This is a genomic window from Pseudomonas sp. GG8 (assembly GCF_052976945.1).
The window spans coordinates 1-42,907 of sequence record NZ_JBRIIP010000013.1; the positions used below are offsets into that span (position 1 = coordinate 1).

General features: G+C 57.3%; 21 protein-coding genes, 2 rRNA genes and 16 pseudogenes. 15 read left to right on the forward strand and 24 right to left on the reverse strand.

Translation table 11 applies throughout. The features are described 5' to 3' along the window. Window positions 1-264: 264 nt before the first annotated feature. Window positions 265-570 (reverse strand): hypothetical protein, encoded by a 306-nt coding sequence (locus ACVBEG_RS27045; RefSeq protein ID WP_447108532.1) that lies wholly within the window; start codon window positions 568-570, stop codon window positions 265-267. Between the two features lie 67 nt (window positions 571-637). On the opposite strand from ACVBEG_RS27045, the gene ACVBEG_RS27050 reads away from it, so the two are divergent. Next, window positions 638-772 (forward strand): hypothetical protein, encoded by a 135-nt coding sequence (locus ACVBEG_RS27050; protein WP_447108533.1) that lies wholly within the window; start codon window positions 638-640, stop codon window positions 770-772. 156 nt (window positions 773-928) lie between these two features. Here the strand turns inward: ACVBEG_RS27050 and ACVBEG_RS27055 are convergent, their stop codons facing one another. From ACVBEG_RS27055 to ACVBEG_RS27070, 4 genes and pseudogenes are all read right to left on the reverse strand, one after another. Continuing rightward, complete coding sequence (locus ACVBEG_RS27055) at window positions 929-1,264, reverse strand: hypothetical protein (protein WP_447108534.1); 336 nt, start codon at window positions 1,262-1,264, stop codon at window positions 929-931. A 390-nt stretch (window positions 1,265-1,654) separates the two neighbouring features. Next, window positions 1,655-2,524, reverse strand: a pseudogene (locus tag ACVBEG_RS27060) (NAD(P)-binding domain-containing protein); the annotation flags it as partial. After that, window positions 2,521-4,035: pseudogene (locus ACVBEG_RS27065) on the reverse strand (aldehyde dehydrogenase family protein). The pseudogenes ACVBEG_RS27060 and ACVBEG_RS27065, both read right to left, overlap by 4 nt. Window positions 4,036-4,268: 233 nt before the next feature. Next, window positions 4,269-4,652, reverse strand: a complete 384-nt coding sequence (locus tag ACVBEG_RS27070; RefSeq protein ID WP_447108535.1) for a hypothetical protein — start codon at window positions 4,650-4,652, stop codon at window positions 4,269-4,271. A gap of 145 nt (window positions 4,653-4,797) precedes the next feature. Here ACVBEG_RS27070 and ACVBEG_RS27075 point away from each other — a divergent pair, with 145 nt between their 5' ends. Both ACVBEG_RS27075 and ACVBEG_RS27080 read left to right on the forward strand, forming a co-directional pair. Further along, complete coding sequence (locus ACVBEG_RS27075) at window positions 4,798-5,112, forward strand: hypothetical protein (RefSeq protein WP_447108536.1); 315 nt, start codon at window positions 4,798-4,800, stop codon at window positions 5,110-5,112. 454 nt (window positions 5,113-5,566) lie between these two features. Beyond that, window positions 5,567-6,552 (forward strand): annotated as a pseudogene (locus ACVBEG_RS27080) (LysR family transcriptional regulator). A gap of 694 nt (window positions 6,553-7,246) precedes the next feature. Here ACVBEG_RS27080 and ACVBEG_RS27085 read toward each other — a convergent pair. The 3 genes from ACVBEG_RS27085 to ACVBEG_RS27095 form a co-directional block, all read right to left on the reverse strand. After that, complete coding sequence (locus ACVBEG_RS27085; RefSeq protein ID WP_447108537.1) at window positions 7,247-7,522, reverse strand: hypothetical protein; 276 nt, start codon at window positions 7,520-7,522, stop codon at window positions 7,247-7,249. 351 nt (window positions 7,523-7,873) lie between these two features. Continuing rightward, window positions 7,874-8,191 carry a hypothetical protein gene (locus ACVBEG_RS27090; RefSeq protein ID WP_447108538.1) on the reverse strand — a complete coding sequence of 106 codons (318 nt, stop codon included), beginning with the start codon at window positions 8,189-8,191 and terminating at the stop codon, window positions 7,874-7,876. A gap of 1,045 nt (window positions 8,192-9,236) precedes the next feature. Continuing rightward, window positions 9,237-9,434 (reverse strand): hypothetical protein, encoded by a 198-nt coding sequence (locus ACVBEG_RS27095; protein WP_447108539.1) that lies wholly within the window; start codon window positions 9,432-9,434, stop codon window positions 9,237-9,239. Window positions 9,435-9,742: 308 nt separating this feature from the next. Here ACVBEG_RS27095 and ACVBEG_RS27100 point away from each other — a divergent pair, with 308 nt between their 5' ends. The 3 genes from ACVBEG_RS27100 (at window position 9,743) to ACVBEG_RS27110 (ending at window position 11,033) form a co-directional block, all read left to right on the forward strand. Then, window positions 9,743-10,204 (forward strand): hypothetical protein, encoded by a 462-nt coding sequence (locus ACVBEG_RS27100; RefSeq protein WP_447108540.1) that lies wholly within the window; start codon window positions 9,743-9,745, stop codon window positions 10,202-10,204. Then, window positions 10,198-10,350 carry a hypothetical protein gene (locus tag ACVBEG_RS27105; protein WP_447108541.1) on the forward strand — a complete coding sequence of 51 codons (153 nt, stop codon included), beginning with the start codon at window positions 10,198-10,200 and terminating at the stop codon, window positions 10,348-10,350. The genes ACVBEG_RS27100 and ACVBEG_RS27105 overlap by 7 nt, the downstream gene beginning before the upstream one ends. A 536-nt stretch (window positions 10,351-10,886) precedes the next feature. Further along, window positions 10,887-11,033 (forward strand): hypothetical protein, encoded by a 147-nt coding sequence (locus tag ACVBEG_RS27110; RefSeq protein WP_447108542.1) that lies wholly within the window; start codon window positions 10,887-10,889, stop codon window positions 11,031-11,033. A 193-nt stretch (window positions 11,034-11,226) separates the two neighbouring features. Here the strand turns inward: ACVBEG_RS27110 and ACVBEG_RS27115 are convergent, their stop codons facing one another. The 9 genes and pseudogenes from ACVBEG_RS27115 to ACVBEG_RS27155 all read right to left on the reverse strand — a co-directional run bounded on the left by ACVBEG_RS27115 (window position 11,227) and on the right by ACVBEG_RS27155 (window position 20,189). Next, window positions 11,227-11,451, reverse strand: coding sequence for a hypothetical protein (locus ACVBEG_RS27115; RefSeq protein WP_447108543.1), 225 nt, complete (start codon window positions 11,449-11,451; stop codon window positions 11,227-11,229). Between the two features lie 671 nt (window positions 11,452-12,122). Beyond that, complete coding sequence (locus ACVBEG_RS27120) at window positions 12,123-12,287, reverse strand: hypothetical protein (RefSeq protein ID WP_447108544.1); 165 nt, start codon at window positions 12,285-12,287, stop codon at window positions 12,123-12,125. 88 nt (window positions 12,288-12,375) lie between these two features. Beyond that, window positions 12,376-12,855: a hypothetical protein gene (locus tag ACVBEG_RS27125; RefSeq protein WP_447108545.1), complete on the reverse strand. Its 480-nt coding sequence runs from the start codon at window positions 12,853-12,855 to the stop codon at window positions 12,376-12,378. Between the two features lie 287 nt (window positions 12,856-13,142). Next, window positions 13,143-13,373 (reverse strand): hypothetical protein, encoded by a 231-nt coding sequence (locus ACVBEG_RS27130; RefSeq protein ID WP_447108546.1) that lies wholly within the window; start codon window positions 13,371-13,373, stop codon window positions 13,143-13,145. Window positions 13,374-13,876: 503 nt separating this feature from the next. Then, window positions 13,877-14,140 carry a hypothetical protein gene (locus ACVBEG_RS27135; RefSeq protein WP_447108547.1) on the reverse strand — a complete coding sequence of 88 codons (264 nt, stop codon included), beginning with the start codon at window positions 14,138-14,140 and terminating at the stop codon, window positions 13,877-13,879. 550 nt (window positions 14,141-14,690) lie between these two features. Next, window positions 14,691-15,149 (reverse strand): hypothetical protein, encoded by a 459-nt coding sequence (locus ACVBEG_RS27140; RefSeq protein ID WP_447108548.1) that lies wholly within the window; start codon window positions 15,147-15,149, stop codon window positions 14,691-14,693. Beyond that, window positions 15,118-15,636 carry a hypothetical protein gene (locus tag ACVBEG_RS27145; RefSeq protein WP_447108549.1) on the reverse strand — a complete coding sequence of 173 codons (519 nt, stop codon included), beginning with the start codon at window positions 15,634-15,636 and terminating at the stop codon, window positions 15,118-15,120. The genes ACVBEG_RS27140 and ACVBEG_RS27145 overlap by 32 nt, the downstream gene beginning before the upstream one ends. 592 nt (window positions 15,637-16,228) lie before the next feature. Continuing rightward, a complete protein-coding gene (locus ACVBEG_RS27150; protein ID WP_447108550.1) occupies window positions 16,229-16,459 on the reverse strand; it encodes a hypothetical protein in 231 nt (76 codons plus the stop codon). A gap of 336 nt (window positions 16,460-16,795) precedes the next feature. Continuing rightward, a pseudogene (locus tag ACVBEG_RS27155) lies at window positions 16,796-20,189 on the reverse strand (exodeoxyribonuclease V subunit gamma). Here ACVBEG_RS27155 and ACVBEG_RS27160 point away from each other — a divergent pair. Beyond that, window positions 20,155-20,391, forward strand: a complete 237-nt coding sequence (locus tag ACVBEG_RS27160) for a hypothetical protein (protein WP_447108552.1) — start codon at window positions 20,155-20,157, stop codon at window positions 20,389-20,391. The pseudogene ACVBEG_RS27155 and the gene ACVBEG_RS27160 sit on opposite strands and share 35 nt — an antisense overlap. A gap of 219 nt (window positions 20,392-20,610) precedes the next feature. Here the strand turns inward: ACVBEG_RS27160 and ACVBEG_RS27165 are convergent. The 4 genes and pseudogenes from ACVBEG_RS27165 to ACVBEG_RS27180 form a co-directional block, all read right to left on the reverse strand. Then, window positions 20,611-23,449 (reverse strand): 23S ribosomal RNA (locus ACVBEG_RS27165). Between the two features lie 479 nt (window positions 23,450-23,928). After that, window positions 23,929-25,451: ribosomal RNA gene (locus tag ACVBEG_RS27170) — 16S ribosomal RNA — on the reverse strand. Together the 16S and 23S rRNA genes form the textbook arrangement of a ribosomal RNA operon. A gap of 556 nt (window positions 25,452-26,007) precedes the next feature. After that, window positions 26,008-27,481, reverse strand: a pseudogene (locus ACVBEG_RS27175) (aldehyde dehydrogenase family protein). A gap of 68 nt (window positions 27,482-27,549) precedes the next feature. Next, window positions 27,550-28,838: pseudogene (locus ACVBEG_RS27180) on the reverse strand (aminotransferase class III-fold pyridoxal phosphate-dependent enzyme). A gap of 224 nt (window positions 28,839-29,062) precedes the next feature. Here ACVBEG_RS27180 and ACVBEG_RS27185 point away from each other — a divergent pair. The 4 pseudogenes from ACVBEG_RS27185 to ACVBEG_RS27200 all read left to right on the forward strand — a co-directional run. Beyond that, window positions 29,063-29,825 (forward strand): annotated as a pseudogene (locus ACVBEG_RS27185) (LysR family transcriptional regulator); the annotation flags it as partial. A gap of 258 nt (window positions 29,826-30,083) precedes the next feature. Further along, window positions 30,084-30,696: pseudogene (locus tag ACVBEG_RS27190) on the forward strand (TetR family transcriptional regulator C-terminal domain-containing protein). Between the two features lie 85 nt (window positions 30,697-30,781). Next, window positions 30,782-31,377: pseudogene (locus ACVBEG_RS27195) on the forward strand (IMPACT family protein). A gap of 511 nt (window positions 31,378-31,888) precedes the next feature. Further along, window positions 31,889-32,540 (forward strand): annotated as a pseudogene (locus ACVBEG_RS27200) (short-chain dehydrogenase); the annotation flags it as partial. 104 nt (window positions 32,541-32,644) lie between these two features. On the opposite strand, the pseudogene ACVBEG_RS27205 reads toward ACVBEG_RS27200, so the two are convergent. Next, a pseudogene (locus tag ACVBEG_RS27205) lies at window positions 32,645-33,791 on the reverse strand (calcium:proton antiporter). A gap of 167 nt (window positions 33,792-33,958) precedes the next feature. On the opposite strand from ACVBEG_RS27205, the pseudogene ACVBEG_RS27210 reads away from it, so the two are divergent. Continuing rightward, window positions 33,959-34,862, forward strand: a pseudogene (locus ACVBEG_RS27210) (adenosine deaminase family protein). Further along, the gene (locus tag ACVBEG_RS27215; protein ID WP_447108551.1) at window positions 34,852-35,289 is read left to right on the forward strand and encodes a hypothetical protein; all 438 of its coding nucleotides are present in this window, start codon (window positions 34,852-34,854) and stop codon (window positions 35,287-35,289) included. Before ACVBEG_RS27210 ends, ACVBEG_RS27215 begins: the two are co-directional and overlap by 11 nt. A gap of 950 nt (window positions 35,290-36,239) precedes the next feature. Here the strand turns inward: ACVBEG_RS27215 and ACVBEG_RS27220 are convergent. Beyond that, window positions 36,240-37,116 (reverse strand): annotated as a pseudogene (locus tag ACVBEG_RS27220) (LysR family transcriptional regulator). 148 nt (window positions 37,117-37,264) lie between these two features. Between ACVBEG_RS27220 and ACVBEG_RS27225 the strand changes: the two are divergent. Then, window positions 37,265-38,203, forward strand: a pseudogene (locus ACVBEG_RS27225) (zinc-binding alcohol dehydrogenase family protein). Between the two features lie 338 nt (window positions 38,204-38,541). Here ACVBEG_RS27225 and ACVBEG_RS27230 read toward each other — a convergent pair. Further along, window positions 38,542-39,736: pseudogene (locus ACVBEG_RS27230) on the reverse strand (MFS transporter). Between the two features lie 926 nt (window positions 39,737-40,662). On the opposite strand from ACVBEG_RS27230, the pseudogene ACVBEG_RS27235 reads away from it, so the two are divergent. Further along, window positions 40,663-42,867: pseudogene (locus tag ACVBEG_RS27235) on the forward strand (heavy metal translocating P-type ATPase). Window positions 42,868-42,907: the final 40 nt, after the last annotated feature.

The following is a 42,907-nucleotide window of genomic DNA, read 5'->3' on the forward strand; positions in this document are numbered from 1 at the left end:
AGAGTCCCCCCCCAACGCCCGACAGGCCGATCTGCACACTGGAACGCTGCAGTGGGACCTGCACATACTCGTCTTCGGCCTGGGCATCAAGGAGCTTGACAATCAGCAGCGTCTGGAAAGTCCTTGGTGGAGCCCAGCCGATACGGGTCCTGGAGCCAGCTGGCGGCTTCATGCGTGGAAGTGACTGCGGCCTGATCAGCCTGTAGGTCTGATCAGCTCATGACGTGGCGCTGAGCTGCGTCTCCACATCTTGCAGAGCCTCAATCACTGACTCTCCTGGTACTGGTGGTTCAACTCCTGAGCATGGCGCGATCGACATTCGATCCACCTGGCCAGCGGCCGCCGCGCACGGCTGGCCAGCGTGCCCATGGACTCCACATGTTGTCGTGAACGTCCAACCCCCATCGGATCGAGCGAAATATTGGGAAGAACGCTGCCGCGGTCAACTGCACCGAAGTTGGCCATCTTCAACTGTTCGCTGCTTGCACGTCCGGGCGTTGCTGCAGGCCCATGGGCAATCCACAGCCTGGGTGCGGAAATCGCAAGGTCTTGCAAGCCGGTTTCGATCAACCTGGCAAACCTTGTGGGACACCCACCAATACCGCAACTGATACAACGCCGATCGCGCGGCGACGCAATGGCGCGCATCCGCAGCCTGAACGTCTGCAAGGCATCGCGTCGCCGTTCGACCTCTAGAGGGTTGGAAAACTACGCCTTGGCTGGCCTGGACCTCAACCAGTTCAAGCACCTGCTGCGCATCGTTGGTGATTGATCGAGCAAGGCGCAGTCGATCATCCAGCGACAGCACCTGAAAATACCAGCCTAGCCACGGTCGCGCCCAAGGTCATTCGAAGATCTGGGCGTCGAAAGCACTGCATTCGCCAGCGCGGTGGAAGAATCAGCCGCCGCCCGCGATTTGCCCCAGAAATCAACCTCGTAGGTGGCATCTAACACGCCGTTCGCGGGCGGTCCCGTAATCTACCCGGCGCTGAACATTACCGCCGAGGGACAGCAGCGGGTACTGCGCAGCCCCCGCTACCTGTGCAAGGCCCCGCGCTTCATCGATCCGGCTCACGGCGGCCTTGAGCGATAGTCTTCCGCCAGCCTCGGCGATCAGCCCGTCGAGTTCCTGACCGCGAACTCTTTCCACCACAGCCACCGCTACTGGCGCCTCAGCGCCCCCCTGCGCCCCCGTCCAGCCAAGGGCCGAGCGGCACCGTCGGGCTGGCTGTAGGAAGGCACCAGACACCCGAGCATCAGCCATCCAGCGGACACCAGGGACCGGACTGCCCGTCCTGATTGATCGTTCGCCCTGGAGAGAGCCGCTGTGTGAGCGCCGACGGTAGTGTTGCGGCTGGCATGTGCTCATTGTCTCCGTTCACCCTCTGGCATAACCCACGAATGGCACGAGATAGCGAATGATTACTCGTCAGAGCGGTTCCTCGGCATTAAGAAGTTCAAGTAGCCCATCCGCACAACATGACTTTGAGCGCGCAGGATGCTGTAACCGGTCGTCAGATTGATCTGATGGGGTGATTTGATGGGGTGATGCTGATTCTGTACACGAAGCTGGTCACCTTGCGCCATCAATGCCCCGCCGTTGAGCATTCAACCGAGCGGGCCGGTGAGGATCAGGTCTGCCCGCTCCACCAGCCTTGCGATACGACTGATAATCGCTGAGAAATCCTTGCCCATCTTCGCCACGCAGGCTCATCGCCTGATACAGCGGTTGTAGTTACGCGCCAGTATTACTGGTCGATGGGCGGTTGCGCGGCTTCGGTCGCCAAGCCCAGGTCCTTGAGCATCAGCTCCGCCCCGAAGCGACCGGCATAAACCGCGCGACGCTGGCGCGGGTTCGAACGACAACCCTGCCATGGGTCATAGACCTCGGAATCCTCAAACAATGCCTGAGCTGACGTCGATGAGCAACCGCCAGAACGCCAGAATCCATCCCGCAGCGATCGCCAGAGCCATGGCTTCGGCCAACGCCGATCATGGGCAATCCCGAGACATGTTCGTTGCAGACTGGTGATTCTGCCCCGCGCCGACGTCACTGCAGTGGACGAGGTCTTTACCCCGCCAACACGGTTTTCAAGACTTCCAAGACTCGCGCCGCGCCGACCATGAAGGTCAGGGTCCCGGTCTCAACTGCTGGTGCCACCTGAACAGGGACCCAGCACCACGCCTTGTTCTGCTGCAAACCCGCTACATCATGGCATCGTTGGTGGATCGACCGCGCTGTAGATCATCTTGCGGGCACCCCTCGGGCGATGCCGGCCAATACGCCATCTTCATTCAGGTACACGCTGCGCACATGCGCTGCAGCCGGCAGCATGGTGATGACCAGCTCACTGCCCTTCGCCGCGTCCTTGGCGAGGGCGCCACGTCACCACCCAGTGCGGCGAGCTTGGCCAGCACCTACTCGTTGAGGTCAAACAGGTTCAACTGATGACCGGCCTTGATCAAATTCCTGCGGGCCATGGGCGCCTGCATGTTGCCCGAGGCTTATTAATGCAATTTTCATAATCGTTCTCCTGTCAGGCGACTTAGCGCAGGTTGACGGCGTTCATGCTCATCGTTCACGCTGTCGTCGTCGAACCAGCGGCTGGTGATGGTTTTAGTCTGCGTGTAACCGCACGACTGCTTGCGTACGGACCGAAGATCACCGAGTTTCGAACCACGCGAGCCGGTGAGCTGAGCTATGGACAGGACAGCAATCGGAAATGTCCATACCCACTTCTGCCACATCGGTACCTCACTCTGCATCCCCGCGCGCCGCTGCACCACTTTGGTAAACAGGCCGTGCTGTTGCCGTACGGGTTGGCGTTGACCAGGGCAATCGCCTGATCGAGGGTGTCGACTTCCAGCACGACCAGTACCGGGCCGAAGATTTTTCTGGGCGTAGATCTGCATCAGCTTGGTCACACCGAGAGAACACAAGGTTGGCTGAATGAAAGTGACCGTCTTCAAACCCGGTATGATGATGCCATTGAGTTCCAGCTTGGCGCCTTCGCAAACAACACCGAAACTTTCGATCAGGCCCAACACACGTTCCTTGGCCCGTTGGAAGTTGATCTGCAATCCCACATCAGTACCGGCTTCGGTCTACTGGCATTGACCTTAGTTCTGGCGTCAGACAGAACCTTGAGGTCTGGGAAGCGCATCAGTTTTGCCGCGCCCACCAACACCACCACAGACGTCGCCATGCAGCGCTGACCGGCGCAAACGTGGACCACCAGTCGAATCAGGGTCTGCTTGGCGATTAGCATCGGCAGCACCACGGCGCGGTTTTCGCGCCATTCATCGATTGCACGCGTTTGCCGGTTCGAAATCGAGCAGGTTGCAACGAATACCGACTGGTTGAACTGATCAAGGACATGGGCCTTTATGGCCTTGGCGGATACCGTCGACGATCCCTTCCTCGCCCGTGGACCACGTTAAGGACACCGGCTGGTACGCCCGCCTCGACGGCCAGTTCGACCAGCATAGTTGAGAGTGGTTTTGTCCGACGGGTTCGAGGACGAAGGTGTCACCGAGGTGATGGCCATCGGGAGACATCGACAGTGGAGTCACCGCCGGAACCAGGCGCTACCCGGTGTAAACGCCGATTGGTTTACGAGGGCGAAGGTATCAACACCGCCCGCGACGTTTTCAGCGAACTCTACTGGAAGGTACCGATGGAGACGCCGTGTTCGACCACTTCCAGACCACGGAAGATGTCGCCTTCCGCATCGGCGATGGTCTTGCCTGTTCTGCACTCGCAACACGACAGCGATGCGTTTCGAATGTTCGCGGATCAACGCGACCTGCAGCTTGAGCACGACGCGGATCCCGCTATGTATGGGTCAAGCGCCAGGTCTTGAGCAGTTCGCCGGGCCGCCGAACCGCACATCACTCAGACGGCGGCGGCCTACCCGCCAGCACTCTCCGAGTCGCTGGTCAACGATGTCGCGCCATTCCGTCGCACCCTGACCGATCCGATCCACCGCCAATCAGCAGTTCGACGCGAGCCACGGGTGGTGTCCGAGTCTTCATCGGCATGGGAAGGATTGCAGCGAAAGACTTCATTAAACTCCTGGATTCCAGCTGCCGATGCTCGGCGGCAAAGTCAAAGCAAACGGCGGCTATAAAGAACTTCCGTGCTGTGCCGGGTCAAGGTCTTCATCAGGGCGGTGCAGAACAACGTCAACGACGCCCATGCCAATCAACAGAACCACAGAGCCCGAACTGAGGGCTACCATCAGCGTAGCGCAAAGATCTGGTGGCGATCATCGGCGCCAACCGCCCGAGACGCCAGCCAGTTGCACCGGTACCGAGATGCCGCTGCAGCCATTCCGCCGGGAATTGCCGGGCCAACAACAGCGATTCAGGCGCAGCAGAATCGGTAACACCACCCGATCGTCAAGACCATCCGCCGACCAGACCAACAGCGGCCTGGTGTTCGAGCATGGCGAAGAACGGGTAGACGAATGCGCAAAGCAGGTAATAGCCGCCAGTACAAGCGACGTTGCCCTGACCTTGTCGGACAGGGCGCCGGAGAGTGGCATGGTGATCAGTGATAGGGCCGCGCCAGCAGTGATGGCGTTGAGCACATCGCCACGCGGAATCTGCAACTGGTTGGCCGCGTAGGCCAGGGCGAACGTCACCGACATATAGGACCAGGCATTCTGCCGTCGCGCCGATGATGGAGCGCAGGGTTTCGCGCGGATGATTGCGCAGCACCTGAAACAGCGGGATCTTGACCGCGATATTCTGCTTTCTTCATCTTCGAGTTGGTGTTCCGGAACTTTCAGACGAATGACCCAGCCGAACGCTGAGCAGTACGACGCTGGTGATGAACGGCAGGCGCTAGTCCGAGCCGAGCATGTCCGCTTCAGGCAATTGGCAACCAGGCCCATGGCCAGCGATGCCAGCACCAGACCGGCACCCACACCGAGCTTCGGCCAGCTCAGCCTCGCCTTCGGGCGAACGGTCAACGGCGATCACACTGCTCTCGCCACCGCCGACCTCATCGCCGATGCCCTGGAAGAAGCGCATGAGCACCAGAATCAATGCGGCCCAGTAGCCGATCTGATCATAGGTGGGGATCAGGCCGATCTACGTCGTCCTTAGAAGATCCCATCATCAATAGCGTCAGTAACAGCATCGACTTTCGCCGAAGACGGGTTGCTGAAGTGGCCAATTTTATGCTGCTGAATGGCCGGCTGAAGCAGCTATGGCAATAGCGCAAGCTCATACTGCTGATAGGGTTGAGGGCGGGAAAGAAGTAACTTTGTTGAAGATGAGCGTGGCAGCTGTGCCATAGAGGAAAGTTGTACCACGTACGGTCGTACCGGCCATGCTTGCCAGACGGCAAGCCGAGAGCAGTTGCCTTTTTCGAGGGGTTGGCACCGATTGCGCCAGTGTCGCCCGTTGTAGCGTTTTTCTTCCAGAACCTCTCCGCTTATTATTTTTGTGCAGGGTGTTATGGCAGGTGGGTGTCGCTGGTATGCTGGTCCTCGCGGCCTTGCGGGTCTTGCTCTGAGCTGCTCATTAGTAAGTTGGTCATGGTGTTTGGAGTATAAATATGTGCAAACTTCTAATAAAAACGAGAGCCGGATCAAATACGCAAAAAAACATCACGTCCTTGATCTTCTCGAATTGTACGACCTGAAACTTTTCCTTGCTTCGCCCGCACCCGCAAAGCCAGCAAGACGCGGCTCAAAGCGCCGGCGGCTGGGACTAGACGCTGTTCGACGGATCACCGTGGAGGGACTGCCTGTACATTACTGTTCGAGAAATTGTGCATGATCCAAATGCTCAATCCCTGATGCCGAAATCCAGCGCCTGCTCGGTTATGCCGAGTCGATCGAAGGCACGTCTGACCTGGCCGGCCAGCAGGCGTCAGGCTGGGAGTGGCTGTCCGGCCATGTACGCATGGGTTGCACCGAAGGTACTTTGTAGTTTTTCATCACGCCACAGCTGACGCACTTTCGACGCCGTACCCGGCTATTTCGGTGGATATCCTGCCGCTGCCACACTTCATCAGCCTGTCCAAGTGCGCAAGCTGATCGTCATCGCCCTGGAGCGCCTGAAGATCAACCGCATGCTCAAGGGCAAGCTGCGCGACTACAGCCTGCGCCTATATCTACCGAGGAGACCTCGACCGCGATCTGACTGATCCGCGCAGCGGTACTGGCGACCATCAGTTCGATCAGTTACGTCGACGACCTGGCCTTCGAGCCGGAAGCTGCTTTATCTAAGCAATTTACTCCCGCGCCAACGCGCATCTGTGCAGCACCAGCGCTATTGCCCAGTACGTAGCGGCGCTGCAAGGTCGGTCACTGGCGATCCTGCCGTGCTTCCTGCAAACAACAGACCCGCCAGCTGCTGCCCGTTCTGGAAAGCCAGTGAGATCACACCACAATTTACGTGTTGTCGAGACCTGCGCAAGCTCAAACGCATCACCCTGTTGGCGCATGGCATTTGGGGCGTGATCTAAGAAAAACAGCCAGCTTTCAGTTGGGCGAAACGAAACAAACGCTGTTTGCAGACCAGCCGGGTGAACACTAACCCGTGTAGGAGTGGGTAAGCCCCGCCGCTATAAGCCGGGCTTGATGGCGGATTGCTGGCAAAGCCCATCTCTACAGTTGATCTGTGTTGAGATAGTTTTCAACTCTGACCATGGACCGAGCTTTCTGATTTTTCCGAATCTCCGCGCTACCGAAATCCATTCCACGAGCTACCGGGATACCAGATATTTTGTAGGAAATTTACCCTCCTCCGCCACCGCCCATCGTTGCCACCGGTGGACGGTCGTTGTTGTGCTGCGCCCCAGCCAAGGACCTCGAGGTCATCACCAAGATCAACATTTTTGACATGGCTATATCGTCAAGACCCAGGGCGCTGGAGAGTGTGGACGAGCCGGCTTCCACCATGCAAGCGGTTGCCGTCTGGAAGCCAGCCAGCGCGGTACAGTCTGTGTTTCGAAGAGCACCAACTCGGCTATCAGCACCGCTTTCACCGCCTACAACCAGTTGCTCCGAGCAGTGTACTAGTCACCCTGAAGATCTCCTGGTCGACCTGGACAAAAAGCTGCCCTGCTCGCTGACCTGTCCGCTGCGTTCGTCGATGTGCTTGTGAACGGGTCGCTGGCAGTTGCCACAGCAGGTTGACTTTCTCGGTTCGGCGCTGGAACTGGGCACGTACATGGTCAAGGCCTGCAGTTCGAAACTTATCGCTGCGCCGCTGTTCAATCTGCTGGACCTCAATCCTCGAAACCGACCGCGAACTGCTGATCTGTCGTTCCACTGAGCGACATCAGCCATTGGATCGTCACTGTGAGCGCCGCCACGACGCCGAGGACCACCTCAGCGTGTTCGTCGTCAATCGCGCCGGACACCACATCGAAGCCGGTACCGGCTATGACGTGGCCCACAGGCCGTACTGGGCCGCGCTGAAATACGCCAAGGAGCTGGCCTTCCATCAGCAGCATCTGGGCGATCTGGCACTCGCAAAAAGAGAATGCGGCGATCAGGCTCACACCGACCCCTGGAACGGCGCCGACGGTCTACTGGATGACCTGCCCTCCACGAACGGCGCCCGTGGTCGATGGTCGCCAACGTGTGGATTGGCCATACGAGCGCCAGATTTCCAGCGTTTCACTCAATCGACCTGTCTTTGAAGGAGCGTTCCGTTATGCCGACCTCCGACCTTGACACTCTGTCGTGGCCAACTTCTTCCAGCAGCATCCTGCGGCGGACATTGCCGGCTCGCTCAAAACCGATGCCGTCAGCGTCAGGCCGTCGCTGTAGCGCCAGGCGCTGCTGCCCGCGAGGTCGGTTCCGGACATCAAAATGATGGATTGTATGGTGAGCTTGATCACTGGCCTGTATCAAAGCGGCCAAGGATTCTTTACCAGCCCTTCGACACCAGACCAGCACCACATCGGGATCTTAAAGATACCGATAGCTTTGTGCCCGAAGGTGAAGAGGTTTACGCCAAGGGCAAGCCCGACCATAAAGAAGCCTTCGACATCGGCTTCGAAGCAACCCGCTGATGACCCGTTGGTGCTGCTGAAAACGCCGCCGCCGCCGGGCTGACGAGTTGCCGCGCCGTCAGCCGGTTCAACGTCGCGTAAGCGGATCACGCCGCAATTTTCGCCTTGCTCAGGAACCGTTGTGGCTTTGCTGGCATTGGGCTGGAAGAACACGACTTCGATGCGACGGTGACGCGTCCACCGTCGAAGCTGGCGGCTGATCCATCACCGGGTCCACCACGCTGCGCAGGACGTGCTGGGTATTGGTGTACAACACCATTACGCAGCGGCTTCAACATCGCTTGCCAATAGTGGTTGGCAGTCATGACCATCCTGGGTGGCCTATCGTTAGGCCCATTGAGGTGCCTTCCGTGGAACGGATTGGCGCAAGGTCGAGGTCATGACCGCTGGCACGTTCTGCGTCGCATACGGCTCATCGGGTCAGAACGGTGAGTGAGGAGCTCCACCTTCTCGCTGTCCACGCTGTGACTTCCACACCCAGACGCGCAGCCGCTGCCGAAGTCTTCGCCTGAAGGCTGGGAATGATGAGGAAATCGCCATCGGCGGACATGTTGCGAGGCGGTAGACCTACCACCTGGAACGGCAACGGCGACAGAGCACGCCCGGAAGCTGAAAACCGTCGAGTTCGCCACTGAAACGATGGAAGTTGAATGGTTCTCGTTCGATATACCGGTGAGCTCAACTCGGTTCTTTTCCCCACCGCGCCAGTCCACCGACGATGTGAAGAAAACAACACCGCTGTTTGCTCCACCGGAACTCGTTGTTCTGCTGCGTTGGGTGCTACCTGTGACGTTGTTAGTATGTGATGCTGGTAGTTCCAGGTGGGCATGGAGATTACTTACCTGCTGTTTGAGTCGATGACAAAGAAAGAACGTGGTTGGTCTTCTACCCGAGCCTTGAAACTGCTGCCAGGCAGATGGGGACTTCTCTGGAGACTGAATCGTTGACACGAAGTTTCGAAGCTGATCCTTGGCCTCAAACTCGGCGACGATCCAATGGCTTATTGACCCCCCGGGATGCAATCACCCTAAGCGCCAAAACCTAGGCCCAACCAAATCCCTATGCCAGAGTTGGCGCTGCGATCATGGGTGCCAAGGACAGCGCGTGAGTCCGGGGCCCCGGGAAGACCCTGTGCGGGCCTGGAAGTTGGTGGTGGAAGGAGCACCACCTGGGCCGCGAAGTTCAAACAAGCTGTTCATCAACCAACCGTGGTGCCGAAGAAGGCGACGATCCCTCGCGGCCAGGCGCATTTCTGCTGCAGCACCTGGAAGTGACCGACGAGGGCAGCTGCTCGGGAAACGTCGACACGCCCAGGTTGAACGATGGCGTGGCCGGCACGGATCGCCGAGCGCATGAAGGCCGGCGTGGGTGGGTGGTCATACTGTAGTATTTTCATCGATCCGGAACACACCTGTAAATTTTTCCGCCAAAAAGGGAACGAGCGCGGCATTAGGTCGCTTGCAAGCCCTTCTATGTACAGAAAAAGTGGCGAGACGAGTGGCCTGTTTTAAGAAAGCAACGAGTAAAAACCGATGATCTTCCGCGCGATCTGCCGGCCCCCTGTGAGGCGGCAGCTTGAGGGTACATGGATTGAATGGTCTTCAAGGTTCCTCTGTTCCTGTCAATTCTGGAAGCCCGTACTGCACGGTGAATCGAAGCTCAGCGCCTTGGCCTCGGTCCATCGGGCTGCCGCTCTGGCTTCTGGTGGCTGGCTACTTTCTACCTTATACGCTGTCGAAGCGCGCGTTGATTAGATCTGGTTTCGGCATTCCGCGCCCTGGTGTTGGTGTCGAAACCAGCAACCTGCTGACCTGCTCCCGTTCACCCGCGAAGTGCTGTCCAACCCTCGATCCGGTCGTTCGCCTCGGCGGTGACCGAGGCGGCGACATGGCGGTAGATTCATCGTGGCGCCCTGATTCCAGTCGCGAAAAGGGAATAAAAGCGTCGGCACTGGATTGGTCGATCCGGACGGACGCGATTCATCCGACAAACTTTTCGGATTTCCCTGCCGAACCTGATGACGAATACATCACCGTGGTGAAACTGACGTCACTGGTCTGGGTCATCTCGCGGACTGAGCTGCTGGACACCGTCGGCCAGCGTCTCTACGCGCAGACCTTCTCGGTGATGAAACCCTGTCAGCCGTGGCGGTGTACTACGTGTTGATCGTCAGCCTGTTCGGCTGGTTGCTGCAGCGGCTTGAGCAACACCTGGAATTGGGTGCCGCACGCCACAAGACCTCGACGCGGTGGTGCTCAATTGCGCGCCAGCCTGATACCCATTTTCAGCGTCGTCCGTCCGCAAAAAAATGATCGTGTTCGCACCCGCGCTACAGCTGCAGGACCACAAAGTGATGGTCAGGTTACCAGGTCAAGCTGGCATCGATCTGGTACGTGAATGCTGTGAGGCCATCTTCATCATTGGCTGTTCGTCGGGAATACCCCACCTACTGGACCATCAGCCTGGAGCAGCATCCATCAGGGCGAGATCATCCTGTTCGCCAGCTTCACCGTGGGCGATAACCTGAACAGCGCCGAGATCCGTTACGGCGCGCGGAGCGCATCGGTATGGTTTTTCAGAGTTTCACGCTGTTCGGCATTCCCGCACCATCGTCGAAGACATCACCCTCGCACCGTTCCACCACGGCCGCGAACAGCCACCGAGCGAACAGCGCGCCGTAATGCACTGCTCGGCAGTCGGCCTGGCCGATCTCCAGCCCAGACCCGCATCAGCTGTCTGGCGGTCAACAACAGCGTGTCGCCTACCGCCGTGCCTCGCGCACGGACCGGGCAAGTATTCAGGCTGTTCGACGAACCCACCTCCGCCCTTGATCCAGAGTTGGTGCTATGTGCTCAACGTCATCCGCGACCTGGCCAAAGAGGGCATGACCATGCTCATCGTCACCCACGAAATGGACTTTGCCCTGTCGATCTCCTTATTGCAGGGTCTCGATGGAGGACGGGCTCATCCAGGGTCGACGCCACGCCGCAAGTGATCAAGGCGCAGTGCGCGGCCAGCGGGTTGAGGCGTTCTACGGGGTTACATCCGCGCACAACCCAGCATCAAACCGCTCAGGCGCTTGACCTTGCGCCTGAGCGCCTCGTCGAAAATGCCCTGGTGCGGCTCCATCAGGCCGACCAGGTGGCCGCGTGATGCGGCTGTAGATCAGCCCTTCGGTCAGTACCGGATCAGGATGAGGCAGGATCGTGCAGCGGGTGGTGTGGGTGACAGTCCTTGAAGCCTCTGATCGGTGTACGGTCATCGCGTAGCACGGTTTTCAACATCGTTGAGCCTGCTTGGCAGCACGAACTCACGCCGCCACGGCCGTCATTGCGCGACGCCAGCACCTGGCGTCCCGCCTCCTCGGTGCTGTGTTCAGGCAAGCGCAGGGCGATGCCGATGTCGCCGTTCATCAAGCCGCACCCGTAATCATCGGCGCGATCAGTACCTGGATGCCCTCAGCACGGTAGCCGATCGCCTCGATCAGGCCTGCGTCGAACAGCGCCTGCAGCCATGCGTTGATTCAGCCCTTCAACACCCCACGGGCCCTTCCGTACTCGCGCAGCAACTGGACCAATTGAACGCTTCCAGCACCGAACGCGCCCAGAGTGTCCAGCATGGATCGGAGCGTGGCCCCCCGGCTTGCCGCTGATCGGCCAGAGCACACCCAGATAATGCCGATAACCTTGCGGGCCTTCGGTGCCTGTCCAACCCCTCCAGCAGAAAGCGCTCCAGCGAAAGCTGCTTACCCTCGCAGCGCGAGCGCGAAGTCATCGCGGCTGCGCGCGGCTAGCAATGCCCGCGCGTTCTCGCTGTCGTTGATCGACCAGCCGTGCTGCGATCCACCTCGTCGGCCTGCACAACGCTGGAATGGCGCAGCATCATCTTGATCGTCGGGCTGATGGATCAGGCGTTGGCGTCTCGCCGGGTAGTCCGCTTTCGCCCAGGCCTTCGCTCGTCGACGCCTTGCAGCCAGGCCTCGGGTTTGCCGGGCTGGTAGAGGCCCGCCTCCGCATCGCGGCAAATCACCCACATGGGCATCTGCTTCCACTGAGGCCAACGGCTCTTCGTCCACCAAGCAAAATCAGGCGCGCATGGGCCGGCAACGCAGCCAGGGAGATTGGCCATTATTTCCAGGTCGATCATGGAAGCCGATCACCACCAACACGTCCAGCGGTAGCGGGATCACCCGCGCGATGGCGGAAATGACCAGCGCCCGGTACGCGCTGATAATATGCGATGGCGTCACGTTGCTTGGCGATTTTTTCCGCTACGTTCAGCCATCTTCAAGGACTGGGACTTGACGACCGATGGACTCGGTCAACCGCGCAGCCGCTTTACCGGTGGGTGCCGCCAGACGAATGCGCAACGGCTGGCCGCTCACTGGCAGGCCAGGAACAACGCCAACAGCCGCACGACAATGGTTCTACCGGGTCAGGGCTACCTGCTGTATCAACGCCGAGCGCTGTGTGTCGCCAGCGCGCACGCCAGCTTTGCCAGTCGATCAGCGCATCAGGTACCGGCAGATTGGCCTTGCCGAACAACGCATCGAGTCGTTGCGCCAGATCTGTGGGCGGTCTTGCGTTGCGCCAGCAACGCTCGTACGCAATGCAGCGGCGATACGCCTTTTTGCAGCCCCTCGAAGTACGACGCAACAACAGGTACGCCACCGACAGCACCCTCGACGGCCTGTGCGCAGCGGCCTCGCTGTGATCATCGGCCTGCGCGACGAAGGCACTGCCAACGCCTGCAGATGAGCCCGCCACTGTCAGCGCCACCAGCAATTGCGAGGGCAACAGCATCGGACCCGACTGCACATCGCCCTCAGGTGGCAACTGACAGGCGAGTTGCTTTCAGTGTTCCATGCAGGTTCAGGAAGACGTGCCGATGACCCAGTTCATTGGCTGGGTCAAGGCCGCTGCCAGCAGCACCAGCGGACCGTGCGCGGTTCAGTTCACCAGGAGAAACGCGACAAAGACCCGATCCAGCGCCCGCAGCGAGTCACGTTGACCCAGCATTCAAGCAACAGCAGCAGATCGTTCCACGATCCAGCGGCGTCAGCTCGGCCAAGGGCTTCGGCGATTCCAGCGGTGTGGGCAACAGTTCAGCGAATGAACGACTCATGCGAGCCTTTCGACAGCACATCTTCCTGCACGTCGCCTTGAAACAGTCGATCCAGACGCTCGATCAGTCCACGCGGTGAACGGCGAAGTACAGCTTCGCCCTGGTCGCCGAGCATGGGTGCCGCGCAGGAACAGGTACAGCGCGCCGCCCATATGCCGGTCGTAATCGTAGTCAGGTAGATCGGCGCCTTGAGCTGGCGGTGCAGGGCCAACAGGACAGCACCTATTGCAGGTCGTAATGGTTGTCCAATCGAGGCTGGTCTATCGCTGCTCGGCGCAGGCCTCTTCATCAACGCCGAGCCGAAACAAGTTGGACCTAGTCAGCCACGTAGTACGATCCTGGTGCTCGAACGTCAGGTCGATAACCCTTTGAACATGCCGTTGAGCGACGACCCGCTTCCCGCTGGTGCTCGGTGGTGCGCCGTCATGGTGTAGTGCGAACCAGCGCATCCATCTGGTCATGTTCAATCTTGCCAGGCGAACCAGCAACTATTTCATGAGGTCACCCAACTGCCCCAGTGATAGGCCTGCTCATTAACTTTACCTAGCAACGGCACATTCAACAAGCGCGTCATCCAGTCGGTGAGCGTCGGGATCAGCTTGTCAGCGACCGCCGATCAGCCGGCTGCCGATGGCTTCTTCCCAGCTCGACGGTCGGCCGCCGCGGAAACCTTCACCCGCTCGCCCACCTCGAGCAAGCTGTGCAAGGTCTGGATCAGGTCGTGTGGAACCGATGGATGTCGCCACCACCACCAGCACCGCGCAGGGCATCGGGATCGAGTCGTTCGTCGTCGAACAGTTCGCGCTGGCGGCTGTCCGGGATTCGTCGCTGCTCGCGGCGAAGGGTGTCGCCAATACGCAAGGCGCTGTAAGACGCAATCCACCAGTTTTCGGCCGCGCGCGCTTTCCGGCAAGGCGTGCGCCGTATACGGCTTCGTTGCGCGGCGGACTGAACGTGATGTTCGTCTGGCGCAGGCATGGCTTCACGCTGAGGGCCGTGGCAGGCGTTCTTTCAGTTGGTGTAGCCCATCGGCCAGCCCTGCGGATTCGGCTGAAATGGTAGCGTTCCGCCACCCAGCAAGAACCCAGCCACAGCGGTGCAGCGTCGAGCTGTCAGCGTTGCCATGTCGGCAGGTCTTGCTACACCCAAACCAGCAGACGAACCGCTGGAGCTCAGCGCTATGTAGCAGGTGTACTCCGCGAGATGCTCGTCATCTGCTTGTTCGATCAAGGCCGCCGTGGGCTTTCAGACTGATCTGTGCCCTTCTGTTGTAATCACCAAGTTAGAACGGACCCTTGCCATTTGACGGGTTTTGAGGAGCAGATGAACGGAGGCATGATGAAGTATTGCAGGCCTTCTGGATTTGTGGATGGTCACCACTTTGACCAACTGCCTTCGCCTTTCTAGGCGCAGGATCTGTTCTTCACCTGCTGCACCTGGACAACGCCATATGCTCGCCCAGATGGCGAATCAGTGCTTGTTCGCCATCAGTTCGGCAGTGGTCTGTCGTAGTTCAAGCGCAGGTTGGTCAGCATGCGCTCGCCGTCGGTTGCGGCTCATCAACGCCTGGCGGCATCGAAAGTCGTGCAACAAGCGTCTCAGCATCGGCAGCACCTTGGTGGCGCCAGACGGCACCATAACCACGGAACTGCATGACGTGGTGTTCGATGCGAATTCGTCCTGATTCCAGACGCTGAAGCTCGGCCAGCGACAGGTTCAGAGTGATGCAGGCGAAGGCGCGCAGGGCGTCCGGCGGAGTCCGGTTCGGCGCAGGTCTTGAAGCCAGCTCAGGACGTCGTGGGCTTCCTGGGCGGCGAACACCGGGTCCTTGTCCCACAGATAAACACTGCGCCGACCACGGGCCGACAGCTCCGCGCACGGCCTGCGCCTCTTTACCGTCGCGCACCAGGATCGCCATATCGGCGGCAGTACCGTGCAGTGCTTTACCCGGCAGGTCATAACCCGGCCAGACCTTGCTGGCCTTCATTGAGGCCACCATCTTCGCTGGCACAACTGGCGGCCAGCGTACCGGCTCCGATAGGTCGCACTGGAGACCGGCTGATCACTTTCCAGCTGCCACATTCAGCGCGGCGGGGGCATGACCATTGACCTGAAACAGTTCGTGCCCTTGGGATTTGGCAGCATCGACGCATGATCGTCAAGGCCGTCATGAACAAGAAGGCGCCACGCCCTGCGCGTCGCTCGGCGCGTTCCAGCATGATCTCGATGGCCTCGACGATGGCGTGGTGGTCTTGATCCAGCGTGGTGCCAGTGCCGAGTGGGCCGGTAGAGCGCGCGCGCAGGTAGGCGGGCGTCAGCGCCACGGAACGAGATATTGCTGCTCGGGGTCGCCGATCAGGAACAGCCCGGTCTCGCGCGCCTCGAGTGGTAGACGCGCTCGAAATCGGTACCTGCACGGGGTCGGTGTCCTGCAACTGATCGATCAGCGCGACGGGGAACTGTTCACGAATCAAGGTCGCTCAGACGCTCGCCCCGCGCGCCGCCGGTTGCCGCATCGAGCCTGAGCAGCATGTACTTCGTCGAAACCCATCCGCCCGCCGACGCTTCTTCGAAAGCGCCTACCCATTGCGCGGCGTGTTCAAGCACTGGAGCATCGGGCGTGGGTAGGCGTCGAGACCTGCCTTGAGTTCAAGCATTGTTCTCAATGCCTGGTGCCATGGTGCGTCGCCTTTTACGTTCGGCAAAACCATTTTGGTGAAGGCGAGTGAACACAGCGCCGAGATCGTAGTTCTTCCTGATCCTCGTCAGCCGCCCATGCCGGTGAGCCTTCGAAACCATGGTTCGAAATAGCGCTCCTGGTCGCGACCATCGACGGCTTCTGCGTGTGACAGCGTCAACGCAGATCACCTGTAGCTGCAAGCGGCCGAATCGACCGAAGGGGGCTTTCCAGGGCCTGCAACGCTTCGCGACGTTGCTGGCAATGCCGCCGCGATCAGCTCGGCAGGCTCTTGGTTGCATCGTCTTTCGCCGTCGCCAGCGTTGCCGAACAGGGCTCGAACCCTCGGCAGCAATGCCGCAGGACTGCCTGATGAGTGCGTACTGACTTCAGCGATTCTCAGACCGTTCATGGGCATAGCAAAACCGGCGCCAGTAATCGCGCAGCACTTCACTGAGCAATTCGCTGTGATCGGTTTCCAGGGTCTGGGCGAACAGGGTGATCACGGTCCAGGCGTGCTCGCGCAGATGGCGCCGCACACGCATGGATGGATAATGATCCGGCAGCTCATCGATTGATCCGCGCTGCAATATCCAGGGCGTATTGCGTACCTGGGCCATTGCTCAGCGCCGTACTGATCGCGAACCAGCGATCAGATCATCGGCTGAGCCACTGCATCACGAAACCGGCGTAGTTCGCCAAGCGCGTGCGAATACGGTTGTGCAGTCCTTCGGCGGCGGCATCGGCGAGCGACGACGAGAATCTGGTGGTGCAGTACTCGCGGCCTCGAAACGATCGCCGCCATGGCCGAGGACCAGGCGCAGGTACAAACGAAGAACGGCGTGAAGGTCTTGCCGGTGCCCGCGCTGGCCTCGATCAACTGGCTTCCGTGAAGAGGGAAGCGCAGGCGAAGGGATGCCGTTGTCGTTGGTCGGCCTGTTCCGTTTGATCGAGGTTCATGCGCCGGCCTCCCGCAGCGGATAGGGCATTGTCAGGAGGCTTCGATACGGTCGATACAGCGCGTCACACCAACCCAAGAATTCTTCGCCGCCGATCAGCGCCTGCAAAGTCCGGGAACTGACGGGCCAGCGCCGTGTTTGCGGTCAGCTTACTATTGTGGTCTGACCATCGCCTTCGTAAGCCTTACAGGCTGCTGCCTCTGCCTTCGCTTCGTCACCTCTGACTGAGCCAGGCAAACGCGGTTTTTACGGCCACGGGCAGCTGGTTGCTGCATACGGGTTTGCCAGGCTATCACACGATTAAGCGCAGTTGCTGCAGCCTCCAGCGGGTCCAGCAGGTTCATCGCTGGCGACCAACGCCGTGCTCAGCGATAGACTCATACATGCGCAGGCCACCAGGTGAATAACCCAAGGCCGCGTCAATCGATGCCACTTGCGGATTTTTTCAGCGATGGCGTCGGCAATCGCGGGCCACGGCGAGATCCTATGCCGCTGTTTATGCAGCCCGCTGAGCCAGCCGTCCAGACTCACCTGCTCGGTGAGCAAAGCTGACAGGCAATGCACTGTTCAGCGGTTCGTGCGACTGGCTCAGCAGGTTGTGATAACGCTGGAGCAGGTCAGGTAACGGTTTATCAGCCCGGAGCAACCCGCACCAAAACCGGCCATGGGCAGCAACCCACGCCCTTGCAGTTGTCGGGCTTGAGACAGCAAGGTGCTGTCGATGCCGGGCTTGAGTGAATGCTGCTTCGGAGCAGAACTTTCACTTAGGCCGTATCGCTCAAAGGGCATTCGAGAAGCACGAAGGCTTTATTGCGAGGCGCTTCGGCGACTTCGAAGAAAATCTTTAATCGCTGGCTGAAGAAGTGCCGTACGGACTGCGCAAAACCTGAAATTGCGCGAGGTCAGCGGCCTCCCTCCTGCCGATGCTCCACAGCGCCGCGCTTCTACAGCTGTATGTTCGACTCATGCAGCATGGGCCATTCGCGACAAAGTGAAGAAACCGCTGCCGTCATGGAAATACTGCGCACTGAACGGCTGCAAGGGCGTGCTCCAGGGTCAGCTTGTGGAGCAACTGTTCGCCTGGGATTACGTCTCTCTGCGTCTTGCAGTTGCTGTGCCACCGGTTGACCGTGGCGAGATGATCGCGAAGTTGACGAATCAGCACCGACGCCTGGATGTTCGCCGTCGTTGTGGGTGTCCTGCTGACCCAATCCACGCACAGCCGATCGCGGCAGAGCAGCGCTTCAACAGAAGTAACGATCATCTTCACGCCGGAGCGATACGACTGCACGGAGTCGTTGTCCTTATCAAATCGAAGTCCAGCTGGCGGTTGTGCCGTGGTAAATCACCGTCATGCCCAACAGGAAGACCAGTTCGCAAGGGGATTGCCGCATGGGCATCAGGGTGCAAAAGTTAACCGAGCCTGCCAGAAATCGCGGTAGACGTCCTTGGCCAGGCTCGGCGAACGAGGCTTCGCGGACGACGGTCAGGGGAAGTTCGTCGAGCAAGCCATGGCTTCACACGCTTCCAGCCAGGTTTCACGCAGTTGCTCAAGCTTGCCGAACAGGTCGTCATGCTCACTGTCGGCCCGGTAGAACACGTGCATCAGGGCTTGCAGGCGCGCGCCCCAAACGTGAGGCGGCGCCGGAGCGTAGAGCTCACGATGAGCGACCTGTAGGGCATCGATCAGCTAGACGAAGGCCAATCAGCGCGGCATCAAGCCCGCCAATCTCATCGTACGGTTCAACGCCGCGAAGGCAGGGGCACCCCGCCAACGGGCCAAGTCAGCAGCATGCGACGCAGGCCCGACGCCAGTCGTTGGTTCTCGGTTCGATCAGGAAAACCGAGTAGGCCGGCGCGGGCTGCTGGCGTTCAAGCGAATGAGCTGGACCTTCAGTTCAGCGACTGCAGCGTTGAGGTTCTGCTTTGACGCCAAACCTTGCACGCAGCGCCGGAACGTCCAGCAGGTCAAGGATTTCACTGACCGGGCAATCGATGCCGGGATCTTCAGTAGATGTTCTTGATCATCAACAACGGCTCACGGCCGCGCTGACCCTGGTCCGCCAGAGTGAACGGGATGAAACGCTCCATCATCACGCTGAGCTGGCCGAACACAGCACGGATGTGGGGGACAGCCTGATCGATGTCGGGGACCATGACGATCACATCGCGCTGGCGCAGATCAGGGTCAGCGCTGAAACGGGCGAGTAATTCATCATGAAGGATTTCCACTTCCGCCGTGCGTCGTGCGTGACATGGAAACGGATTCGACGAACTTTCGCCAGATCGACCGCCGGTCCACAGATCGCGGGACTCGCTGAGCGGGCGTAGTTCGAGAATGTCGTCCTGTAGCTGGTTCAATATCGTGAGGAACTCGCCCTCACGTAGATATTGATGCTCCGTCTCTGAACGCCGCCCTGAGCTCGTTGGGCTCGTCATAACTGTCCAGCAAATTGATGTAGTCACGCACCTTGTTCGCCCACGCGGCGAGCAGCGGATGTGCATGCTGGTGCAGCGCTTCGCAACGGCAGCAGACGGGCACTTGCTCGACGCGCGACGCCACACCGACGCCGTACAGGTTCACGGTGATGATGCTCGCCGAATGGTGCCGACACGGGTTGTGCAACACAGAGAGATCCGCACGAACTTCGGGTACCGGGCCAAGGCTTCGAGCGCTTGTGCCGGTAGCGAAGAGATGCCAAACACAATGACCGCGAAGGTGCCGGAGGCGCCTCGGTCAGGCGATTCAGGGCTCCGAGGCCGCTGGATCTTGTTGTGACTTCTTGCGTGACGGCTTCGACACCGACGTCGAGCAGCAGCGACGCGATAACCTTCGCGCCAGTATTGGCTGGTGTCAGAGCTTTGCTCTCACCTCGGCCATTGCGCAATCGACGCATGGCCTGGGCAGCCGAGCTTCAAGCCAGTCAGCCTGCAGATCTGGCACTGGTTGAAACAGGTCCGCGAGTCGCTCAGACAGCTAGTGCTTGTGCAATGCGTCGTTAGTGAGGAAGCGTTGCAGGCTCGACGCGGTCAATCAACGCAGGAAGCAGGCGCATCAAACGCCAAGTAAGAGGGGCCTTGTCCAACAGCGGAGTCGCTGGAATTTCATCACGTCCCGTAACACCATGGAGCAACCTTGACATGGTAACACGGGAAACTGGATCACCTGCGGCTGCAATTCCGCATCCACCCTGATTGTTGTCTTGACAAGCCTCAGCGAACGCCAGAGTTTCAACCATTTCAGCGGATGCCGTTGCTTCGGACCAACGGTACCACCTCCAGGGGCGCCAGCGGGATAATGATTCCAGGAAAACGACAAGGCTGCGTATGATCGAGCTCAATGCGAATCAACGACCATGAATCCAGCAGTCAGCGTTGGCGTAACTGGCATAGTTGATCTCGATACCGTCTCATCGAGTTTCGCGCAGACGGCCCATGAATTGGATGAAAAGCTGATGGAGAACCTTAAGGGCAAGCGAGCAGGATTGCCACCTGATCCAACTTTCTCCAGAGCAGAAATCCTTAGCCGCGAAAGCAGACAGGGTTTGGAATTAAATCTTGATCATGACGTCTATGGCAAAGACCCGAGATGACGATTTGGTGATGCATCGTTTCACTGCTGAGTTTGGGGATGGGATCAGGTGGTTCATATTGTTTATGGGTTGTCAAGGTTCGGCCGCCGGATTGTCGTGCTTGCGCGCAAATGGGCGCACTAATGGGCATGCGAGTATCCTGTGGTTGTTGCCAATTTTCGGTTTGTGTCGTCTTCACACACCGCAATCGTTTTCCACCAAATTGCTTGGGTGTTATATGGTCAAGCCTCACGGGGGATTAGTATTGGTTAGCTAATGCGATAGACTTGTCATACTGAAATCTGATTAATGTCGTAGTCTTCTAGATGGCCCTTCAGGGACTCAAATGCTCCAGTGAGATCTATTCTTGAGGCCAGCTCCCGCTAGATGCTTTCAGCGGGTCAATCGATTTGTACGAGTTACTGGACAACGCCCACTGGGTGAGAACCGGAACACGAGGCTTTGTCGTCTCTCCTGGCTCTCTGTAATTAGGAAGCAAGCCCTCAAATCTCAAACGTCCACGGCAGATAGGGACCGAACTGTTGGACCACGTTCTAAACCCTGAACCTGTGCAACCACTTTAAATGGTGAACAGCGAGGACCTTGGACTGGCTTCAGCCAGGATGTGATGAAGCCATCAGGTGCCAACACTGCCGTCGAGATATGAACTCTTGGTGGATCAGCTGTGATCCCTGGAGTACCTTGATCCGTTGAGCCATGGCCCTTCCATACAGAACCACCGGATCACTAGAGACCTACCTTTGCACCTGCTTGATGTGTCTGCTCCCAGTCAAGTAGGCTTTTGCCTTTAGACTCGGATGATCAATTTCCGACCTGCTGCAGCGCACCTTCAGCTCCGTTACTCTTTAGGAGGAGACCGCCCCAGTCAACTAACCACCATACACTGTCCTCGATCCGGATAACGGACCTGAGTTAGAACCTCAAAGTTGCCAGGGTGGGTATTTTCAAGGTTGGTCCACGGAGGCACTGGTGTCCATGCTTCAAAGCCTCCCCACTCTACCCGACACAGAGCAAATTTAAAGTCCAGTGCAAAGCTATAGTAAAGGTTCACGGGAGTTTTTCTTGTTAAAAGTGACACTGGATTTTCATAGGCCATTCAATTTCACTGAGTCTCGGGTGGAGACAGCGCCGCCATCGTCATGCCACTTCGTGCAGGTCGGAACTGACCCGACAAGGAATTTCGCTACCTTAGGACCGTCTAGAGCTACGGGCCGCTCGTTGACCGGGGCTTCGATCAAGAGCTTCGCGTTAGCTCTAACCCCATCAATTAACCTTCCGGCACCGGGCGTCACACCCGAGATGTCCACTTTGTTGCAGAGCGCTGTGTTCAGAACAGCGGCAGCGGCTAGATCTTCATCATGGCTCACGCATGCTTCACCCTCACCTGTGTACCTTCCCCAACTACGCGCCATTTCGCCGTCTCCTTCACCCGAGTCTCTCAAGCGCCTTGGTATCCTTATTAGTCACCTGTTCGGTCTGGGTACGACTCCCGGTTACCTGAAAGCTTGCAGCTTCTCCTTGAAAGCATGGCAATCACCATCTTGTGTGCCTAGACACTCGTCATCAGCTCGGCCTCAAAAATCCCGGATTTACCTAAGATCTCAGCCTACCACCTTAAACTTGGACAACCAACGCCAAGCTGGCCTGCAGCCTTCTCCGTCCTCTATCGCAATAACCAGAAGTACAGGAATATTAACCTGTTTTCCATCGATGCATGCTTTTTCAGCCTCGCCTCAGGGAATCGACGAACTCCTGTCCATCAACGTTGCGCAGGAAACCTTGCCTTTTGCGTGGGTGTTTTTCACCGATTATCGTTACGATGTCAGCATTCGGATTTGATACACTTCTACAAGCTTCCAACTTGACCTTCACAGGGGTCACAGGTTTGTTCTTCTATTCTGACATCACCTAAGTGATACCCGTAGTCTTCGGTGTATGGTTTGAGCCCCGTTACATCTTCCGCGCAGGCCGACTCGACTAGTGAGCTATTACGCTTTCTTTAAAGGGTGGCTGCTTTGAAGCCACCTCCGCAGCTGTTGTAAGCTTTCCATATGTTCCCACCTTAACGATAACTTTGGACCTCAGCCACGGTTTGGGTCTGCTCCCCTTTTCACGACGGACGTTAGCACCCGCCGTGTGTTCCACGCTCGGCACTTGTAGGTATTCAAGTTTTGCATCCGGTTGGTAAATTGGGACGATCCCTGGTCTGAAATATGCCCCCACCCCACAGCTTGATAAATATGAGGTGCTACACTTGTAGAGCTTTCCAGGAGGGACCAGCCATCTTGAGCTCGTTACACTAAACTTTTCACTTTGATTGACATACTATCCGTGACACTTTTCAATGAATGGTTTGGCTCTCAGTTATGCCTACCCGAACCTTCAACCCGCCCACTGGATAGATCGCCCGGTTTCGGGCTGATTCCCTAGCGACGTACGCCTATTTAGACTCGCCTTCTATGCTCCCCATTCGGTTAAGCTCGCCACTGAAAATAAGAGTTGCTGACCGATTATACAAAGTGTACGCAGTCACCCAACAAAGTGGGCTCCACTGCTTGTATGCATACGGTTTCAGGATCTATTTCACTCCCTCTCCGGGTTCTTTTTGCCTTTCCTGACTGTAATGAGTCACTGATCGGTGACCAGTAGTATTTGTAGCCTTGGAGGATGGGCCCCCATATTCAGCACAAAGTTTCTCGTGCTCCGTCCTACTCGATTTCACTGCAAAGAGATTTTCGCGTACAGGGCTATCACCCACTATGGCCGTCTCTTCCAGAACGTTCCGGTGATGATACAGTCTAAGGGTGGGTCCCGGTTTGCTTGCTCTACTGTGATGAGGGATTGTTGATTCCTTTTGATACGTATGTTCCAATTCCTGGTTCGCTCCATACACCTATGTATTCAGTGTAGGTACGGTCTCATGACTGCTGGGTTCCCCTATTTCAGCATCCTCGCAATTCAAAGTCGTTGTCCTACTCCGAGCCCTCCGGTGTCCACCACGTCTTTCATCGCCTCTGACTGCCAAAGGCATCCACCGTATGCGCTTCTTCACTCACGATAATCCCAAGCAATCTGGTTAGACCAATCAACAACTACATTCGCCGAAAAATCGACATTTAAACCAACAAAATTTGCCTGGTCCCTAATACTACCAGTGAAGCGCTGTCCGGTCAACTTTTATCACATACCAAATTTTTAAAGAACGATCAATCAAAAAGATGAGAAATCAACATTGACGATCGAACCGATGGAATGCTCATTCAAGTCTTACAAGACAGAGCAGAAGTGGTGGAGCTAAATGGGACCAACTGTTGACCTCTGCTAAGGCAGGTGGTTTTGGAAAGCGAGCCATGGCCCATCTGAGATGTCTCTGATAATAAAATTGGTGGTCTGGGGCAGATTCGAACGGCCACTGGTCTATCAGGGGTGCTGTTAGTTCAACTGAGCTACAGACCCAATTTCGGGCTGCTTCTAATCGTTTTTTCAACGAATTAAAGCAATTCGTGTGGGAACTTATGAGTAGTTGATGTCTTCGATTAAGGAGGATCCAGCCGCAGGTCCTCCGGATCGGTTATCTTGCTACCACTTCACCCCAGTCATGAATCACACCGTGGTAACCGTCCTCCGAAGGTTAGCACTAAGGACTTCCGCGCAACCCACTCCCATGGTGTGACGGGCGGTGTGTACAAGGCCCGGGAACGTATTCATTCGTGGAGATTTCTATTTGCGATTACTAGCGATTCCTGATTTCACGCAGTCGAGTTGCAGACTGCGATCCGGACTACGATCGTGTTCTGGGATTAGGCTTATCTTGTGGCTTGGTGATCCTTGTACTGACGATTGGTACACGTGTGTAGCCAGGCCTGAAGGGCCATGAGTCGGGTTCCGACGTCTATCTACCTCCTCCGGTTTGTTACTGGAGTCCAGAGTGCCTGTGATTACGCGCTGTAACTAGTGTATGGTTGCTTGTTATGCACTTTAACCCATCTCACGACACGAGCTGACGACAGCCATGAGCACCCGTCTGAATGTCTCGAAGGCACTCCGCTATCTCAGGATTCCATTGGACGTCAAGGCCTGAAGGTTCTTTGCGTTGCTCCGAATTAAACCACATGCTCCACCGCTTGGTGAGCCGTCAATTCATTTGAGTTTAAACCTTGCGGCTGGTACTCCCCAGGCGGTCAACTGGATGCGTCTAGCTTGCGCCACGCAAGAGTCGAAGGCTCCAACGGTGAGTCGGGATCGTCTTGACGGCGTGGACGGACCAGGCAATCTACCGTTCGTTCTCGACGCTTTGCACCAGCGTCAAGATCAGTTCGAGGTGGTCGCCTTCGCCACTGGTGTCCTTTGATCTACGCATTTCACCGCTACACAGGAATTCCACCACCTTATCACCGAGCTTGAGAGTTTTGAATGTATTTGAAACTCAGGGCATTCACATCGAACTTGAGATTCGTCACATTATGTGTGCTCTGATCTACCAGTAGTTCCTCCGATTAACGCTTGCACCCTCTGCAACCTACTCGGTCCGCCTGCATAGTAGTTAGTTGTGTTGTTATTTGTTGGTAACGTCAAAACACTAACGTATTAGGTTAATGCCTTCTTTCTTAACTTAAAAGTGCTTTAGAAATCCGAAGACTCTCTTCACATATGTGGCATGGGGTGGGATCAGGCTTTCGCCCATTGTCCAATACTTCCTCATGACTGCCTCCCTGAGGAGTTGGACCGTGTCCAAGTTCCAGTGTGACGATCATCCTCTAGAACGAGTTACGGATCAGCTCGGCCGGGCTCATCACCTTACTGAATGTAGCTGAATCGATGGAGGTTCATCCCATACAACAGCGCAAAGCCGAGTTCTCTTGCTCCTCCCTGTAGGACGTATGCGGTATTTAGTGTCGTTTCGCTGAACGATCTCCTTGATGGACCAGGTACATTCTAGCATCAGCCACCTGTTTGCCGGCTCGCCCACCAGGCATATCCTGGACCGCCCGTTCTACTTGGATGCGTTAGAGGCCTGCCGCCAAGCGTTCAATCTGAGTGATGATCAAACTCTTCAGTTACATCTTTGGGTTTTGACAAAACCCTAAACTTAAGCTCAGCAATTGTTTATTACATCTTTGATCTCGCGGATAACTTGTGATGCTGATAATCAGTTTGACTTCAGTCTTACAACACAAGTACGCAGGCACGAATTGTCTGACTCAGTCTGTCTTGAAGTGTGGGTCGAGATCTTCCGCTGGAGCCGAGTGCGTGATCTCAGACAGCTCTGTTCTCGCCGTCAAGCGGTTATTTTCAGTTTCAAGTTCCTTTGAACTTTCAGTTGACTTGTGCTTTCGATCAACTTCACGTCTCTCGTTAGCGGGAGGCGAATTCTACAACGTCACGCTGCTGCTCACACCTTCAACCGCTTTCGATCAGAAGATCAATCTTTTCGCTGCCTGCTTACTCGGATAACTCTTTGATTCACAGAAGAGTTTTCGCTCGACTTGCTCCGGAAGAGGTGCGAATTATAGAACAGTATTTCTTATGGTGTTAGATCTAATTTTGACAAACCTGTCACATCGTTAAAAGACTAGCCAACCAGATAGGTGGGCCCCACGGCCTGCTTTTCATCCCTTACAAACTAGGAAAGGCAAACCTGCTGAAGCCTCATGGCTGGCATGTTGCGGCCAACGCTGGGTGAGTTGCCTTTGTGCGGCGTATAGAAGCGCACCCCATCCGGGCCATAAGCATGCAGGTTGCTGAACAGCGACGTCTTCGAGCCGCCGAAGCTGCGAGGCGCCACCGGTACCGGCAGTGGCACGTTGACCTGATGATACCGAGATTTCACTGGTCGCAGAACAAACGCGCGACTTCACGCATCACGGGAACAATGCAGGTGCCATTGCCACAATCCGTGAAGATCGTTGATCAGTTCAACTGCCTGCTCCAGGCTATCGACCCGGACGATGCACAGCACCGGGCGAAGATCTTCTTTATAGACGATCTCCGGCGTGACCCTGATCAAACAGGCAGCCACCGAGGAAGCCCTCGATATTGCCTGCAACGCTGATACCATGACGATCATCACAACGGTATCGTTCACGCCGTTCTTATATAGCTACAGACCTTGTCGCGACGCTAATCGTCCGTCATCAACGGCCCCATATCCAGGCCACAACCTGCACCGATTTTCAATGCCTTACTGCGGACCAGTTCTGCCACCAACGTATTGGTTATCTTATCACCTGCAATACCGATATCGCCATGGAACGCTCGCCACACTGGAACTGTATGGGTTACCCATCAACGCGCTGACCGCATTGTCCAGAATCTGGCGTCGGGCATCAGCACCGCGTGATCTTCGCGCCGCCCCACGCGCTTAACGCTTTCTGGCGAAATAAAGTAGCTTCTCTATAGATGTATTCAGCGATAGGCGTTGAACCGACAAAACTCGACGCTTTACTTCAGGCGCTTCGATCAACGCATCAACCGCTGTTTTGTCACCGTGCACGACGTTAAGCACACCGTTTCTGTACAGACCTGCTTTATCAGCAGTTGAGCATCACAACGCTGAACTGGATCACGTTCAAAGGCTTCAGGATGAAGCAGTTACCGCACACAATCGCCAGTGGGTACATCCAGCGGGACGATGGCTGGAAGCTTAAACGGTGTATCTGCAACTGACACCCAGGGCTGAAGTTGGACGATGCGCTGAAGGTTTGGCCCTACGTTGCGGCTGTACTCCCCCTTGAGGATCTCGCGCTGCAGCACGTGGTATTCGATGTTTCTCGACCGCGCTTCCAACTCACCGGCGGCGTCTTCCAGGGTCTTGCCGTGCTCTTCACTGATCAACTGCGCGATACGCGATCCATTCTGGCGTTCCACAAATTGCTCGAAGCGGAACATCACTTGCGCGGCGTTCGGCGGCGGGCGTATTGCGCCAGGCTGGAAGTCAAAGCCTTCGCAGGATTGATTCGCTTGCGAAAACTTCCGCGGCCTCAAGGGGGAATTCACGAACGGCCTGACCGGTTGATGGATTGAACACATCGGCAGTATGGCCGGTATCGGTAACGAACTCGCCATTGATCAGGTGTTGGATGTTGCTCATGAGGACCTCGAAATACGGTCAGGCGCTATTGGCAGCAGCCGCGCCTGGTGGTTTAAACCCACAGCCAATCAGTCGATCTGATTCAGCACGTCGCCGACAGCATCGAACAGTGATCGGCAACTGCGGTTTGCCATCGAGGTCTTCTGCCGAACTGCAGCGTGTCGCCGCCGAAACGCACGTAGAAGCCCGCTTTCCACAGTTTCATCCCCGCTTCGAGAGGATCGACGACGGCATCGCCATCACGGGGCGCGATCTGGATCGCACCGGCCAGACCGTAGTCACCATGTCACAACGTTTCGAGCCTTTGAGGCCGTGCAACGCGCCTTCGAATGAGGCGAAATTCGGCGACTTGCGGAAACCAGATTCTCCCGCTGCAAACATTCGAGCGAGTGGAAGACCCGCCGCACAGGCGACCGGGTGCGCGGAGTAGGTGTAGCGGTGTGGGTACTTGACCCGCATACTCGGGCGTCGGCTGCTTCATGAACGTGCCATAAATTCGCTACTGGCAGTCATGGCGCCCATCGGGATCGCGCCGTTGGTGATTTCGCTGCGAAGAATACACATCAGGTCAGGCGTCACACCGAGCTGTCGGCGCCGAACATCGACCCGGTGCGACCGAAACCAGCGACGACTTCGTCGAAGATCAATAGGATGTTGCGCTGATCGCAGATTTCGCGCAGGCGCTTCAGATAACCTTTTGGTGGAACGATCACACCGGGCAGAGCCCGCCATCGGCTCGACAATCACTGCCGCAATATTGGATGCATCGTGAACTGATCAGCTTCCGAGATCTCATTGGCTAGTGCAAGACGCTGCAACGAGGCTCGCCACGTGAATAGGCATTGCCTGCCAGGTATGAGGCAAATGATCGACGTCCATCAATTGGCGAACATTTACGGTTGCCGTTCACTCCGCCCAAGCTGGTGCCACCAAGATGTCTACCGTGATAACCATGGGTAACGACCCATCATTCTGGTTTTGGTGGCTGACCTTTCAGGCGCCAGTAGGCGCGCACCATTTTCACTGCGGTATCCGCGCACTCAGAACCCAAATTCAGTGAAAAAGACGTGGTTCAGATTGCCGAGGCTCAGGTCGGTGATTTTCTCAACCAGCTGGAAGGACAAGGGGTGGCCGTAATTGCAAACGCCCGCGAATAATCCAGAGTGCCCAATCGGTACGTGAAACCGCCTCTCGTATTCCTCGCGAACGCCCGGCGCTGTACGTCCATAGCCCGGAATTACCATAAAAATCTCGTGACCATCGTCCGTCAGGTAGCTGCCTTGCGCCGCCACGATCAGCCGGGGATCGCGCTGAAAATTACGGTTCGCGGGATGCATCGATGAGCGTCGAGCTTCAATTGGCTTCAGAGAGTTGCGGATTCAGGAAGAGTCGATGGACGTACAACTCACGGGGCGATGGAGCTGATCAGCTGTGTGGTTGCAGCTAAGTTGCCACGGCAAATAAAAGTTTAATGCATTCAGTAATCTTCAGTCTAGATATTATTTACTATTTAAGCACCGCTTCCGACCGTATCCACCTCCTGGCCCAAACTCAGTGATTTTTATATTGTTTGCTTCTAATTTTCGAAGCGTAGTCGAGTCAAGGGCGGCTTTTGGGCGGCTCGAAAAGCGCGCTGGGGATAGGCCGTTCGCTGATCAGCCAACAAATGAGCCGATCTTGAACAACGACTCGGCTTGCGCCTGTGCCAGCGTGTGACGCGCCGGGCTTCCTGACGAAGAAGGTCGGAGGTCTATCAATCGTCTTTGCAGCTATCAACTGCTGAGCAGCTTTCGCACCGAGGTCAATGGCCTGCACCAGCAACATTGTGCGGCGAACTGAACATCGGTCCGACCTGAACAACCTGGTCACCTTGCTGACATGCGCATGACCATGCCCTGGCCGAATTGAAGGAACGCGGCCCAGACGTAGATATCGACATCGATGATCGTGCCCTATGAAGTGGAACAGGGCGTGCTGATGGCGTTTGGAATGCAACTGTTCCGCAGGCGCTTGTCCGTCCGGGCCGGCACCGGCTCGCTGCAGCACGCTTTCGTCATTGCGCTGTCGGCCATCCGCTCTTCTATATGGATGACGCCGCGCCGAATGACGAACGATCGAATGCTCAGGACGCTATTGCTCCGACCTTTCGCTTGCTCTTGCGGACATTCAGGCGCATTACCAGGACTCAATCTGAATCGTCAGCGCCTCGGATCGTGAGGGCATCGGCCTTTTCGACTTCGACCCGGCGACATATCGGCTCACCTGCCAGATCACTACGCCAGCCTGTGGGTTCAGCAAGGCCAACTGCGAGCGCTGAATCCATGCACGTTTTTATGACCTGAGTTGCTTTTGGTTACTGCAGGATGTTGCCCTCAATCCCTGGTAACTGGGTTGAAACTGGCTGCCTCGATGAGGCTTTTCAGCACTTTGCGCTGTGGGACTAGCAACCAACTAAAATAGTTAAATAAACCACTACGACAGGCCAATCCGAGCCAAATCGAAAAAGTTGGTAGCATCAATTTGCACGACTGGCTCTTCGTCTGATCTTCGCGGGTGCGTTATCTGTTCAGCTTGCAGCCAATTACTCGTTTGGAAACCGCCCATGACCTTTGAAGTCCCAGCCCATAGCGCCCAAGCCGTCGAGGAGCTGCCAGCTGCATTCGTCAGAGAAACGAGACAATCATCAAAGCCGCAGAGGACGAGTTCGCTCGTCACGGCTTCAAAGGCACCAGTATGAACACCATCGCCAGGTCGAGGTCTGCCGAAGCCAACCTGGACTACTACTTCACCAAGAAGCGGGTCGCACAATTGCCGGCGTCGAGCAACATCCTCGACCTGTGGGACAGCACGTTCAACGCGTTGAGCGTCGACGACGATCCCGCTCAGGCACTGAGCCATTACATCGACGCAAGACTGGAGTTTTCCCGACGCCAGCCACAAGCGTCACGGATCTTCGCCATGGAAATCATCAAGTGAGGCGAATGCCTGAATGAGCATTTCAGTGAGGACTACCGCGAGCTGGTTTCAGGGCCTGGGTAGTGGTGTTTTGAAGCCTATTGATGTGTAAAATGGACCCCTGTTCCACCCTGCATCGTAATCTCCCTGTCTGGGTAGTATGCACTGAACGCCTGACTTTGCCAGACGGAATACGTCCGGGTTACTGGTTGCACCCGTTCGACCAAGCAGGACATGGAAACCCGCTGAGCGACAATTGACACTGCATCATCCTCAAAGGCTGTGGGCTGAACGCCTTCGGCTGCTTAAAGGTCCGTTAACCGGAAACAGTGGTTCACGTCGTCGATAGCTGGAACATACGCATGCCTTTTCACCCTTGCTGGCCCTTGCGAATACCGGGAAGAGATTCGGAAGCTGGTCGATGTCCTCGCGGCCCCCATCACCAGCCGCTCAGGCCCAAGCGTTCATTGAGCAGCACAGCGATCTGAACGCCACGTACAATTGCTGGGCCTGGAAACTGGCCGATCAATATCGTAGCAGCGACGATGGAGAACCTGGTGGAACCGCTGGCCGACCCATTCTGGCAGCGATCGAAGCGCAGGATTGCGATCAAAGTCGTGGTGTTGGTCATCCGCTGGTACGGCGGCATCGAATGGTACTGCGGGCTTCGCCGCGCGTACGGTGGTGGTGCGAACAAATGCTGCACCAGGCCGAAGCGCCTGCCCTTGATCGATCGGGCGCAATTCGAAGGTACGCCAGCTTCAGCGAACTGGCGCTGGTCAAGGTGCGGCTGGCCGAACTGCACTGACTGCTGGAGCATCGGGAAACATTCACCGCCAACGGCGTCGAATTGCAGATCGCCCTGGGCCGGAAGGGACATCGACATTTTGCAGCCACAGGTCCGGAATCCGAGTCGCGGACGAATTTCTGCAGCCGCTTGAGGAAGACTCGCATCCGTGTGTGTGCATCCCTGGTTAATTGCCCACATCTACTGTGCACCCGGCTGTGCAGATAAGCCGAGTAACACACCCTGCGGGCCTTGCTGCGTATGGCGTCGCGATCAGATCTGAACGGTTTCGCTCAATCCACCCATTACTGGAACAAACCTCAAACAGGGCGTTATTGTCACTTATTGAGTTGGGCACTTCACGGTCACTCTCTATTCCGCACTTTTGTTGCAGATAGAACTGTGCGGAGCAACCTGTGGATAAGCCGTGTAAAGCGCTCTCTTGGAGACAGATCATGGTGTGCTCCAGCCTGGTCATTTTTCGTTCAACGACAGGAACAAACTCAACGCTATCTTGATGCTCGAATTGCTGAAACTAACGAGTCACGCCTTGAGTTGCAACAACGCTTGGGCTCAACGTCGTCCATTAAGTCCTTGAGGCGACAATGTCCCTCTGGCTATTTCTCCCCAAACCACCACTCCGCTGGAAACAAGGAGCTCGATCCATGCCGAATACCAAAACTGCGTTAATCATTGTGCCTCCCGTGGCTTAGGCCTGGCCCTGGCGATCGCTGTCAACAGGGCTGGCAAGTGACCGCCACAGTGCGTGACCTGCACAAAGCAGGTGGACCAGAATGATCCCCGAGGTGCAGGTCGAGGTGCTGGATATCAATTAGCTGTCATCGTTGAGCGTTTTATCTGAGAAGCTGAAAGGACAGGCTTCGATCTGCTGTTCATCAATGCCGGCGTCAGCGGACCAAACATCAGAGCGCTGCGCAAGCGACCGTCGACGAACTGGTGAGTCGTTCATGACCAACGCCATTGCCCCCATTCGTCTGGCCGAACGAATGATCCAGCAGATTCGTCCGACACTGGAGCTGGCGTTCATGAATCGGCGCCAGGCAGGTGCGTATGCGCCGAAGGCAACGACATGGCATTGTACATAAGAAGGCCCGCGCTGAACTCCATGACCATCTTCGTTACACAATTGGCCGACCGAGCCGACAGCGACCTGCATCCGGGCTGGGTGAAGCAGACATGGTGGCGCGGCCATCGATAGGAAACCAGCACCCGTGGTTTGGTCGAAGAGAATTCCATGCCTACAGCGGCAAGGGTGGTCATTACTTCATCAACTACAAGGGTGAAAAATTTCCTGGCAGATCAACTGGCCATATGGAACTTCAGCCTCGCCGCCTCGTTCATCGAAGCGCGGCGACCCTGGATCTGTAGCGAGCGTGCAGCGACGCCAGCTGCTGTTGGGTTCAAAGCCCCAACAACGACAGCATGATAAAAAGGGTGGCCAACAGCACGAACTGGTGTCATGCCTTCGATGGCATCGGTTCACCATCATTCAGGGTTGATCGCGCTACGAAAGCGCGACGAAGATCATCACGCCCTGTACTGGGGCTGGCATCGCCATCTGGAACGGCTGGCCGCTCTGGATGTGCATGGCCTCCATGACGGGTACGGTCGAGGATTACTGTTGACAACGAGGCGCCCAACGATGTTTACGACGGACTGCATGCGGTTTGGCCAACGCCGCGCGCAAGGCCGTGAGGATCTGCAGTGGTAGCCTGGTCACCAGAATCGCCGATGAACCGCGGTGGACCCGTACCCTTCGAGACCGAGGTCGACGGTTCGAGCATCGATCTTCGAGCCAGTGCACCGATTACGATGGACGCCAAAAACGAGGTGCCGATCGAGCGCACCAGATTGATCGATGGATCCTCTTCGGCAGGCGAATTCTTGCGCATTTTTTCGGGATAGCTCTTGTAGTAGTTGCAAACAACCGCGCGGCCCCACCTGCATGCGCAGAAAAGATGGTGTACAGTAGGCACCATCGCGCCAATCGTAAACGCCGAATAAATCTTCCAGTCACCTTCGGAAAATGAACAATGGGCACCACCATGGAAACGCTGATTGAGTGAGCTGATCATTTAGACTGCAAGTGCGCGCCGAATCATCGTTGTAGGACTGTTCGCCTTGAGCTGCCCATCAACGCCGCCAGCCTGATAGAATGCCATTGATATCGAGCATCATCCTGCTTGAGCAGATCGCGTCGCGCACCAGGGCCGGTGAAGGGCCTGTTCGCCCACCACCATCGCCAGAATCACGACCTCGACCAAGACGGCCGACAGCGTCAGGATCATAGCGCCATAGGGATCGCCGAATTTATGCGCCAACAGTTCGGCACCTGGCCACACGCGCATCGACGCGCAGAATCGCCACCACCAATGCCAATTCCGCCCGCCAGCGCAACACCCTGACCGTGATTCAGCAACGCATGTTCGAAGGGAACGACGTCAGCGCACCAGAACAGGCCAGCAGTAGAAACTTTTCATCTCTCAAATAAGTCGAGCATTGGAATGCCTTGGTCAAAAGGTCTGGCCTGGGAATTACTGGTCTCATACAGGCGGGTCATTATCAGTAAATGTTTCACGGCTAACGGTAACAGCAAATACGTTGCGCTGTGGTCTTACCGGCCGATCAGCCAACGCCATGCAAAAAGGCAAGCGATCTCGAAGTGGACATCCTACTGGTAGAATGGCGACGATCTGCACCTGATGAAGAAGCACATGTACGAATGGCTCAACGCATTGCCCAAGGCAGGCACCTGCACCTGGACCTGGAAAAGGCCGCCAACCTGATGGTCTTTGCACTGGCTGATCGCAACAAGATCGCCTTGCCTTTGGCCGATGCTCAACATTGCGCCGGCCTGACGCCCTTCCACAATTGCAGGAGTTTCTCGACCTGTATTACCGGGGTGCGGATGCACTGGTGGACCAGCAGGATCTCCACGAACTGACTTGGGCGTACCTGCAACGCTGCAAGGCGAACGATTCACATTCCTGAACCCTTCTTCGATCCGCAAACCCATACCGATCGGGGCATCCCTTCGAAGTGGTGATCAACGGATCGCCAGCGCACTCCAAGGATGGCCAGGAAACTCGGCATCTCCAGTGGGTTCATTCTCAGCTTTCTGCGCCATTTGAGCGAAGAAGAAGCTGAAAAAACCCTCCATCAAGCGCTGCCATTTTTTTTTTGCTTATGCATTTTTCATCGGAGTGGGTCTCCACAGCTCAGAGATGGGCCATCCTCCAGGAGTCCAGCGCGTGTTTCCACCGCGCTGGAAACGAAGAGCTTTTCGAGTAGCCTGATGCAGGCGAAGAAGGCCACCCAATAACATTTGGCAAGCGCTGGACCTGTTGAAAGATTGAGTGTATTCGAATCATGGTGTGCGCGCTATCGAAGATGATGCGATGCAGCGCATCATTGATGAACAGATCCGCTGACGGTGTGTCCGCTGTCCATATGAGCCTGCGTTCGACGACATGGCCGACGATTTTGACATGCTTGAGCGCGGTGTGAAAGTCACGGTCAATTCAGACGGACCCGTATTCGGCTGGTCACGTGACCGAGAATTTTTACGCGCTGCACAAGCATCTGGGGATGACTCAGGATCAGGCCCATGCTGCGTAACAATGGACCACGCGGTCAAGCCTTGAAGACGTCTCGCGATGAACGCGAGAACGATGGGGCCATCAGCAGCCGAAAGCTATTTTCCGCCGATCTCTACCAGCTCACCGTTAGTCGAGACCTGCAAAGCGGTGGACGTCGCCAGGCGCGCAACGAGCCGAACCGCATCCAACAATTGCACAGAACTGGTGCACCGAATGACTTCGCCGTAATGCGTAGGCCGGCTGCTCCAGTTCGGCAAGCGCAACGCGTCTTCAAGCTTTCCATGGGCCAGCGCCGGAACATAGATCGGCTGGCGCTCGGCAAATTCAGCGACACCTTTGCTGGGCCACTTCGAATGCGCCGCTCAATGTCGTTCGATCCAGCCATGTACGCCGACAGGTTCCAGCCAACTCGCTCCCGCAGATGGTCAAGCAAACCCCGGGTATGACGTAGCGGCGAAAGCTGGTGTGGGTGGACGGTTGCTGATATTCGCCACGGTGATCGGTGCTGACCATCGATGCATTGGCCAGCGCCTCGACTGCAGCGCCAACTTCCGCGCAGCCAGTCGGAAACGCTTTCTGCCGCGAGCCTCCTGCTCCAATAGCCCGCTCGGGAGCCAAGTCGCGCCAGACGGCGCACTTGCCGAAGAAGTGGATAGACCAGCCATCAAAGCCAGCTTGTTCCTGTGGCTGGGCGTACGATCCATCAACGCCCAAATGATTGCACTGCGCTCGGGGTCAGCCAGCAGCTCGCCGGCAATATCGGTGATGAAGGCGCAGTTCCACGTACTTCCACCCCCTGTTCGAAACATTCGCTGATCGGAATCGCAACATAGTGAACAGCAAATTGGTTCGTAGCCAAGACGCTGAAGCTGCTCAAAAACAAGGGCCGGAATCCACTCGGTATGCCAAGAACGTCATCTCGGAGCGCTACATACCGCAACCGTTTCTGGCCGAGCACGCCCACCAACATTCGGCATCGACAACGCCTTGCTGGTAGCGTCCTGCACCTCGGACCTGGCTTGGCGACCTATGCGGACCTGGCCGTCTGCGCCAAAACAGGGTGAGCGCTCTGTCAACCAATGGATGAAATTATTGATAGAAGGAAGATGAAGCCGACACCCTATAGGCAAAGTCAGACATCACCCAGGCCAACGAAAACCAGTTGCTCCGATTCAACTGCCTCGCCCAAGCAGCGTGGCCGGACACGTGCTCTACCTCAGAAATGGGCGTGATTACGAGGGAAATGCCTGACGGAAATATACAGAAGGCAAGAAAATACGACCTCAAAACAGCGATGTTTACGCTGAAAACACTTGATAATCTTCTCAAGAGTGCTGTGTGTTGACTGTCAAAATGATTCCATTGCCGCTGTAAGCCACTGAACATGAACCTGATGTTATTGTCGTTGAGGATGCCGTTGCGCCAACTCCGCACAGTGTGACCTGAGCATTTGACAACAAAAAATCACCGGCTCACCAATGTGCTCGGTGCGCACAGAGCACATTGTAGCGGGGCCAGTTCCCCTGCAGTTCCGGGATCAATAGCTTCAGGCGTCCGGCATGCACATCGGCCGCACCGCAGCCAGGATTTATAGGCAACGCCAACACCGGCCAATGCCCACCGGCGTACGACGTCAGCATCGTCGCTAAACCACTGCACGGTCAAACCACTTCCACGCTTCCGGCTCGTCATGGAACCAACCGCCATGCACCTGATCGCCGGCAACTACAGAAGGACGCGCTGGTGCGCAACTGTTCCAGCACGCCGGGGTTCACCATGACGGGCCAGATACGACGGGGCGGCGCATAACACGCGACGGTTACCTGGGACGACTGGGAACGTGGAGAAGGCTCCAATCTTCCGGCTCTCCATAACGCAGAGCAACTGGTCTACCGGCTGGCCAAGAATACGACCTTGTTGCCCAACAGCAGGCCGGACCGTTAGCAGCGGATGTTCACGCTGGAAATCGTCGCTCAGGGCAATAACACGTCGGATCGCCAAAATCCGAGGGCGCCGACAGCAGCAGGACGCCACCCAGACCGACTGCTGCTGGCCGAAAGCGCTGCCCCTCTTCCAGGTGATCAGGGCCGCGCGGGCGTATTCGAGGAACCCCTCACCCTCGGCCGTCAGACGCAGGCCTACGGTCAGCGTGCCAAAAACGCGCCAGTTGTGCCATACGTTTGAGCGCAGCGCTGGCGACCGCCGCCGACATGTCCATTACTGGCGCAGCAGCGGACACGCTCGCCCAATTCGGTGGCGCGGATAAAACGGATATTATCAAACCAGGCATTTACTTGCTCGCATTATCAAAAATACATTCGAAAGAGCTGGAAGTTCTTTAAGCGGGTTTTCATCCTTTAAAAACAGCGACGATCTTCATGCCGATCATTCAGCGATTTTTCAGGAGCGCCCACGAAAGCCATCGCGTATTACGAGTTCCTTATCCAGCGACTCGGTCATTGCAGGACATCGAGCTGGCGCTGTCGCTGGCCCCTCGGCACGGCGGCGGAGGTCAAAGCCATCTCCGTCAATTGGTCGATACCAAGGTCGAACGTTCACCCGAAGGCGGCGACGCCAAGGTCCTGGGTTGGGATGCGGCCGGTATCGTCAAAGCGGTCGGCAGCGAAGTGACGCTAGGATTTTCAACCGGGCGACAAGGCGTTCGACGCAGCTCCATCGCCCGCGCTGGTGCCAACAGCGACGTGGTCGATGAAGCCAACTGCTGCATGCCAAAATCCTTGAGCTTCGCCCATGCTGAGCTGCTGCCTGCTGACCGGCAATCACTGCGTGGAGCTGCTCTTCGAGCGCCTGCAAATTACTGAAGCGCCATCTACACCGGACAGCGTCTGATGATCGTCGGTGCTGCCGGTGGTGTTCCATGCTCACCGAGTTGGCCCGGCAGCTCACAGGGTTGAACGTCGCCAATCGGCATCGCCTGACCAACCTGAAACGCAGGCATGGGTTCGCCAGCTGGGCGCGCATCATGCTCTGATCACAGCAAGCCGCTGAACGAAGAGCCCAACCCTGCGCGGGTCTGCCACAGGTGACTGACGTGGCCAAGGACACAGACCGACCAGCATCTGGACGACAACTGGTCCAGCCTGCGCCGCAAGGTCGGGCCGGCCTTGATCGACGACCCCAAGTCCCTCGACGTCAGCAAGCTGAACGCAGCTTCTGTCACCGGATTGGGAGTTCATGTACACCCGGTCGCCGGTTCGAAACTGCTACATCATCGAGCAGCACAGCCGCTCAACCGCGTCGCGGAGCTGATTGATGCTGGACCCTCCAAACGACTTTTGGTGAAACACTTCAACCATCAATGCTGCCAACCTGCGTCGCGCTGATGCGTTCTGGAAGTGAGTGCCAAGGCAGATCGTTCTCAAGGTCTTTGATTACTAAAGACCGTCTGAGCTTGAGGTTCGACTTGGACGCACTACTTTCGCCCGACTCCAGGTGCTACAATTGTAGCTGTGCCAGTACGGAAGGAGGGGAGCTAGCAATGAAAGTCCTGGCACGCGAATCAGCAACCGAAGGCGGCCCGTGGCAGGGTCTGGATGGGATTGAACATGTTGTGAGCTTTCGTTCAAGCCGAGCCCGCGCCTTCGTCAGCATGTTGTTCCCCGGCTGCGGGCTCCGCACAGTTACTCGAAGTTGCCAGCAAGCCACCGGCTAGCTAGGCCTGGCCGGCAACCTCAGCCTCAGACCGGCTGTTCAGCGACACTCGCATCACGCGTGCGCTGCAAACGGCGGGTTAATACGCCGGTATCGACTGAAAAAATCCGCACAAACCAATCACCATTGCCATGGGCAACTGCGCTGCCATCGTGCAACACGCCCACCAATGCGGATGCCCTGCGGCCAGCATGTATTGCAGGCACCCGAGTAACGCCGACGCACTCCCTGCCCTCGCCCACTGGCCGTTCATGGCACAGGCCGAAGCATCGGGGATGATGCAGCCCAGGCTGGCAATGCAGATAAACAACGGGATGAATAGCGGCCAAAGCGCCAGCGTGAACTCCGGCAACGCCCAGCAAAACCAGCGCCGCTGCCAAACATAAACCCAACCTGCGCAACAGAAGCGCGGTTGCGCTTGCCACGCGCGCATCCGTACTGGCGTGACCAGTAACGGCAACGCTGGTTTCCCCCTGACCGAACAGCCAGCCATAGCGCTCGGTGGCACGCCATACAACTTGATGAGGACGATGTGAGCCTGCGATGTAGGCGGACATACGGCTATCGCGATGCCGCCGGTCAAGGCATGACCGAGAAATATCCGATGAGCGGCACCTGCTCGATATTGCTGACGGTACGGCGAACGGACGGCCAGGGATGACGCTGGCACGCTTTCCGGCAAGCCCAGCGCAACCGCCAGCGAGCACACAGCACTGAATACCGTCAGCACCAGAAAGATCGACTGCCAGCCATACAGGTTGACGAAGATACGACCGAGCATGGGTGCCAATAATCAGCCAGGCCCACTGGGATCAACATCAATTGCGACAAGCAGTTGCCACTGCACGGCGTCGGCACCATCCACTGATAATCGGCTCGCGACAACACCATCCGCGTATCCGCCTACGCAACCTTGTAACCAAGAGCGTGAGAACTCCAGCTACTTTAAAGCAGTGGTGAAAGCGCACGCTAGCGATGCCAGGGGCAAAGCCCGACCCCCACCAGCAACGGCACGCGCCGACCAAAGCGATCCGCGCCCAACCGATAGGCCAGTTGGCCCGATGGACAAGCCCAGAAAATAAGACGCCAAGGTCAGTTGCACATGTTTTTCGTCGGTGCCAAAGTGAAGGGAATTGCTGGATAGAGTCAGGAGATAAAAATCAATGGCCAGCGGCCCAAAGTGCTGTAAGCGCCAAGAATCAACAACATCCTCAGGTTCATCGGGCATCGAAAACTGTGTTGAGCGCAATTAGCTAGTCGAACCGGTCCCTGAATCCTTAGAGCGCCTTGATGGGGAAATTACTTCAAATTGTTCAGCGGGTCGTACCCGTTTGAAAGCAATAAGATAATCACTCGGCGAATTTCGTTCAAACTGTATCGGCATACTCTTTCAGCACTGATCAGACTGAGAATCACCTTGGCCGCTAGCGCGCTTTATCCGTGCACTTCGCCACTGGTCAGTTCGTACCTGGAGTAACCGCCTGCCGGGTCACCCTGGTTGAGGTCGGCGATTGCCGATAGTGGCCACAGGTCATACCCTGGCATCGTATTGCTGCATATTGTTGCTCCAAGGTTGCAGCAATGTTGACCTTTTCCATCATGGCAAGGTCAAGCCCGTCCGCCGGGGCTGGTATCGTCTCACTGGCTCGGCCAAGCTGCGTCATAACCGCATCAACAACAGGAGTATCAGCAATGCGCTGTGAGCATTGAGTCTCAATGAGCATCCTCGGCCTATGGGCGACAGTACCCTTTGCCAAATCGCCTACTTGCAAACAACTACGGTGTCCTGATTATTTCCCGTAAGGCGACCCGCAGGTGAAGACTCCACGCCAGATCGGTCTGTATCTCCAAGACCAATTGGTCGGGCGTTTATTTCAGGAGGCAGTCCACGTCCTTCAACCTGTGTCGGGCAACGCCGCACGTCTTCGCCCTGTTACCTGGAGCATCGGGTTGCCTGCCAGGTACGGATGTCCCCGAGTATGGTCATTTACATAAAGGCGGCCAAAAAGCCAGCAAATACCGGATCGCCGATCCCGCCCCCAATGGCATGTACCTGAAGCGGGCGGCTCTGGAATATTGATTGGGCTCACCTTTACCCGTATGGCAAGGTTAATCCTTGAGGCAGTTCAGGGAACTGACCCATGCCTATGTCCATATGCTTGAACTGCGTTGATAACTGGAAACCAACCTGCGCCAGTTGTGCTGGACGAAGAGTCCAGCGGCGCATTAAGCAAAGTTGCGGTGGAGTCGAACTGTCAGCGTCAATCTCGCCAGCGAACGCGCGCACGTCGAATCGTCGGGGCCTATCGACCCGGGCCGGTACTGATTGCGGCCGTTACCCAGGCCGGTTACGGCGCAAGCCTGCTGGAAGACACTCGCGCGAACGCCGACAACCAGAAGGACGACTACCTGGAAGCGCTGGACATTGCCGCTGGCGATTGCCCTCGCGGATCAGCCTGGCGCGGTTTTACCGATGCCTATGCCATCAACCTGCGGCATGGACGTCACCGGCCTGGTGGACTTCTGCGTGGAACGCCGGTGTAATTCCAGGATCGGCGGCGGTCATCGCCGCCTGGAAGGCCATCAGGGCCGGGCTGGGCATGGACCGCCTGCTCGGCGCTGTACAACGCCGGTTATGGACGAAGCCTTGATCAACTGGGTGCGCACACCCCTCCGGGCAGGGTCGCCCACCCGTATTTCGAAGCCCTGCAGCGGGTGATTGCACTGGTATTGCTGCAAATACCTGCAGAGCTGCGCCAACGCGATACCGCCAGCGCCATTCGCGCGCTGGAGCGCACTTGCGCGAACGCGCTATCCAACTGATCGACGGACAAGAACGGGACGTGGCCATCAGCGCTTTGCGCCTCAACGATCTGGTGGTGGTCAAGCCCGGCGAACGCTTCCCGGTGGATGGCGAAGTCATCGACGGCCAGAGCCACGCCGACGAGCCGATCAGCTGGCTGGTAGCCTGCCCGCGCCGAAGCAGCCAGGCGACAGGCTGACCGGTGGCGCGATTAATGGCGAAGGCCCGCTCGCCGGTCAAGACCCGGGCGCTGGGCGCGGAAACCGCGTGAGCGCGGATCATTCGTCTGGTCGAGGATGCTCAGGCCGAGCAAAGCCCCATCGAGAAAAACTGGTGGAGAAGCCGACCAGGCAATCGTTCTACGGTGCTGGTGATCGCCGTCATCACCCTGATGGGCATGGCTGTTGGCCGGAGCACCACTGGAAACAGCTCTGATCAATGCCGTGGCGGGCGCCAGTGATTGCCTGCCCATGCGCGTGGCTGGCAACGCCAACGGCGATCAACTGCTGGCACCGGCGTGGCGGCGCGCCGCGTTTACGGCATTCTCCGAATCAAGGACGTGAAGCACTCGAGGATGCCGACGAAGTCACGGCCATGGCTTCGAGCAAGACCGGCACGCCGACCTCGCAGACCACGCGCATCGCCCGACTGGAAGGCGCTGTCGTGGAACGAAGACGCCCTGCTGCAATGGGCCGGCTCGCTGCAACAGGAGCGAGACCCACTGGCGAAGGCCGCGCTGGATGCCTGCACGGCCGGCCATTTGAACATCGAGACAGTCACCGCCAAGCGCAGCGCCGCCAGGGCCAGGCATTGCCGGGACCGTGAAGGTCGGGGATCTGCGCCTGGTAATCGCTGCTGCTGGAAGAAAGCGGCCTGACCATGAAGCTGCGCGATCGCGAATCATGGTAGGCATAAAGGCCTCGACGTTGTCCTGGTTGATCGAGCGTGGTGTGCAGCGACATCGGGGACTGGGGTTGTTGGCCTTCCTCGGAGAACACGCTCAAGCCCTGGCGCGCGGAAGCGGGTCCAGACCACCGGACGGGCGATACCAACAGCCACCTCACCGGGGCGACAACCGCGGCAGTGCCGGGCGGTGGCCGAAGCATTGGGTATCAGCGATGTGCACGCAGAAGTCCTGCCCGGCCAGGTAAAGCGGCGACCATTGTCGAGTGAAAAAAACCGGGGTGTGGGGTACCGGTCGGCGACGGCATCAACCACGCACCGGCATCGTCGGTGGAGTACATCGGCATCGCCATGGGCGGTGGCAACCACGAAGCCTCATGCATGCGGCCGGGATTACCCTCAACTGCGCGGGCGCTCGCGCTTGATCCCGGTGGCGCTGGAGATCAGCCGCAACTATGTGAAGAATTCCGCCAGAACCTGTTCTGGGCCTTCGACTACAACCTGATCGGCATTCCACTGGCCTGCATTCGGCTTCCTCAACCCCGTGTTGGCGGGCGCTGCGATGGCGCTGTCAGTGTTGCAGTGTGTGAGTAATGCGCCGCTGAAAACCTGGAAACCCAGGATATCGATTGAGGAGCCACGATGAACATCGGTCAGTCCGCCAAAGCAGCTGGTTTGAGCGCCAA

Coding starts and splice junctions, on each gene's coding strand:
- ACVBEG_RS27050 (WP_447108533.1), top strand. CDS start 638: ATGGCGCGCATCCGCAGCCTGAACGTCTGCAAGGCATCGCGTCGCCGT.
- ACVBEG_RS27055 (WP_447108534.1), bottom strand. CDS start 1,264: ATGGCTGATGCTCGGGTGTCTGGTGCCTTCCTACAGCCAGCCCGACGG.
- ACVBEG_RS27070 (WP_447108535.1), bottom strand. CDS start 4,652: ATGTCGGTGACGTTCGCCCTGGCCTACGCGGCCAACCAGTTGCAGATT.
- ACVBEG_RS27075 (WP_447108536.1), top strand. CDS start 4,798: ATGACCCAGCCGAACGCTGAGCAGTACGACGCTGGTGATGAACGGCAG.
- ACVBEG_RS27095 (WP_447108539.1), bottom strand. CDS start 9,434: ATGAAAATACTACAGTATGACCACCCACCCACGCCGGCCTTCATGCGC.
- ACVBEG_RS27115 (WP_447108543.1), bottom strand. CDS start 11,451: ATGAACGGCGACATCGGCATCGCCCTGCGCTTGCCTGAACACAGCACC.
- ACVBEG_RS27135 (WP_447108547.1), bottom strand. CDS start 14,140: ATGCCTGCGCCAGACGAACATCACGTTCAGTCCGCCGCGCAACGAAGC.
- ACVBEG_RS27140 (WP_447108548.1), bottom strand. CDS start 15,149: ATGAAGGCCAGCAAGGTCTGGCCGGGTTATGACCTGCCGGGTAAAGCA.
- ACVBEG_RS27150 (WP_447108550.1), bottom strand. CDS start 16,459: ATGGCCCAGGTACGCAATACGCCCTGGATATTGCAGCGCGGATCAATC.
- ACVBEG_RS27160 (WP_447108552.1), top strand. CDS start 20,155: ATGAATCCAGCAGTCAGCGTTGGCGTAACTGGCATAGTTGATCTCGAT.
- ACVBEG_RS27215 (WP_447108551.1), top strand. CDS start 34,852: ATGCTGCGTAACAATGGACCACGCGGTCAAGCCTTGAAGACGTCTCGC.